Source organism: Azoarcus indigens (assembly GCF_004361735.1).
In the GTDB taxonomy this organism is placed as follows: Bacteria; Pseudomonadota; Gammaproteobacteria; order Burkholderiales; family Rhodocyclaceae; genus Azoarcus; species Azoarcus indigens.
The window spans coordinates 1-55,340 of the sequence record NZ_SNVV01000024.1 but is presented as its reverse complement, the minus strand read 5'-3'; the positions used below and the strand labels follow the sequence as shown (position 1 = coordinate 55,340).

At 69.1% G+C, this 55,340-nt stretch carries 52 protein-coding genes, 1 tRNA gene and 2 pseudogenes (1 of these 55 running past the window's edge); 21 read left to right on the top strand and 34 right to left on the bottom strand.

Going from position 1 to position 55,340, the window contains the following annotated elements; translation table 11 throughout:
- The 5 genes from C7389_RS20765 to C7389_RS20745 form a co-directional block, all read left to right on the top strand.
- A protein-coding gene (locus C7389_RS20765) for a LysR substrate-binding domain-containing protein (RefSeq protein ID WP_133594575.1) crosses the window boundary here: on the top strand, window positions 1–485 show its 3' portion. It extends 463 nt beyond the left edge of the window; only the last 485 of its 948 coding nucleotides appear in the window; its start codon lies off the left edge, out of view; it ends in the stop codon at window positions 483–485.
- 390 nt (window positions 486–875) lie between these two features.
- Window positions 876–1,763 carry an acetaldehyde dehydrogenase (acetylating) gene (locus tag C7389_RS20760; protein WP_133594574.1) on the top strand — a complete coding sequence of 296 codons (888 nt, stop codon included), beginning with the start codon at window positions 876–878 and terminating at the stop codon, window positions 1,761–1,763.
- 2 nt (window positions 1,764–1,765) lie between these two features.
- Window positions 1,766–1,951: a hypothetical protein gene (locus C7389_RS20755; RefSeq protein ID WP_133594573.1), complete on the top strand. Its 186-nt coding sequence runs from the start codon at window positions 1,766–1,768 to the stop codon at window positions 1,949–1,951.
- 48 nt (window positions 1,952–1,999) lie between these two features.
- Window positions 2,000–2,566 carry a 3-hydroxyanthranilate 3,4-dioxygenase gene (locus tag C7389_RS20750; RefSeq protein ID WP_133594572.1) on the top strand — a complete coding sequence of 189 codons (567 nt, stop codon included), beginning with the start codon at window positions 2,000–2,002 and terminating at the stop codon, window positions 2,564–2,566.
- An 18-nt stretch (window positions 2,567–2,584) separates the two neighbouring features.
- Window positions 2,585–3,607 carry an amidohydrolase family protein gene (locus tag C7389_RS20745; RefSeq protein WP_133594571.1) on the top strand — a complete coding sequence of 341 codons (1,023 nt, stop codon included), beginning with the start codon at window positions 2,585–2,587 and terminating at the stop codon, window positions 3,605–3,607.
- Window positions 3,608–3,686: 79 nt separating this feature from the next.
- On the opposite strand, the gene C7389_RS20740 is transcribed toward C7389_RS20745, so the two are convergent.
- The 4 genes from C7389_RS20740 to C7389_RS20725 all read right to left on the bottom strand — a co-directional run bounded on the left by C7389_RS20740 (window position 3,687) and on the right by C7389_RS20725 (window position 6,531).
- On the bottom strand, window positions 3,687–4,100 hold the full coding sequence (locus C7389_RS20740; protein WP_133594570.1) for a VOC family protein: 414 nt from the start codon (window positions 4,098–4,100) through the stop codon (window positions 3,687–3,689).
- 46 nt (window positions 4,101–4,146) lie between these two features.
- A complete protein-coding gene (locus tag C7389_RS20735) occupies window positions 4,147–4,596 on the bottom strand; it encodes a YybH family protein (protein WP_133594569.1) in 450 nt (149 codons plus the stop codon).
- A gap of 112 nt (window positions 4,597–4,708) precedes the next feature.
- A complete protein-coding gene (locus C7389_RS20730; protein ID WP_133594568.1) occupies window positions 4,709–5,053 on the bottom strand; it encodes a YciI family protein in 345 nt (114 codons plus the stop codon).
- A gap of 227 nt (window positions 5,054–5,280) precedes the next feature.
- Entirely contained in the window at window positions 5,281–6,531 is a 1,251-nt protein-coding gene (locus tag C7389_RS20725) for an RNA polymerase sigma factor (RefSeq protein ID WP_133594567.1), read from the bottom strand.
- Between the two features lie 212 nt (window positions 6,532–6,743).
- On the opposite strand from C7389_RS20725, the gene C7389_RS20720 reads away from it, so the two are divergent.
- Both C7389_RS20720 and C7389_RS20715 read left to right on the top strand, forming a co-directional pair.
- Window positions 6,744–7,343, top strand: a complete 600-nt coding sequence (locus tag C7389_RS20720; protein ID WP_133594566.1) for a DUF924 family protein — start codon at window positions 6,744–6,746, stop codon at window positions 7,341–7,343.
- A gap of 106 nt (window positions 7,344–7,449) precedes the next feature.
- Window positions 7,450–8,946 (top strand): AMP nucleosidase, encoded by a 1,497-nt coding sequence (locus tag C7389_RS20715; protein ID WP_133594565.1) that lies wholly within the window; start codon window positions 7,450–7,452, stop codon window positions 8,944–8,946.
- Window positions 8,947–8,978: 32 nt separating this feature from the next.
- Here the strand turns inward: C7389_RS20715 and C7389_RS20710 are convergent, their stop codons facing one another.
- The 8 genes from C7389_RS20710 to C7389_RS20675 all read right to left on the bottom strand — a co-directional run bounded on the left by C7389_RS20710 (window position 8,979) and on the right by C7389_RS20675 (window position 15,538).
- Entirely contained in the window at window positions 8,979–9,392 is a 414-nt protein-coding gene (locus C7389_RS20710) for a putative toxin-antitoxin system toxin component, PIN family (protein ID WP_133594564.1), read from the bottom strand.
- Complete coding sequence (locus C7389_RS20705) at window positions 9,392–9,664, bottom strand: type II toxin-antitoxin system prevent-host-death family antitoxin (protein ID WP_133594563.1); 273 nt, start codon at window positions 9,662–9,664, stop codon at window positions 9,392–9,394. Before C7389_RS20705 ends, C7389_RS20710 begins: the two co-directional genes overlap by 1 nt.
- Window positions 9,665–9,731: 67 nt before the next feature.
- Entirely contained in the window at window positions 9,732–10,688 is a 957-nt protein-coding gene (locus tag C7389_RS20700) for a branched-chain amino acid ABC transporter permease (protein ID WP_211168390.1), read from the bottom strand.
- Window positions 10,689–10,710: 22 nt separating this feature from the next.
- The gene (locus C7389_RS20695) at window positions 10,711–11,595 is read right to left on the bottom strand and encodes a branched-chain amino acid ABC transporter permease (RefSeq protein ID WP_133594562.1); all 885 of its coding nucleotides are present in this window, start codon (window positions 11,593–11,595) and stop codon (window positions 10,711–10,713) included.
- A gap of 62 nt (window positions 11,596–11,657) precedes the next feature.
- Entirely contained in the window at window positions 11,658–12,869 is a 1,212-nt protein-coding gene (locus C7389_RS20690) for an ABC transporter substrate-binding protein (protein WP_133594561.1), read from the bottom strand.
- Between the two features lie 37 nt (window positions 12,870–12,906).
- A complete protein-coding gene (locus C7389_RS20685) occupies window positions 12,907–13,629 on the bottom strand; it encodes an ABC transporter ATP-binding protein (protein WP_133594560.1) in 723 nt (240 codons plus the stop codon).
- Window positions 13,630–13,644: 15 nt separating this feature from the next.
- Window positions 13,645–14,412, bottom strand: a complete 768-nt coding sequence (locus tag C7389_RS20680; RefSeq protein ID WP_133594559.1) for an ABC transporter ATP-binding protein — start codon at window positions 14,410–14,412, stop codon at window positions 13,645–13,647.
- 202 nt (window positions 14,413–14,614) lie between these two features.
- A complete protein-coding gene (locus C7389_RS20675) occupies window positions 14,615–15,538 on the bottom strand; it encodes a LysR family transcriptional regulator (RefSeq protein WP_133594558.1) in 924 nt (307 codons plus the stop codon).
- Between the two features lie 232 nt (window positions 15,539–15,770).
- Here C7389_RS20675 and C7389_RS20670 point away from each other — a divergent pair, with 232 nt between their 5' ends.
- Window positions 15,771–16,226, top strand: coding sequence for a DoxX family protein (locus C7389_RS20670; protein WP_133594557.1), 456 nt, complete (start codon window positions 15,771–15,773; stop codon window positions 16,224–16,226).
- Window positions 16,227–16,306: 80 nt separating this feature from the next.
- The gene (locus C7389_RS20665; protein WP_133594556.1) at window positions 16,307–16,996 is read left to right on the top strand and encodes a pirin family protein; all 690 of its coding nucleotides are present in this window, start codon (window positions 16,307–16,309) and stop codon (window positions 16,994–16,996) included.
- A gap of 130 nt (window positions 16,997–17,126) precedes the next feature.
- On the opposite strand, the gene C7389_RS20660 is transcribed toward C7389_RS20665, so the two are convergent.
- Window positions 17,127–18,050: an AraC family transcriptional regulator gene (locus tag C7389_RS20660; protein WP_133594555.1), complete on the bottom strand. Its 924-nt coding sequence runs from the start codon at window positions 18,048–18,050 to the stop codon at window positions 17,127–17,129.
- 144 nt (window positions 18,051–18,194) lie between these two features.
- On the opposite strand from C7389_RS20660, the gene C7389_RS20655 reads away from it, so the two are divergent.
- Window positions 18,195–18,950 (top strand): SDR family NAD(P)-dependent oxidoreductase, encoded by a 756-nt coding sequence (locus tag C7389_RS20655; RefSeq protein ID WP_133594554.1) that lies wholly within the window; start codon window positions 18,195–18,197, stop codon window positions 18,948–18,950.
- Window positions 18,951–19,019: 69 nt separating this feature from the next.
- On the opposite strand, the gene C7389_RS20650 is transcribed toward C7389_RS20655, so the two are convergent.
- The gene (locus tag C7389_RS20650) at window positions 19,020–19,292 is read right to left on the bottom strand and encodes a hypothetical protein (RefSeq protein WP_133594553.1); all 273 of its coding nucleotides are present in this window, start codon (window positions 19,290–19,292) and stop codon (window positions 19,020–19,022) included.
- A 91-nt stretch (window positions 19,293–19,383) separates the two neighbouring features.
- On the opposite strand from C7389_RS20650, the gene C7389_RS20645 reads away from it, so the two are divergent.
- On the top strand, window positions 19,384–20,103 hold the full coding sequence (locus C7389_RS20645; protein WP_133594552.1) for a queuosine precursor transporter: 720 nt from the start codon (window positions 19,384–19,386) through the stop codon (window positions 20,101–20,103).
- Window positions 20,104–20,156: 53 nt separating this feature from the next.
- Here the strand turns inward: C7389_RS20645 and C7389_RS20640 are convergent, their stop codons facing one another.
- A complete protein-coding gene (locus C7389_RS20640) occupies window positions 20,157–21,098 on the bottom strand; it encodes a chitosanase (RefSeq protein WP_246034917.1) in 942 nt (313 codons plus the stop codon).
- Window positions 21,099–21,236: 138 nt separating this feature from the next.
- On the opposite strand from C7389_RS20640, the gene C7389_RS20635 reads away from it, so the two are divergent.
- Window positions 21,237–21,695, top strand: a complete 459-nt coding sequence (locus C7389_RS20635) for a GNAT family N-acetyltransferase (protein WP_133594550.1) — start codon at window positions 21,237–21,239, stop codon at window positions 21,693–21,695.
- A 264-nt stretch (window positions 21,696–21,959) separates the two neighbouring features.
- On the opposite strand, the gene C7389_RS20630 is transcribed toward C7389_RS20635, so the two are convergent.
- The 3 genes from C7389_RS20630 to C7389_RS20620 all read right to left on the bottom strand — a co-directional run bounded on the left by C7389_RS20630 (window position 21,960) and on the right by C7389_RS20620 (window position 27,643).
- The gene (locus C7389_RS20630; protein ID WP_133594549.1) at window positions 21,960–25,676 is read right to left on the bottom strand and encodes an autotransporter domain-containing protein; all 3,717 of its coding nucleotides are present in this window, start codon (window positions 25,674–25,676) and stop codon (window positions 21,960–21,962) included.
- Between the two features lie 323 nt (window positions 25,677–25,999).
- Complete coding sequence (locus tag C7389_RS20625) at window positions 26,000–26,992, bottom strand: pyridoxamine 5'-phosphate oxidase family protein (protein WP_133594548.1); 993 nt, start codon at window positions 26,990–26,992, stop codon at window positions 26,000–26,002.
- A 3-nt stretch (window positions 26,993–26,995) separates the two neighbouring features.
- Window positions 26,996–27,643, bottom strand: a complete 648-nt coding sequence (locus tag C7389_RS20620; RefSeq protein WP_133594547.1) for a glutathione S-transferase family protein — start codon at window positions 27,641–27,643, stop codon at window positions 26,996–26,998.
- 117 nt (window positions 27,644–27,760) lie between these two features.
- Here C7389_RS20620 and C7389_RS20615 point away from each other — a divergent pair, with 117 nt between their 5' ends.
- The 4 genes from C7389_RS20615 (at window position 27,761) to C7389_RS20600 (ending at window position 32,778) form a co-directional block, all read left to right on the top strand.
- A complete protein-coding gene (locus C7389_RS20615) occupies window positions 27,761–28,666 on the top strand; it encodes a LysR family transcriptional regulator (RefSeq protein WP_133594546.1) in 906 nt (301 codons plus the stop codon).
- A 108-nt stretch (window positions 28,667–28,774) separates the two neighbouring features.
- Window positions 28,775–29,287 carry a sigma-70 family RNA polymerase sigma factor gene (locus tag C7389_RS20610; RefSeq protein ID WP_133594545.1) on the top strand — a complete coding sequence of 171 codons (513 nt, stop codon included), beginning with the start codon at window positions 28,775–28,777 and terminating at the stop codon, window positions 29,285–29,287.
- A complete protein-coding gene (locus tag C7389_RS20605) occupies window positions 29,274–30,242 on the top strand; it encodes a FecR domain-containing protein (protein ID WP_133594544.1) in 969 nt (322 codons plus the stop codon). Before C7389_RS20610 ends, C7389_RS20605 begins: the two co-directional genes overlap by 14 nt.
- Before the next feature lie 160 nt (window positions 30,243–30,402).
- Window positions 30,403–32,778, top strand: a complete 2,376-nt coding sequence (locus tag C7389_RS20600) for a TonB-dependent siderophore receptor (RefSeq protein WP_162851797.1) — start codon at window positions 30,403–30,405, stop codon at window positions 32,776–32,778.
- Between the two features lie 21 nt (window positions 32,779–32,799).
- Here C7389_RS20600 and C7389_RS20595 read toward each other — a convergent pair whose 3' ends face one another.
- From C7389_RS20595 to C7389_RS20580, 4 genes are all read right to left on the bottom strand, one after another.
- Window positions 32,800–33,699, bottom strand: coding sequence for an alpha/beta fold hydrolase (locus C7389_RS20595; protein WP_246034916.1), 900 nt, complete (start codon window positions 33,697–33,699; stop codon window positions 32,800–32,802).
- Window positions 33,700–33,788: 89 nt separating this feature from the next.
- Entirely contained in the window at window positions 33,789–34,667 is an 879-nt protein-coding gene (locus C7389_RS20590) for a DMT family transporter (protein ID WP_246034915.1), read from the bottom strand.
- Window positions 34,668–34,766: 99 nt separating this feature from the next.
- The gene (gene tpx / locus C7389_RS20585; RefSeq protein ID WP_133594541.1) at window positions 34,767–35,267 is read right to left on the bottom strand and encodes a thiol peroxidase; all 501 of its coding nucleotides are present in this window, start codon (window positions 35,265–35,267) and stop codon (window positions 34,767–34,769) included.
- A 59-nt stretch (window positions 35,268–35,326) separates the two neighbouring features.
- Window positions 35,327–36,217, bottom strand: coding sequence for a cache domain-containing protein (locus tag C7389_RS20580; protein ID WP_133594540.1), 891 nt, complete (start codon window positions 36,215–36,217; stop codon window positions 35,327–35,329).
- A gap of 156 nt (window positions 36,218–36,373) precedes the next feature.
- Between C7389_RS20580 and C7389_RS20575 the strand changes: the two genes are divergently transcribed.
- Entirely contained in the window at window positions 36,374–37,333 is a 960-nt protein-coding gene (locus C7389_RS20575) for an SdiA-regulated domain-containing protein (protein ID WP_133594539.1), read from the top strand.
- 25 nt (window positions 37,334–37,358) lie between these two features.
- On the opposite strand, the gene C7389_RS20570 is transcribed toward C7389_RS20575, so the two are convergent.
- The 8 genes from C7389_RS20570 to C7389_RS24955 all read right to left on the bottom strand — a co-directional run bounded on the left by C7389_RS20570 (window position 37,359) and on the right by C7389_RS24955 (window position 47,863).
- Window positions 37,359–37,586 (bottom strand): formate dehydrogenase subunit delta, encoded by a 228-nt coding sequence (locus C7389_RS20570; RefSeq protein ID WP_133594538.1) that lies wholly within the window; start codon window positions 37,584–37,586, stop codon window positions 37,359–37,361.
- A gap of 2 nt (window positions 37,587–37,588) precedes the next feature.
- A complete protein-coding gene (gene fdhF, locus C7389_RS20565; protein WP_133594537.1) occupies window positions 37,589–40,555 on the bottom strand; it encodes a formate dehydrogenase subunit alpha in 2,967 nt (988 codons plus the stop codon).
- Between the two features lie 16 nt (window positions 40,556–40,571).
- On the bottom strand, window positions 40,572–42,227 hold the full coding sequence (locus C7389_RS20560) for a formate dehydrogenase beta subunit (RefSeq protein ID WP_133594536.1): 1,656 nt from the start codon (window positions 42,225–42,227) through the stop codon (window positions 40,572–40,574).
- Window positions 42,224–42,793: a formate dehydrogenase subunit gamma gene (locus C7389_RS20555; protein WP_246034914.1), complete on the bottom strand. Its 570-nt coding sequence runs from the start codon at window positions 42,791–42,793 to the stop codon at window positions 42,224–42,226. The genes C7389_RS20560 and C7389_RS20555 overlap by 4 nt, the downstream gene beginning before the upstream one ends.
- A gap of 67 nt (window positions 42,794–42,860) precedes the next feature.
- Window positions 42,861–44,510, bottom strand: a complete 1,650-nt coding sequence (locus C7389_RS20550) for an OFA family MFS transporter (RefSeq protein WP_133594535.1) — start codon at window positions 44,508–44,510, stop codon at window positions 42,861–42,863.
- A 703-nt stretch (window positions 44,511–45,213) separates the two neighbouring features.
- On the bottom strand, window positions 45,214–46,293 hold the full coding sequence (locus C7389_RS20545; protein WP_133594534.1) for an NAD(P)-dependent alcohol dehydrogenase: 1,080 nt from the start codon (window positions 46,291–46,293) through the stop codon (window positions 45,214–45,216).
- 179 nt (window positions 46,294–46,472) lie between these two features.
- The gene (locus tag C7389_RS20540) at window positions 46,473–47,363 is read right to left on the bottom strand and encodes a LysR family transcriptional regulator (protein WP_133594533.1); all 891 of its coding nucleotides are present in this window, start codon (window positions 47,361–47,363) and stop codon (window positions 46,473–46,475) included.
- Between the two features lie 403 nt (window positions 47,364–47,766).
- Window positions 47,767–47,863, bottom strand: a tRNA-Sec gene (locus C7389_RS24955).
- 116 nt (window positions 47,864–47,979) lie between these two features.
- Here C7389_RS24955 and C7389_RS20530 point away from each other — a divergent pair.
- Entirely contained in the window at window positions 47,980–48,615 is a 636-nt protein-coding gene (locus tag C7389_RS20530; RefSeq protein WP_133594531.1) for a class I SAM-dependent methyltransferase, read from the top strand.
- 243 nt (window positions 48,616–48,858) lie between these two features.
- Here the strand turns inward: C7389_RS20530 and selB are convergent, their stop codons facing one another.
- Complete coding sequence (selB, locus tag C7389_RS20525; RefSeq protein WP_133594530.1) at window positions 48,859–50,787, bottom strand: selenocysteine-specific translation elongation factor; 1,929 nt, start codon at window positions 50,785–50,787, stop codon at window positions 48,859–48,861.
- Between the two features lie 193 nt (window positions 50,788–50,980).
- Between selB and C7389_RS20520 the strand changes: the two genes are divergently transcribed.
- Both C7389_RS20520 and C7389_RS20515 read left to right on the top strand, forming a co-directional pair.
- Window positions 50,981–51,907 (top strand): malate dehydrogenase, encoded by a 927-nt coding sequence (locus C7389_RS20520; RefSeq protein ID WP_133594529.1) that lies wholly within the window; start codon window positions 50,981–50,983, stop codon window positions 51,905–51,907.
- Between the two features lie 562 nt (window positions 51,908–52,469).
- On the top strand, window positions 52,470–52,667 hold the full coding sequence (locus C7389_RS20515) for a hypothetical protein (protein ID WP_133594528.1): 198 nt from the start codon (window positions 52,470–52,472) through the stop codon (window positions 52,665–52,667).
- A gap of 163 nt (window positions 52,668–52,830) precedes the next feature.
- Here the strand turns inward: C7389_RS20515 and C7389_RS20510 are convergent, their stop codons facing one another.
- The 3 genes and pseudogenes from C7389_RS20510 to C7389_RS20500 form a co-directional block, all read right to left on the bottom strand.
- A complete protein-coding gene (locus tag C7389_RS20510) occupies window positions 52,831–53,541 on the bottom strand; it encodes a class I SAM-dependent methyltransferase (protein ID WP_133594527.1) in 711 nt (236 codons plus the stop codon).
- A gap of 69 nt (window positions 53,542–53,610) precedes the next feature.
- Window positions 53,611–53,835 (bottom strand): annotated as a pseudogene (locus tag C7389_RS20505) (T6SS immunity protein Tdi1 domain-containing protein); the annotation flags it as partial.
- Between the two features lie 106 nt (window positions 53,836–53,941).
- Window positions 53,942–54,532, bottom strand: coding sequence for a VOC family protein (locus C7389_RS20500; RefSeq protein ID WP_133594525.1), 591 nt, complete (start codon window positions 54,530–54,532; stop codon window positions 53,942–53,944).
- 587 nt (window positions 54,533–55,119) lie between these two features.
- On the opposite strand from C7389_RS20500, the pseudogene C7389_RS25895 reads away from it, so the two are divergent.
- Window positions 55,120–55,340 (top strand): annotated as a pseudogene (locus C7389_RS25895) (IS110 family transposase); the annotation flags it as partial.

Sequence of the window (55,340 nt, the reverse complement as noted above, 5' to 3'; positions counted from 1 at the left end):
TGGTCGGCCTGCTGCCCGCGAGCAGCAGCGACCCGGCCTTCCAGCATGTGCCGCTGTACCAAGAGCGGCTGTGTGCGGTGGTCGGCCGCCGCCATCCGCTGGCCACCGAGTCCACGGTGGAGCCGCGCCAGCTGGCGGAGCTGGACTGGATACTGCCAACGCCGGAATCCCAGGCCATGCGCTCGGCCGAGCAGTTCTTCAAGCGCCTGGGCATGGGCATGCCACGGCGGGTGGTGGAGTCGGTATCCATCACCACCAACATCGGCCTGCTGCTGGAGTCCGACATGGTGGCGCTGATGCCCTTCACCGCCGCCGAGCAGTTCGTGCACCAGGGCACCCTCAGCGTGCTGCCGCTGCGCATACAGACCAGCTTCGGCGCCGTCGGCTACACCCTGGCGCTGGGCCGCACGCCAACGCCGGCGGTAGAGCGGCTGCTGATGGCGCTGCGCGAGGTCAGCGAGGATTTCCCCGCCGGCGAGGAGTGAACCGGAGGCTGGCGGCCACCCTCCCATCCATTCCTTCCAGTTATACATAGCCCCGCTTCTTTCATTATTCAAAAGGCATTGAGGTCCATATAGTCCGGGCTGAATACGTGTCGCGTGCCCCCCGCGCGACCGGGAGACAGCCTTGCCCATACCCCACCGCCAGCCTCCCCGGCCGGCGTCAATCTGCCCTTCACCCGCCGTGGCCGCTACCCCACGCGGCGGCTGGCTCTCGCCCCTCTTCCGGAGCGAGCGGAGAGCAATCAACGGATATGCCCGCGCCAGCCGTCGCCCCCTGCCTGCTCCGGACCGCCACCCCCGGAATCGCGGCAGCCAAGACGAGGTGGCTGGCGGCGGCCGCTGAGCCGGCCGCCTCTGCGGAAACTCCATCCCATGTCCTCCATCATTTCCCGGATGCGCTGCGCGGTGCTGGGCGCAGGCCTGGCCGGCACCGATCTGCTGTACAAGCTGAACCGCTCCGTCCATCTCGATGCGCGCTGGATGATAGACATCCACCCCACCGCCGCCGGACTGGCCCAGGCGCGCGAGTTCGGCCTGCGCACGGTGGCCGGCACCCTGGCCGACGCCCTGCCGCAGCTGATCGAGGACAGGGTGCGGCTGGTGTTCGACGCCAGCGGCGGCGCCCGCCACCCGGAGCACGCCCAGCAGCTGGAGCAGGCCGGCATCCGCGTCATCGACCTCACCCCCGCCGCCAACGGCCCGCTGTGCATGCCGGCGGCCAACCTGGAACAGGTGCTGCGCACCGCGCCGCGCAGCATCTGCCTGGTGGGCGGCGGCGCGCAGGCAGTGGTGCCGCTGCTGCGGGCGATGACCAACATCCAGCAGCTGGCGTATGGCGAAGTCGCCGTCACCGCCCCCGCCAACACCTGCGGCCCCGCCTGCCTGGGCAACGTGGACGAGATGACCCACCACACCGCGCGGGCGATGGAGCGTGTCGGCGGCGCCCGCCAGGGCAAGGCCATCCTGCTGTTCAGCCCCGGCCAGCCGCAGCCGCTGCGCGCCAGCCTGCGTTGTCTCACTGAAGACCTGGTGGAGGAAACGGCGCTGTTCACCGCCGTCAACGCCACGGTTTCCCGCCTGCAGCGCGAACTGCCCGGTTATCGGCTCGCCCGCGCGCCGCGCTTCCAGGCACGGCAGGTGGACCTGGAAGTCGAAATCGAAGGCCTGGGCGACAGCCTGCCGCCCTATGCCGCCAACCTCGACCTGCTGAGCCTGGCCGCCCTGCGCTGCGGCGAGGCCCTGGCGGGCGCGCGGAGCTGAACATGGAGCCTCCCCCTGCCGCCGCTCCGCTCATCGCGCTGTGCCGTGCCCGCCGGCGTGATGCCGGCATGCCAGGCGCCGCCGCCAGCGCAATGGCTGCCGCTCCTCCACCCGACCGCTTCCCCTTCCGCCCGCTGCTGACCAAGATCAAGGCGATGGCCCGGATGCGGGTTGATGCTGCGCGCTGATTCCGTTAAACCGGCGTCATCCCGTTCATCGATCCGAGGAGTTCCGCGATGTTCAAGTACGGCAGTCCGCTCAATTTCCAGCGCTGGCTCAACGACAACCAGCATCTGCTGAAGCCGCCTGTGGGCAACCAGCAGATCTGGGCCGATGGCGACTTCATGGTCACCGTGGTCGGCGGCCCCAACCAGCGCACCGATTTCCACGACGACCCGGTGGAAGAGTTCTTCTACCAGTTCAAGGGCAACGCCTACCTGCTGATCTGGGACCGCGGCCGCTACGAGCGGGTGGAACTCAAGGAAGGCGACATGTGGCTGATGGCGCCGCATGTCATCCATTCGCCCCAGCGCCCGGAGGCCGGCAGCCTGTGCCTGGTCATCGAACGCAAGCGCCCGCAGGGCGAACACGACGCCCTGCAGTGGAGCTGCGCCGCCTGCGGCACCCTGATCAAGCGCTACGAGATGCAGCTGGAGAGCCTGGTGGCCGACCTGCCGCCGGTCTACGAGCGCTTCTACGCCACCAGCGAGGCCGAGCGTACCTGCCGCGAATGCGGCCAGGTGCACCCCGGCCGCGCCTACCAGGCCTGGCATGAGAGCCTGAAACTGCAGCCCCCCAACTGACATGGAAGCAAACTGCCGATGACGACGGAGATCTCCCAGAAGATCCCGCGGAAAGTGGACATACATGCCCACTTCTTCCCGCCCATCACCAGAGAAGAGGCCGCCAGCCTGAGCCCGGACGACGCCGCCTGGCTCAGGGTGGATGGCGACGGCCGCGCCGGCACGATCATGCGCGGCGACCGTGCCTTCCGCCCGGTCGTGCCCTCGCTGTGGAGCGCCGAGGCCCGTGTGGCCGAGCTGGACGAGCAGGGGCTGGACATCCAGCTCGTCTGCGCCACCCCGGTGATGTTCAGCTACGCCGCGCCGCCGGTGAAGGCCGCCGCCTGGGCACGGCGCATGAACGACTACGCCCTCGCCTTCTGCGCCGAGCACCCGGAGCGCCTGAAGCCCCTCGCCCAGGTGCCACTGCAAGACATAGATCTCGCCTGTGCCGAAGCCAGCCACGCCCGCGCCGCCGGCTGCGTCGGCGTGCAGATCGGCAACCACCTGGGCGACCGCGACCTGGACGATGCCGGCCTGGTCCGCTTCCTCGTCCATTGCGCCGACAACGACATCCCGGTGCTGGTCCATCCCTGGGACATGATGGGCGGCGAGCGCATGAAAAAATGGATGCTGCCCTGGCTGGTAGCGATGCCGGCGGAAACCCAGCTCGGCATCCTGTCGCTGATCCTGTCCGGCGCCTTCGAACTCATCCCGCGCTCGCTCAAGCTGTGCTTCGCCCACGGCGGCGGCGCCTTCGCTTTCCTGCTCGGCCGGGTGGACAACGCCTGGAAGCATCGCGACATCGTGCGCCAGGACTGTCCCCGTCCGCCATCGGAGTACGTGGACCGCTTCCATGTGGACAGCGCGGTATTCGACCCCGGCGCCCTGCGCCTGCTGGTGGAAGTGATGGGTGCCGAGCGGGTCATGCTGGGCTCGGACCACCCCTTCCCGCTGGGCGAGGCCCGCATCGGCACCCTGGTGCAGGAAGCCGCCTTCCTCGACACCGCCGAACGCGAGGCCATCCTCGCCGGCAACGCGCAGCGCTTCTTCGGCCTTTGACGGGCGCCGGCTCCCGCCGCGCCGGATGGTGGACAGCCTGAAACGCCGCAGGCGGCGAGGCCGGCGGCGCCCCTCGTCCTCAATCCGGCGCGTTGCCGGCGATCACCATCCAGCCCACGCCGTAGCGGTCGGCGACCATGCCGAAGCTGGAAGCGAAGAAGGTCTTGCCCAAGGGCATCTGCACCTGGCCTCCCTCCGCCAGGGCCTGGAACAGGCGCCCGGCTTCGGCATCGTCGGCGGCGTTGATGCACAGCGAGAAACCCTGGAAAGCCGGTTTGCTGCCGCACATGCCGTCGGAGGCCATGAGCTGGGTGTCACCGATGCGGAAGTTGCAGTGCATGACCTTGTCCGCGCCGCCGGGCGGGATGGAGCCCGGATCCGGGCTGTCGCGGAAGCGCATCAGCGCCTCCACCTTGGCGCCCAGCGCCGTGGTGTAGAAATCCAGCGCCTCTTCGCAGCGGCCGTCGAAGAAGAGATAGGGTTGAACATACATGCTCGGTCTCCGGTGGGAATGAGTTCAGCCGAATGGGGCAGTCCGTTCAAGGCGCAAGATTGAACATCGCCTTGTTGGTCTGCGGGTCGAAGGGCGCGGAGAAGTGCTCATGCACGATGCGCCAACCTGCCGCCTTCTTCTTCAGGCAGACGGTGACACGCATCCAGGAGGCCTGCTCGGCGCCCTTGTCATCCACCGCGCCGCAGCGCAGCAGGTAGAAGGCGAACGCGACGTCCGTTCCGGCCTCCACCTTCAGCTCGCCCATCTGGAACAGCACCGGGCCGGGGCACATCTCGATGCAGGCCTGCCAGTGCTTGCGGTAGGCCTCGGTGCCGGCGATGCGCAGGGCGAGGATGGCGTCGTAGGCGACGATCTCGTCGGCGTAGCAGCTGAAGATGCCATCAAGGTCGGACTTGCGCGCGGCGGCCAGCCAGCGCTCCAGCACCTCGCGCACCGCGGCTTGGTCGGCATTGCCGGAAAGGGTCTTGTCGTTCATGGGGTGTCTCCTCGTCGGGGAACAGGAATGGGCAGGAAATGGGACAGGGAATGGCAGAGCAGGCCCGGACAGGCCGCGGCAACCTTGCGGGCGGAGCGGCAGCCGGCCACGCTCACAGCTGCAAGCTACGAACCGGCCGTACTTCCACGCTGCCGACGCGGGCGGCGGGAATGTTGCCTGCCACCTGCAGCGCCTCGTTCATGTCGCGCGCCTCGATCAGGTAGAAGCCGGCCAACTGCTCCTTGGTTTCAGCGAAGGGGCCGTCGACCACGCTCATCCGGCCGCCGCGCATGCGCACGGTGGCGGCGCTGGCCACGGGTTGCAGCGCCTCGGCGGCCAGCATGCGGCCGCTCTCGGCCACGCTGTCGGCGTAGGCCTGGCACTCGGCGTCTTCCGGGCTGTCGGGCAGGCTGTGGAGCAATTTCTCGTCGCTGTAGACGAGGCAGAGGTACTTCATGGATTTCCTCCTTGGGGTCGCTGGATAACCTTAGTCGTGCGGGCAAGGCGGATTTCGACAACCGTTCGTCGGCAGTGGCGGTTTTCTTCATCGCCTTCCCGGTGTAGCCCATGCGGGCAGGCCATGCCGAGGCGGGAGGAGACGGGCGGCCCGCGCAGCCGGCGCGGTGCCACGCCGGGGCGGCGCAGCGGGAAGAAGCGGATCACCCCGGGCGGTGGACGGCGCCCTCAGCTCAAGTCCAGCGCCGCCAGCCGCGCGGCCAGAAAACGCCGCTCGGGCTCCTGGCGGCTGAGCGCCAGCGCGCGGGCGTAAGCGGCCCGTGCCTCGTCGCGGCGGCCCAGGCGGCGGCAGAGATCGGCGCGGGCGGAATGGGCGAGGCCGTAGTCCGCCAGTTCGCCCGCGGCCAGCAGGCCATCCACCAACGCCAGGCCGGTGGCGGGACCATCGCGCATGGCCACCGCCACCGCGCGGTTGAGCGCCACCACCGGCGAGGGCGCCATCTGCAGCAGCACGTCGTAGAGGCCAACGATCTGCGCCCAGTCGGTGGCCCCCGCGTCTGGCGCCTCCGCATGCACCGCGGCGATCGCCGCCTGCAGCGCATAGGGGCCGGCTGGCCCGGCGCGCAGCGCAGCCTCCACCAGCGGCAGCCCCTCGGCGATCAGCCCGGCATCCCACAGGCGGCGGTCCTGCTCCTCCAGCAGGACAGGCTGGCCGTCCGTGCCGATGCGCGCCGGCCGCCGCGACTCCACCAGCAGCATCAGCGCCAGCAGGCCGAGCACCTCCGGCGCGGGCAACAGTTCGCCGAGCAGCCGCCCCAGGCGGATAGCTTCGGCGGAGAGGTCCGCCCGCAGCAGGCTGTCGCCGGAAGAGGCGAAATAGCCCTCGTTGAACACCAGGTAGACCACCCGCAGCACGCTCTCCAGCCGCGCCGGCAGCTCATGGCGCTCCGGCACCGTGTAGGGGATGCGGGTTTCGCGGATGCGGTTCTTGGCGCGCACGATGCGCTGGGCCAGCGCCGGCACCGCGGTGAGGTAGGCGCTGGCGATGGCCTCGGTGGTGAGGCCGCAGACCTCGCGCAGGGTGAGCGCCACCTGGGCGTCCGCCGGCAGCACCGGATGGCAGCAGGTGAAAACCAGGCGCAGGCGGTCGTCCTCCAGCTCGGGGGCAACCGCTTCCGGCGCCTCCGCATCCTGCTCCATGCGCCAGGCCAACTCCTCCAGCGAGGCGTCGAAGCGGGCGCGCCGGCGCAGCTTGTCGATGGCCTTGAAGCGGCCGGCGGACACTAGCCAGGGGCGAGGCTTGTCCGGCACCCCCTGGCGCGGCCAGTCGTGCAGGGCGGCGACGAAAGCATCCTGCAGCGCCTCCTCCGCCAGGTCGAAGTCCCCCAGCAGGCGGATCAGCGTGGCCTTCACCCGCCGGGCCTCGGTCCGGAACACCCGGTCCACCATGGCGTGGGCAGCGGCCTGCTTTTCATCCATTGGCACACAATCTCCCGACAGTCCGGTCGCAGGTTAGGCGGCGGTTGAACACCGCGCAAGCCAGGCTGGCGAACCCGCGCGCCCGGGCGCGGTCCGACCGGCGTCGCCCCGAGCAGCTATAACTTCAGCCATGGGCAAGCGGCTACAACAAGAACGTCCTGCACGCCGGCGCACCGCCCGGCCTCCTTCTTTCAACCAGCCCCGGAGCAAGCATGGAAACACCCGACACCCTGCATAACTTCTGGTTCGGTTCCGAGCCGGACGACGCCACCACCATCGCCCGCCAGTCTTCGCTGTGGTGGGGCAAGCAGGCGGAAGCCGACGCCGCCATCCGCGAACGCTTCGGGCCGCTGCTGAACCGCGCCGCCGCCGGCGAGCTGGACCACTGGCGCGCCACGCCGCGCGGCCTGCTGGCGCTGATCCTCATCAGCGACCAGTTCCCGCGCAGCATCCACCGCGGTAGCCCGCGCGCCTTCGACTGCGATCCCCTCGCCCGCGCCTGGTGCCGGGAAGCCCTGGAGCGCGGCGCCGACCTCGCCAGCCGGCCGGTGGAGCGCGTCTTCCTCTACCTGCCGCTGGAGCATTCCGAGGACCTCGACGACCAGGTGGAAGCAGTGCGCCTGTTCCGCGACCTCGCCGACAGCGTGGATGTGCCTCTGCGCCCGGCCTTCGACGGCTTCCTCGACTATGCCGTCCGCCACCACGCGGTCATCGAGCGCTTCGGCCGCTTTCCCCACCGCAACGCCATCCTCGGCCGGACCTCCAGCGCGGAAGAGCTGGCCTTCCTGGAACAGCCGGGCTCCTCCTTCTGACAGGGCATGCCGCTGCAGCCCCTCGGGGCTGCAGCGGCTGGCACCGGCCCATCGCAGAAAGCCCCACCCTCGGCGACAATGGCGGCAATCCATGCAGGACGCCGCCATGCCCGCCGACAGCCCCTTCTACGCCCCGCAACACTTCAACGACCCCGCCGCCGCCCTCGCCCGCGTGCAGGAAATCTACGGCGCCAGCGTGCATCACCTGCGCGACTCGCTGCAGCGCTTCGTCGCCGGCGAAGACGTCGGCCGCCATGTGCGCGCCTGCTACCCCTTCGTGCGGGTGCGCACCAACACCGTGGCCCGCGCCGACTCCCGCCTCTCCTACGGCTTCGTCGCCGGCCCCGGCGTGTACGAGACCACGCTGACGCGGCCCGACCTCTACCAGGACTACTACCGCGAGCAGTTCGAGCTGCTGCTGCAGAACCACCAGGTCGACCTCGAAGTCGGCACCAGCACCCAGCCCATCCCGGTGCACTTCTCGGTCACCGAACACGACCACATCGAAGGCAGCCTGGACATCGTCCGCCGCCAGCTGCTGCGCGACCGCTTCGACCTGCCCGACCTCAACGCCATGGACGACGGCATCGCCAACGGCACGCTGGACCCGCGCCCCGGCGAAGCCCACCCGCTGGCGCTGTTCACCGCGCCGCGGGTGGATTACTCCCTGCACCGCCTGCGCCACTACACCGGCACCGTGCCGGAGCATTTCCAGAACTTCGTGCTGTTCACCAACTACCAGTTCTACATCGACGAATTCATCAAGCTCGGCCGCCAGTACATGGCCGACCCCAGCGGCCACGACTACACCGCCTTCGTCGAGCCGGGCAACGTCGTCACCCGCCGCAGCGACCTGCCGCCGCAACCGGGCGACGAACTCGGCGCCGCCCCGCCACGGCTGCCGCAGATGCCCGCCTACCACCTGATGCGCGGCGACCGCGCCGGCATCACCATGGTGAACATCGGCGTCGGCCCGGCCAACGCCAAGACCATCACCGACCACATCGCGGTACTGCGTCCGCACGCCTGGATCATGCTCGGCCACTGCGCCGGCCTGCGTAACACCCAGCAGCTGGGCGACTACGTGCTCGCCCACGGCTATGTGCGCGAAGACCATGTGCTGGACGAGGAACTGCCGCTGTGGGTACCGATTCCGCCGCTGGCGGAGGTGCAGCTGGCGCTGGAAGGCGCGGTGGCCGAAGTCACCCGCATGGAAGGCTACGAGTTGAAGCGGCTGATGCGCACCGGCACCGTCGCCACCACCGACAACCGCAACTGGGAGCTGCTGCCCTCGCACGGCATGGGCACCTCGCCGGAGCGCCGCTTCAGCCAGAGCCGCGCCATCGCGCTGGACATGGAATCCGCCACCATCGCCGCCAACGGTTTCCGCTTCCGCGTGCCCTACGGCACCCTGCTGTGTGTCAGCGACAAGCCGCTGCACGGCGAGATCAAGCTCCCCGGCATGGCCAACCACTTCTACCGCGAGCGGGTGGACCAGCACCTGCGCATCGGCATCCGCGCCATGGAGATGCTGCGCGACCAGGGCGTGGACCGCCTGCACAGCCGCAAGCTGCGGAGTTTTGCGGAAGTGGCGTTCCAGTAGACCTTGGCGCCATCCCGCCGGACGCAGCGCAGTCAGGCGCCGTGGCGCGCCCAGAACTCCGACGGCGTGACGATGGGGTAACGCTCGGCCAAGGCCAGCAGATCCTTGTCCCCGGTAATCAGGTAACGGGCCTGGGCCGCCAGCAGGGTTGCCAGCACAGGCTGGTCGGCCGGGTCGCGCAGCGCCTCGTCACAGACCTCGGCCGGCTCGACGATATCGGCAAGGAACACGAAGCTGTCGGCCAGATCGCGGATCTCGGCCTCGCTCAAGCTGATCCTGGGAAGCCGGGGCAGGACGCGCACCATTTCATCGAGGATGTAGCGCGACAACACCAGATCGATCCCGCCCTGCCGCCAGGCCGTGAGGATGCGGCCCGGCACGCTGGCCGGATAAGCCAGGCCCGACACCAACACGTTGGTGTCGAGCACCACGCGCAGGCCTGCCATCAGCGGCCCTGGCGTACGTCGGCAACCAGCGCGTCTATTTCCGCCAAACCCTCGTCAGCCGGCACACCGGCATAACCGTCGGCAATCCGCTCGCTCAGGGCATCGAAGCGCTCACGCATGCGGCGGATGCGGGCGAAGAGTTCCGCATCGACCAGCGCCGCCACCGCCTTGCCGTCCTTGCTGATGACGATGCTGTCATTGCGGTACTGCACCTGGTTCAGCATCTCACCCAGGTTCTGGCGAAAATTCACTGCGCTGACTTCGGTAATCATCTGTCGCCCCAACCATAATGATCAATATGGTCATTATTGCGCTGGACGGCAGCGAGGTCCACCGCCCTCAGTTGATCCCCGCCCGCTTGATCAGCGCCTGCAGCTCGCCGACGATGCCGCGGCGGAAGAGCAGCACGCAGAGCACGAAGATCACGCCCATGATCACCGTGACCCAGGAGCCCACCTTGTCCGCCAGCTCGCTCTGCAGGCTCACGATCACGCCGGCGCCCACCAGCGGGCCGAGGATGGTGCCCAGGCCGCCGAGCAGGGTCATCAGCACCACTTCGCCGGACATGTGCCAATGCACGTCGGTGAGGGAGGCGAGCTGGAACACCAGCGTCTTGGTGGCGCCGGCCATCCCGGCGAGCGCGGCGGACAGCACGAAGGCCAGCAGCTTGTACTTGGCGACGTCGTAGCCGAGCGAGACGGCGCGCGGCTCGTTCTCCCGGATGGCCTTGAGGATCTGGCCGAAGGGGGAATGGATGGTGCGGTGGATGATGAAGAAGCCGACGCAGAACACCGCGAACACCAGGTAGTACATGGCGATGTTGTTGCTGAGGTCGATGAGGCCGAACAGGTGGCCACGCGGCACGCCCTGCAGGCCGTCCTCGCCGCCGGTGGCTTTCCACTGCAGGGCGAAGAAGAACACCATCTGCGCCAGCGCCAGCGTGATCATGGCGAAGTAGATGCCGCTGCGGCGGATGGCGAGCACGCCGAACACCCAGCCCAGGATGGCCGCCGCCAGCGTGCCGCCGAGTATGCCCACCTCGGGCGTCACGCCGAGGTCGCGCACCAGCATGCCGCAGATGTAGCCGGCGGTGCCGAGGAAGGCGGCGTGGCCGAAGGAGAGCAGGCCGGCGAAGCCCAGCAGCAGGTTGAAGGCGCAGGCGAACAGGCCAAAGCACAGGATCTTCATCAGGAAGGTGGGATACACCGCGAAGGGCGCCACCAGGCCGATGACGAAGAGCGCGCCGAACAGCAGCGGGGTGGCGCGGACGAACATGCCGTTGTTGTTGATGGTCATGGGCGGGTTCCGGGAGTGCGTGTCAGGCCGTCTTGCCGAACAGCCCGGCGGGCCGGACCAGCAGCACGATGACCATGATGAAGAAGACGACCACCGCCGACGCGGGCGGATAGAACACCCGCGTCAGCCCCTCGATCAGGCCGAGGCCGAGGCCGGTGAGGATGGAGCCCATGATGGAGCCCATGCCGCCGATGACGACCACCGCGAACACCACGATGATGAGGTTGGAGCCCATCTGCGGATTCACCTGGTACACCGGCGCCGCCAGCACGCCGGCGAAGGCGGCCAGGGCCACGCCGTAGCCGTAGGTGAAGGTGATCAGCAGCGGCACGTTGATGCCCAGCGCCTGCACGATCTGCGGATTCTCGGTGCCGGCGCGCAGGTAGGCGCCCAGCTTGGTCTTCTCGATCATGAACCAGGTGCCGAAGCACACCGCCAGCGCCGCCACCACCACCCAGCCGCGGTAGATGGGCATGAACATGAAGCCGAGGTTCACCCCGCCCTGCAGCAGCTCCGGCACCTCGTAGCTCTGGCCGGAAATGCCGTACTGGTCGCGGAAGATGCCTTCGAAGATCAACGCCAGGCCGAAGGTGAGCAGCAGGCCGTAAAGGTGATCGAGCTTGTACAGCTTGCGCAGCATGGTGCGCTCCAGCAGCACGCCCAGCGCGCCCACCAGCAGGGGCGACAGCAGCAGCGCCGCCCAGTAGTTCACGCCGAACTTGGTCAGCGCGATCCAGGCGACGAAGGCCCCCATCATGTACTGCGCGCCGTGGGCGAAGTTGATGATGTTGAGCAGGCCGAAGATGATCGCCAGCCCCAGGCTGAGGATGGCGTAAAAGGAGCCGTTGATCAGCCCGATCAGCAGCTGGCTGCCGAACAGCGCACTCGGCACTCCGAATATTTCCATGGGATGGCTCCCGCACCGGCGCCGCCACGAGCGGCGGACGCCCGGCGCGATGGGGGTTCAGCTCACTTCTTGACCAGCGGGCAGCGCGATTCGGACAGCGGCTGGAAGGCCTCCGCCGCCGGAATGGTCTGGCGCACGTGGTAGTAATCCCACGGGTACTTGGACTCTTCCGGCTTCTTCACCTGCACCAGGTACATGTCGTGGACCATGCGGCCGTCGTCGCGGATCTGGCCGTTCTTGGCGAAGAAGTCGTTGATCGGCGTCTTCTTCATCTGCGCCATCACCTTCTGCGCCTCATCCGTGCCGGCCGCCTTCACCGCCTTCAGGTAGTGCAGCACCGAGGAATACTGGCCGGCCTGCACCATGGTCGGCATGCGCTTCTGCTTGTCGAAGAAGCGCTTGGACCAGGCGCGGGTCTCGTCATTGAGATCCCAGTAGAAACCGGTGGTCAGGTACATGCTCTGCGCATTCTTCAGGCCCAGGGAATGCACATCGGAAATGAACATCAGCAGGCCGGCAAGCTGCTGCTTGGGCGTGATGCCGAATTCGGCTGCCTGCTTGATGGCGTTGGTGGTGTCGGCGCCGGCGTTGGCGAGGCCGATGATCTGCGCGCCCGAGGCCTGCGCCTGCAGCAGGAAGGAGGAGAAGTCCGAGGCCGGGAAGGGGTGGCGCACCGAACCCAGCACCTTGCCGCCGCTGGCCGTCACCACCGCCGACGAGTCCTTCTCCAGCGAGTGGCCGAAGGCATAGTCGGCGGTGAGGAAGAACCAGGTCTTGCCGCCCTGCTTGGTCACCGCCCGCGCGGTGCCGTTGGCCATCGCGTAGGTGTCGTAGGTGTAGTGCACGGTGAGGTCGTTGCACTGCTCGTTGGTGATGGCGGTGGAGCCGGGGCCGCTCATCAGCGTGACCCTGTTCATCTCCTTCGCCACCTTCATCACCGCCAGCGCAGTGGAGGTGGTGACCAGCTCGGTGGCGACGTCCACGCCCTCGCGCTCGAACCACTCGCGCGCCTTGTTGGAGGAGATGTCGGCCTTGTTCTGGTGGTCGGCGGAGACCATCTCCACCTTGAAGGCCGGTTTTTCCTGGGCGACGAAGTCGTCGATCGCCATCTGGGTGGCGACCACCGTGCCCTGGCCGGCGAGGTCGGAATAGGTACCCGACATGTCGGTGAGCACCCCGACCTTCACGACGTTGCCGGAAATCTGCGCCTGGGCGCCGCCGGCCATCAGGGCCAGGGCCGCGGTGCAGGCGGCGGTAAGCAGTTTCTTGTGCATTTCGTCTCCTCCGTTCCTTCTTGTGATGGCGCGTGGATCAGACTCCAAGCGTCTGGTGCAGCCAGTCCATCCTGCCCGCCAGCTCGGCCTGCGGAATGGTGGCAATGATCTCGCCGTGCTCCAGCACGTAATGGCGGTCGGCGAGCGGCGCGGCGAAGCGGAAGTTCTGCTCCACCAGCACGATGGTGAAACCGCGCGCCTTCAGTTCGGTGATGACCTCGCCCAGCTTGCGCACGATGACCGGCGCCAAGCCCTCGGTGATCTCATCCAGCAGCAGCAGCTTGGCGCCGGTACGCAGCACCCGCGCCATCGCCAGCATCTGCTGTTCGCCGCCCGAGAGCTTGGTGCCCGGGCTGTTACGGCGTTCCTTGAGGTTAGGGAACATGCCGTAGATCTCGTCCACGCTCATGCCGCCACTGGCCACCGGCGGCGGCAGCATCAGGTTCTCCTCGGCCGACAGCGAGGCGAAGATGGCGCGCTCCTCCGGCACGTAGCCGATGCCGTGGTGCGCCATGCGGTGGGTGGCCTCGCTGATCACTTCCCGGCCATTGACCATGATGGAGCCACTGCGCCGGCCGACCAGGCCGAGGATGGACTTCAGCGTGGTCGAGCGGCCTGAGCCGTTGCGCCCCAGCAGGGTCACGCACTCGCCGCGCGCAACCTCCAGGTCGATGCCGTGCAGGATGTGGGATTCGCCGTAGAAGGCGTGCAGGTCGCGCACCCGCAGCATTTCGGCGTGGGAGTTGAAGGCGCTGGTCATGGGTGGCGGCCGAAGTCAGTGGTGGGCATCGTTGATGTCGGCCGAGCCGACGTAGGCTTCCAGCACGCGCGGGTCGCGCGACACTTCCTCGTAGCTGCCCTCGGCCAGCACGCTGCCGCGCGTCAGCACGGTGATGCGGTCGCACAGGTTGGCCACCACCGAGAGGTTGTGCTCCACCATCAGGATGGTGCGGCCCTCGGAGACCTTGCGGATCAGCGCCACCACCCGCTCGATGTCTTCATGGCCCATGCCCTGGGTGGGCTCGTCCAGCAGCATCATCGTCGGCTCCAGTGCCAGCGTGGTGGCAATCTCCAGCGCACGCTTGCGGCCGTAGGGCATCTCGCCGGTGATGGTGTCGGCGAAGCGGCCGAGATCCACCGACTCCAGCAGTTCCATCGCCTTGCCGTTGAGCGCGTCCAGCGACTTCTCCGAGCGCCAGAAGTGGAAGCCGGTGCCCAGCTTGCGCTGCAGGCCGATGCGCACGTTCTCCAGCACGGTGAGGCCGGGGAAGGTGGCGGAAATCTGGAAGGAGCGGATCAGCCCGCGGCGGGCGGTGGCCGCCGGCGCCTCGGTGGTGATGTCCTGCCCCTCGAAATGGATGGTGCCGGTCGTAGGCGGCAGGAACTTGGTCAGCAGGTTGAAAACGGTGGTCTTGCCCGCGCCGTTGGGGCCGATCAAGGCGTGGATGTGGCCCCGCCTGACCTTCAGGTCCACGCCCGACACAGCGGCGAAGCCCTTGAACTCCTTGCTCAGCCCGGCGGTTTCCAGAATGAAATCGCTCATGCTCGTCCCGTTTTTTGTTGTGCGGCGGTACGGGCTCCCCCTCCAGTCACCCGCTTCGCATCGTCGGCCCGAGGCTAGAGGAAAACCTTTGCCACACCATTGCGGAAATGTATCGAATGGTGCGAATGGCATGTTTTTCGCGCATGGATATTGCAATCGCCAGACAGCTCTACGGCTTCAGCTGCGGCAATGAAATCGGCATTCAGGAAGCTGCCATTGGCTGCAGCCCGTGCTCGTTGTCGAACACATAGCGCTTCAGCCGCTCCACGAACCACTGCAGCGCCTTGCCGTCGTTGGCGGGGTGCCAGGCGGTGCAGATGCGTTGGCGCAGGGGTGGGCTGTCGAGGGCGAGGATCTTGAGGCTGCCGTCGGCGAGTTCGTGGCGGATGCGGTAGGCGGGCAGGTAGCCGACGCCCAGGCCCTGGCGCTGGGCTTCGATCTTGCGGTCCATGGACGGCACCACCAGGCGGGAGCGGCCATCCAGCAGGCCGACCGAGCGTGAGGGCAGGTAGCGGGAGCTGTCCGCCACCACCACGGTGGGATAGGCCTGCACCGCCTGTACCGGCACCGGCGGCGGCAGCGCGTTCAGCGGGTGGGCAGCAGCGGCGGCGAAGACGAAATCCACTTCGCCGAGCACATGGCAGGCGAAGCCGCTGGAGGGCGGCTCGCCGACCGCGCCTATCACCAGATCGCAACGCTTGGCGCTGAGCGCATCCCAGCTGCCGCCCAGCACTTCGTCCAGCAGGCGGATTTCGGTGCGGTGGCCGGCGCGCTGGAATTCGGCCAGCAAGTCATAGACGGGCTCCACCGCCAGCACGCTGTCCACCGCGATGCGCAGTTCCGCCTCCCAGCCGTCCGCCGCCGCCTTGGCCATGCGGGTGAGCTCTTCCACCGCGGTGAGGATGTGCCGCCCCTGCTCCAGCACCAGCCGCCCCACCGGCGTCAGCTCGGCCTTGCGCCGGCTGCGGTCGAACAGCGCCACGCCCAGTTCCTCTTCCAGCTTGGTGACGGTGTAGGAGATGGCGGAGGGCACTCGGAACAGCGCATCCGCGGCGGCGGCGAAGCTGCCCTTGCGGTCTATGGCGTCGAGCACGCGCAGGGCGTCCAGGGTGAGCGGCGAGTACATGGGCGGGAGCAGCGGGCAAAGAGGGGCGGGTTACGGGGTTGCAGGCAGGGCCTGAAGCAAGGGGCTGCAACGGCTCGAATAAATTGATCAATTCAATTGAACATTGTGCTCAATTCTCTTCGTTATTTCTCCTGAAGTCCAATCACTAAGATGGCTACATGCATCAAACGTACTGACGCAAACGAACAAGAAACCCACTGAACCCAGCAAACGAAATCCAGGAGAAATCCCCATGAACAAGTCCCTCGTCCAACGCCTCCTTTCCTCCCGTGCCGGCGCTGCCGCCCTGGCGCTGCGGGTGCCGGTCGGCATCATCTTCATCGCCCACGGCGCGCAGAAGCTGTTCGGCCTGTTCGGCGGCTATGGCCTGGAAGGCACCGGCCAGTGGATGGAATCCATCGGCCTCGCCCCCGGCTACCTGATGGCGCTGATGGCCGGCAGCGCGGAGTTCTTCGGCGGGCTGGCGCTGCTGATGGGCCTGCTGGTGCGGCCGGCGGCGCTGTCGCTGAGCTTCGCGATGGTGGTGGCGATCTTCAGCGTGCATATCCACAACGGCCTGTTCATGAGCAACAACGGCTACGAATTCGGCCTCGCGCTGCTGGCCGCCGCGGCTTCGCTGCTGTTCAGCGGTGCCGGCAGCCTGTCGCTGGACCAGGCCATCGCCCGCCGCCTCGGCGACGAGCGCTGAACCGCCCCACCACAACATCCCAACCCCAACCTCCGCAACCGCGGGAAGCCCGGCTTCCCGCCCCAACCGGGAGCACGACCATGATCACCACTCGCCTCGCCCAAGACCGTGGCCACGCCAACTTCGGCTGGCTGGACAGCCACCACACCTTCTCCTTCGGCAGCTACTACGATCCCCGCCACATGGGCGTCTCGGCCCTGCGGGTGATCAACGATGACCGCGTGGTCGCCGGCGCCGGCTTCGACACCCACCGCCACCGCGACATGGAGATCATCAGCTACGTGCTGGAAGGCACCATAGAGCACAAGGACAGCACCGGCACCCACTCGCAGCTGAAGGCGGGCGAGGTGCAGGTGATGAGCGCCGGCCGCGGCATCGCCCACAGCGAGTACAACCCCTCGGCCAAGGACGGGCTGCACTTCCTGCAGATCTGGATCGAGCCGGCGGTGGACGGCATCGCGCCGGGTTACGTGCAGCAGGATTTCTCCGGCCTGCGCGGCAAGAACCTGATCGTGTCACCGGATGGCCGCGACGGCTCCCTGCCCATCCACCAGGACGCCAGCGTCTATCAGCTGAAGCTGGCGGCGGGCGAGGAAGCCAGCCATGAGGCCACCGCCGGCCGCAGCTACTACGTTCATGTGGCGCAGGGCAGCCTGCGGGTGAACGAGGTGCTGCTGAACACCGGCGACGGCGCCGAGATCGCCGGTGAAGCGCTGATCCGCCTGCAGGCAGAAGGCGAAACGGAAGCGCTGCTGTTCGAACTGCCGTGAGCGCTTGCGGCATGCAGGAAACTGACCGGCCCGGGGTTCGCCCCGGGCCTTTTTTCCTTGATTTGCCCGACCGTGGGAGAGGGGCGGGAAACACCAGAGCGGCAGGCCCCTCCTCCGCGCTGTGCCGGCATCATGAGGCGCCGGCCACCGTCTCCGCCGTCGGCCCAGGCTGCGGCGCCACCCGCTTGATGGTCGCCGTATCCTGGCCCGGCGGCAGGCCGAACAACCGCCGGTACTCCCGGGTGAATTGCTGCACGCTCTCGTAGCCCACCGCAAACGCGGCGCTGCTGGCGGAGCACCCCTCGGCTGTCATCAGCCGCCGGGCTTCGACCAGGCGCAGCTGCTTCTGGAACTGCAGCGGCGACAGCGAGGTCGCGGCGCGGAAATGCAGGTAGAAGGCGGACGCGCTCATGCCCGCCGTCGACGCCAGCCGGGCCACCGGCAAGGGCTGCGCAAACTCCGCCCGCAGCAGCGCCACCGCGGCGGCTACGCGCTGGGCATGGCTGTCCGGCCAGCCGATCTGGCGGATGGCGCCGCCATGCTTGCCGGCCAGCAGCCAGTAATGCATCTCGCGCAGCAGCTGCCTGCCGAGGAAAGGCAGGGCGGCGGGGCGCTCCAGCAGGCGCATCAGGCGCAGGGCGGTATCCGCCACTTCGCCGTCGGTCGGCTCCACCTGCACCGCGGCCCCCTGGGCGACAGGGCCGAGTTTCATTTCCAGGCCCAGCTCCGCGATCAGCGCCAGATCCAGTTCCAGCACCAGGGAGAAATACGGCTCGGCCTCGCTGGCCTGGGTGATCTGGCTGATCGTGGGCACGTCCGCGGTGATCAGCAGCGAATCGCCGGCGGTGAAGGAGAAGGCCTCCGTGCCCAGCAGCACCCGCTTGCTGCCTTGCAGGACCAGGCAGACCAAGGGCCGGGAAATCGCGTACTCCAGCCCGCTGGGCTTGCAGGCGCGGATCACCGCCAGCCCGGGGATGGAGCTTTGTGCCACGCCGGCCGGTCCGGCATGAACGCGGGCGTAGCGGCTGGCCGCCTGTAGCAATGAGTCATCCATGACTGCAAGGTAGCCGATCAAGCCCACGCGGGCATAGCGGATCTGGAGAAGCAGGCCAGAAATGCGGAGATTCAGGCAAAGCCCTGCCCGGCTCCGGCTCGCAGAATGAAGGCCTGTTCCCACCCCAACCCAGGAGTTGCTGCCATGACGACCCTTTCCCTCATCACAGGTGCCAGCCGCGGCCTCGGCCGCAACACCGCGCTCGCCATCGCCCGCGCCGGCGGCGACGTCATCCTCACCTACCAGAGCCGCGAGGCCGAAGCCCGGGCGGCGGTGGCCGAGATCGAGCGACTGGGCCGCAAGGCGGTGGCGCTGCAGCTGGATGCCGGCAAGGTCTCCACCTTTCCCGGCTTCGTCGAACAACTGAAAACCGCCTTGCAAGAAACATGGCAGCGCGAGCGCTTCGACCATCTGGTGAATAACGCCGGCCACGGCGAGATGGCGCCGCTTGCCGAGATGAGCGAGGCGGCCTTCGACGGCCTGGTCAATGTGCATTTCAAGGGCGTGTTCTTCCTCACCCAGAAGCTGTTGCCGCTGCTCAGCGATGGCGGCCGCATCGTGAACCTCTCCAGCGGCCTGACCCGCGTCTCCGCCGAGGGTTGGTCGGCCTACGCGGCGGTCAAAGGGGCGGTGGAGGTGCTCGGCGTGTACATGGCCAAGGAACTGGGTGGCCGCGGGATCGCCGTCAATACCGTCGCGCCGGGCGCCATCGAGACGGACTTCCTCGGCGGCGCGGTGCGCGACACCCCGGCGTTCAATGCGCACTTCGCTTCGATGACGGCGCTGGGCCGGGTGGGCGTGGCGGACGACATCGGCCCGATGATCGCCAGCCTGCTGTCCGAGGCCAACCGCTGGGTCAATGCGCAGCGCATCGAAGTCTCCGGCGGACAGGGGATCTGAAGGGACGGAAGGAGCCGCCCGCTCGGCCGGGCGGCTCTTCCTTGAGCACCACTGCGCCGCGCACGCCCGTCATAACCCCGCCGTCATCCCCAGGCACACGCGGCGGCCGTCCAGCGTCTTGCCGTAGTCCGCGGTATTCAATTCCTCGTCGAACAGCTTGTGGATGCCGCCAAGGAAGCCGGAACGCCGCGGAAAAGCGGCTTTCATCCACGGAGACCCTTGCAGGCCGTACGAAAAGAAAACCGGTATCACGTGAAGCCGCGCTTGCAGCCGGGCGCAAGCCAGTGGCGGCGCGGGAATGGCGGCGGAGAACAAAACCGCCGGGAACACGGAAATCCGCATTGAGTCTTGGCCGCGCGGCTGCGACACTGGCGCAAAACAACAACGCTGCGCCGCAGCAAACGCCCGCAGCCCCCAACCCGGAGCCCTGCCGATGGACCGCCCCGCCTCAGCACCGCCGCGCCAGTACCGCTACTACGAATTCGTCATGGCGGCCTTCGTCGCCGTCTATCTCTGCTCCAACCTCATCGGCCCGGCCAAGGCGGCGCAGCTGGATCTGCCACTGCTAGGCGCGGTCACCTTCGGCGCCGGCGTGCTGTTCTTCCCGATTTCCTACGTGTTCGGCGACGTGCTCACCGAGGTCTACGGCTACGCCCGCGCCCGCCGGGTGATCTGGGCCGGCTTCGGCGCCATGCTGTTCGCCTCTGTGATGGCCTGGGTGGTGGTGAAGCTGCCGCCGGCGCCCGGCTGGCTCAACCAGCCGGCCTACGAGATCGCCTACGGCTCCACCTGGCGCATCGTGCTGGCCTCGCTGGTGGCCTTCTTCTGCGGCGAATTCATCAACTCCTTCGTGCTGGCGAAGATGAAGGTGTGGACCGAGGGCCGCCACCTGTGGGCGCGCACCATAGGCTCCACCATCTTCGGCGAGGGCGTGGATTCCACGCTGTTCTACCCGCTGGCCTTCTGGAACTCCGGCCTGATCCCGAACGAGCTGCTGCCCGCCATCATGCTCAGCCAGTTCCTCACCAAGGTAGGGGTGGAGGTGGTGCTGACGCCGGTGACCTACAAGGTGGTCGGCCTGCTCAAGCGCGCCGAGCGCGAGGATTACTACGACCGCGACACCAACTTCACGCCGTTTTCGATCAAGGCTTGAGGGCGTGAGGGCAAAGGGGGCGAGCGCCTGAGTTGGCCTGAGCCGACGGACACCTACGGCAGCGCCGCCAGTTCCGCGATCAGCGCCAGATCCGCCACCCCGGTCGCCGGCGCGCCGCGGCTCTGCTGGTAGGCCTGCACGCAACGCACCGAAGTCTGGCCGTAGATGCCATCGGCGCGGATGTCGATGCCGCGCTCCGACAGCCCCAGCTGCAGCAGGCGCACATCCAGCCCGCGCAGCAGCGGAGACTGCATCGCCAGCGTGCGGGTGCCGGGTTGCGGGCCGTCGTAGCAACCGACGGGCGTGGCGGTGAGGGAGGCCAGCGAGATCTCTCCATCCCGCACCACCAGCGGCAGCTCCAGGCCCCAGTAACCCTGGTCTATCAGGCGGCGGAAGGCGGCCATGCGGTAGACGGTGGCGCGCAGGTCGGCGCGCGGATGGCCGGCCAGCCAGTCGCGACGGATGTCTACATAGGCGGCGATCCAGTCGCGCTCGCCCACCGCCGCCGCCGGACCGCGCGCCGCCTGGGTGCGGTCGCGCATCGCCTTCCACGAGCCATGCACGAAGCTGTCGTAGACCACCGCCACGCCCAGCGGGGTGACGATGCCTTCCCGCGCGGCGGTGCGCTCGGCCGGCTGCCAGTAGGTTTCGTCGAAGAAGGCATCCTGGGTGTCGCGCATCACCGGGTCGTCGGCAGCGGCGCGCAGCAGGTTGTGCAGGCGGGCATCGGTATCCACCGCGCGCTCGCCGGCCGACACCGCGGGCAGCCAGGGCGACAGCCGCGCGCCGAAGCGGGCGCCGGCGTTGGCGCAGTAGCGCTCCAGCATGCGGTAGAGGTTGCCCGAGCCCAGCGTGGTCTGGGAGCGGCCGTAGGTGAGGCGGCCGGTGTCGCCGGCGATCAGCGTCACCTGGCCGTAGTCGCCGCGCACCCGGCCGGTTTCGAACAGATTGACGATGGCTTCGGCGGTGCGCTTCTGGGTCTGGCTGAGCGGCATGGCGGGCTCCGGCGGGAAGGCCGGCCGGCCCGGCAGGCCGACGGCGGCGCAATCGACCCATTCAACATAGACAGCCCCGATTCCGCCTGCCGGGTCCATCTCCCATAATGAGCGCACACCCTGCCCGCCCCGCCCGCCATGAACTTCACCGTGCGCGACTGCCGCGACGACGATCTGCCGGCGCTGCGCGAACTCTTCCTCGCCGCCCGCCGCGCCACTTTCACCTGGGAACCGCCGCTGCGCTTCCGGCTGGAGGATTGCGACGATCTCACCACCGGCGAGCGCATCTGGGTGGCCGCCGCGACGGCAGGCGACGCCCCGCTGGGCTTCGCTGCGGTGTGGGAGGCGGACGCCTTCCTGCACCACCTGTTTGTTCATCCGGATCATCAGGGCCAGGGCGTGGGCAGCGCCCTGCTGGCCGCCGCCACCGCGCCGCTGCTGGCGCCGGCCACGCTGAAATGCCTGGAGGCCAACCGCCGCGCCCGCCGCTTCTACCTGCACCACGGCTGGGAGGTGACAGGCAACGGCAATGGCCCGGACGGCGCCTGGCTGCTGATGCGGGAAGGGCATCACACGCCGTGGGCGGGCGGGGCCTGAGGCGCGGCGCCGCATCGCCCCGCGGGCCGCACCGCGTTCACGCCGGGGAAAGCTCAGGCGGGGCCGGGAACAAGCCCGCCAGCGGGAGAGCTCACCCGTGGCGGGAATCGCGCCCGCCGCATGCCGGTGCCCGCAATGCGCGGGGGTGGCTGAACCGCCGGCCGCCGCGGCATGTCGGCGCCCGCGCCTCGTCCGCGGCCGGTGGCGCACCGGACCTGGGCCCGGCGCCACCGTTTCACAGCCGCAGCAGCAGCGGCTAGGCGTTCACCACTGGTACTTCAGCCCGGCGATCAGCGTGTGCTGGGTCTGGCGCTCATCCACGCCGAGGTTGTAGTCCAGCGCCAGGGCCAGGCGCTCGCTGGCCTTGCCCTTGAGGCCGAAGCCCAGCACCGCGCTGTCGTGCTCCTGCTTCAGGCCGCCGACGCGGAAATCGACGCCGGGCGCGCCCTGGAAGGCCACCTCCATCTCGCTGCCCCGGTCCGCCCACTGGTGGGCCCAGAAAGCGCGCAGCTCGCCGCTGAGCCCGCTGTCGTTGAGCGGCACCTGCAGCCGCCCGCCCAGCATGGAGACCAGCGAGCGGGTGGTCTGACCGTCGGCGTCCAGGCCGAGCGCGCCGGCGCCCTTCTCACGGAAGCCGTCCTGCTTCAGCACCACGTTCTGCAGCGACAGCGCCGGCTCCAGCACATAGCTGCCGCGATCGATGCGATAGGCCGCCTCCACGAACAGGCCGGCTTCGCGGCCATCGTAGTCGGCGGTGGCGCGGGTGACATCGCTGCCGATGAGGATGTCGCGGCTGGTGTGGTAGTCGTTCCAGCCATAGGCGGCGATGGCGCGGAAGCGCCAGTCATCCACCTCGTAGCTGCCGTAGGCGGCGAGCTGGTGGCCGCGCACCCGGGCGTCGTCGCTGCCCGCGGTGGCGTAGTCCAGCCGGGTTTCGCTGTACTGGTAGGCCAGGCCGACGGCGAGGCGCTCGCTCAACCGGCTGTCGGCACCCAGCAGCAGGCCGCTGCTGTCGCTCTTGTAGCCGGCGGCGTTGCCGTCGGAGCGGGTATTGCCGTGGCCGCCGACAACCTGCGCCCACATGTAGCCCCGCTCGCGCTGCGGCCGCAGGCGCAGACCCAGCCCGCCGCCGACGTCGCTCATCGTGTCCGCCTGGGCGTTGGCCGCCAGCAGCACCGGCTCGCTGGCGTTGAAGCCCAGCAGCGGCGCGCCGCCGGCCGCGCCGCCGATGTTGTGGCTACCCAGGGTCTGGATGGTGCTGGAGAGCACGCCGAGGTTGGCCAGCCCGAGGTGGGCGCGGCCGCTCATGCTGTCGAAGGCGACTTGCGCCTGGGCGGTGGAAAGGGTGTCGATGCGGGACAGCACCTGGTCGAACTCGCTGCCGATGGGGACGCTGAGCGCGGCGGCGGTCAGCGCGTTGGCCACGCCGGCCTGGTTGGGCGTGGTGCTGACCGAGGCATAGCCGGCGCCGTTGGGCGTCAGCGTCAGTTCCACCAGTTGGTCGTCGTAGCGCACCACCGGCGTCACGAAGGCGAAGTCGCTGCTCACCGTGCTGAAGGTGCCCGTCACCAGGCCAGTGGCGCTCAGGATGGTGTAGCGGGTGTTGGCGGTGTATTCCGCCGAGCCGGCGAGGATGCTGAGACCGCCGGCGAGGAAGGCGTTGCCGTCGACCACCACCGCGTCGGAGAGGCCGCTGGTGGTGGTGTGCACGCGGTAGAGCGAGCCGCTGGCCAGCGTCAGGTCACCATCCACATGCAGCGCGCTGCCGGGCGCATCCAGCGCCAGCACGCCGCCGGCCGCCACCGTGGTGCTGCCCACCGTGCCGCTGCCGGACAGCGTGCCGCCGGAGGCCACCTGCAGCATGCCGCCCAGGCTGCCGCTGACGGTAAGCGTGCCGCCGCTCACCGTGGTGAGGCCGGCGAACGCGCTGGAATTGCCGCTCAGCGTGGTGTTGCCGGCGAGCTGGTTGATCGCACCGCTGCCGGACAAGGCCGCGGCCAGGGTGTAGCTGCCGAGGTAGTTGAGGTTGAGCGTGCCATTGCCGGCGCCGAAGGCAATGGAGGCGGTGTCCAGCACGCCGGCCGCCTGGGCCGCGGCACCCGCCGCGGCGCCGAGGTTGAGCACGCCGGTGGAGCCCGCCTGGGTGGCGATGCCCAGCTCGGTGGCGCTGACGGTGCCGCCGTCGCTCACCGTCAGCTCGCCGGAGCCGCCGAGGCCGACGTGCAGCTTGTGGGTCGAGGTCCAGTGGGAGCCGCTGCCGGTGACCACCGCCGAACCGCTGCTGCCGCTCTCGTTGGCGATATAGACACGGTTGCCGCTGACCGTGGCGCCGCCGCTGACCAGCAGGGAGCCGGTGCCGAAGCGGCCGACGTTGAAATCCTGCCCGGCCGTCACGCTGGAGCCGTTGCCGCTGACGGTGAGGCTGCCGTGCGAGCTGACCAGGTCGCCGAGGATGGCCTGCGCGCCGGCCGTCAGCGTGCTGCCGCCAGTGACGGTGACCTCGCCGGAGGCGCCACCGCTCTGGCCGACGAGAAGGTCGCCGCTGTTGGTCCAGCTCGAACCGCCGCTGAGGTGGACCTCGCCCACCGCCCCGTTGGCCACGCCGACGTAGCCGTCGGTGCTGCTCACCATGCCGTTGGCCGATACCGTCAGCGTGCCCTCGCCCTCGTTGCCCACATACAGCACGCCGGAGTTGATCCAGTTGCCGTCGGTGATCGTCACTACGCCCGTGCTGCCGGCAAGATGGCCCACCAGGCCGCCGGTGCTGGTCACGGTGGCGCCGTTGGTCACCGTCAGCGCGCCGCTGCCGGCGTAGCCCACCGAGATGCGGTCGCTGGCCGTCCAGGTGGCATCGTCCACCGTCACGCTGCCGGAGCCGGCTGCCGCGCCGCCGAGCAGGACGGCGCCGGTGTTCAGGCTGCCGCCGTCCTCCACGGTGAGGGTGGCGGTGCCGCCGGTGGAGGTGTTGTCGAAGGGATCGCCGCCCATGATCAGGCGGGCGGTGGTCCAGCTGCCGCCGCTGACAAGGGCGGTGCTGGTGGAGGAGGCATAGCGGGCGATGAAGGTTTCGCCGGAGCTGACGCTGGCGCCGCTCTCCACCGTGAGGCTGCCGTTGCCGTAGAGGCCGAGATAGAAGGTATCGTTGATCGTCAGCTGGCTGCCGCTGGCCACCGAGATAGCGCTGGCGAGGCCGGCGGCACTGGCCATCGTCGCGCTCTGGGTGGTGACGCTGGCGCCGCCGCTCAGGCTGAGCGTGCCGGTGCCGCCGACGCCCACCGCCAGCGCGCCGCTATTGTTCCAGCTGCTGCTGCTGCCGCTCAGGCTCACTTCGCCGCTGCTGCCCACGCCGTCGCCCAGATGGGCGCTGTCGCTCTCCAGGTGGCCCGCGGTGATCTCTATGGTGCCGCTGCCGCCGTAGCCGACGTAAAGCATGCCGGTGCCGGCATCGAAGCTGCCGCCGGTCTGCAGCGTCAGCGTGCCGCTGCCGCCCGCCGTAGCGCCGATATAGACCGGGCCGCTGGTAACGGAAGCGCTCGCGCCCTGCTCCACCGTCAGTGTGGCGGTGCCCTCGTTGCCCAGGGTCAGCGCGCCGGTGGAAACGATGAAGGCGGCGCCGCTGCCGCTCACGCTGAGCACGCCGTTGGCCCCGGCGCTATTGCCCATCAGCGCCGAGCCGGTAGTGAGACTGCCGCCGGCGGTGATGTTGAGCCGCCCCTCGCTGCCGCCGCCCAGCACCAGGAAGTTGACGGTGGTGGTGGAACCGAGACTGGCGACCGGCGCCGAGATCAGGTCGAAGGTGGCGGTGTCGCCGCTCCCCGGAGGGCCGTAGCCGTCCCAGTCCCAGCTGCCCAGGGTGTTCCAGTCCGCTCCCTGGCTGCCATTCCAGCGGAAGTTCCCGGCCAGCGCCGGGTGGCTGAGGCCGAGACCGACGGCCAGGGCGAGCAGGGTGAGACGGGGGCAGGACGATTTCCGTAAGGCCATGGAGGGATGCTCTCTTGATTGTGGCGTCCCCCGGCAGGCGGCAGCACCGGCAAACAATCAGTCCGGATCGCTGGGGTCGGGGACGACGAATAAATGTAAGTGCATGTTATCACCGCAGTATGTCGTCGGATGACAGGCGCGCAAAGGAAAATCCGGCGCCGGCAGGCCGGGTAGGGCCGATCGGCGCGGCTTCCGATGGCACCCGCCAACCTCGGCCCCGGCGGGAAAAGACGGCCGGGCACCGCTCTCTTCGCCGCCGCCTTTCCGAACGGCATATCCCGCCCGGAACAGCGGGGGAAAGCTCGATGCCGCCCTCGTTCCCCCTACTCCGCCGGCAGGAAAGGCGAAGGCTGGAAGGCCGCCGGCCAGCTCAGCGGCACGGCCTGCGGGCGATGGCAGACGGCGGTGACGACGATGCGCAGCAGGCGCTCGGCGCCGGGCAGGGCCGCGAGTTGCGCCGGCGCGTCCCCGGCCTCCAGGATCTCCGCCCGCCCGGCCACATGCAGCAGCCCGGCCGGCGCCCCCGCAGCGAGAAACACCAGCCCCACCCGCGGCTCCAGCAGCAGATTGCCGAAGGTGTTGAAGAAGCGGTTGCCGGCATAGTCCGGCAGCAGCAGCGCGGTGCTGCCGTCCGCCGCCACGGACAGGCGGACGAAGCCGGGCGGGCCGCCGCGGTGGGAGGCATCCGCGCCATAGGCCAGCACCGCATCCTCGCCCGGATGGCGGGAGGCAATGAACAGGCTGTCTGCGGCGGCGATCAGTTGTTGTGCGACGGTATCCGGGGCGTTCAGCCAGCGCACGGGCGCCGCGCCCGCGGCTCCTTCCCCCAGGTAAACCACTTCGCGCCCCTGGATGTACTTCGGGCAATTGCCGAAGCTCTCCAGCACCGCCAGCTCGAAGCCGCCAGCATCCACCGCCGTCACCACGCCATTCACCCGGTTGCGCCGCCGCGTCGCCGGCTGGATACCCAGCAGGCCGATGCGCGCACCGGGCCGGATCGCCGCCTGCAGCGGGTCTCCCGCCGGCGGCAGCGCCGCTACCCGCAGCCGCTGCGGCGTCGGCGAATGGAGGAAGCCCGGCGGCCCGGCCAGCAGCGTCGCCCACGGCTGGCCGGTGGCGTCCGCCGCGCCGAGCACGATGAAGGGCAGCTGGGCGAAGAACTCCCGGTGCTGCTCCGGCATGTGGTCGCGGATCACCCGCTGGCCGATGGGCGCCAGCTCCTCCTCCACGCCGATGCGCGCCTGCAGCAGGCGCTCGCCGGCATGGAAGCCGCGTCCGGGGTGTTCCGGCGGCGGCCGGTGTGGGGTGGTATCCATCGCTCAGTCTCCGCTGCGGTCCGGCGAGCGCGGCATGCCGACGAAGCCGGGCAGCGCCTCCACCTGCTGCAGCCAAGCGCGCACCGCCGGGTAGGGCCGCAGCGACACGCCGCCCTCCGGCGCATGGGCGGTGTAACTATACATGGCGATGTCCGCCAGCGTAGGCGTGTCGGCGGCGAGGTAGGCACGGGCGGACAGGGTCTGCTCCATCACCGGCAGCAGGCGGTCGGCCAGCGCCATCGCGGCGGCGTAGTCGATGTCGGCGCCGAACACATGTTTCAGCCGCGCCCGCGCCGGGCCGAAGGCGAGCAGGCTGGCGGCGGCAGAGAACCAGCGCTGCACCTCGGCGGCGCCCAGCGGATCGGCCGGCAGCCAGCGTATCGCCTCGTCCGCGCCATAGCGGCCGGCCAGGTACACCAGGATGGCGTTGGAATCCGCCACCACCGTGTCGCCATCCTTCAGCACCGGGATCTGGCCGAAGGGGTTCAGCGCGAGGAAATCCGGCTGGCGGTGGGCGCCGGCGGCCAGGTCCAGTTCTTCGTAGCGGAAGGGCAGCCGCAGCAGCGACAGGAACAGCGCCACCCGGTGGCAGTGGCCGGACAGGGGCAGGCCGTACAGCACCAGCGGTTCGGTGGGCAGCGGACGGGGCATGGCGGGTCTCCTTGGTCGTTGCGGCAGTGGGAGCCCCGATTGTGATTAGTCCGTGATCAGCAATAAATGACGCCAGCGGATTAGACTCCTGCCAATTCCGCAGCAATCGGAGTGCGCATGGACAAGCTCAGGGCGATGCAGATGGCGGTCGCCATCGCCGACGGCGGCAGCCTCACCGCCGCCGCCGACAGCCTGGACCTCTCCCTGCCGGTGGTCGTCCGCGGCCTGGCCGCGCTGGAAGCCGGACTCGGCGCCCGCCTCTTCCACCGCAGCACCCGCCGCCTCGCCCTCACCGAGGAAGGCCGCCGCTACGTCGCCCAGTGCCGGCAGATCCTCGCCGACATCCACGAGGCCGAAGCCGCGGTGGCCGGCGACGCGGTCGATCCCGCCGGCCAGCTGGTCGTCACCGCGCCGGTGCTGTTCGGCCAGAAGCACGTCGCCCCGGTCGTCACCCGCTTCGTCCAGCGCTACCCGCGCATGCGGGTGGACCTGCGGCTGTACGACCGGGTGGTGAATCTGCTGGAGGAGAACATCGACGTCGCCATCCGCATCGGCCCGCTGCAGGACCAGTCCCTGGTCGCCCATGCGCTGGGCCAGCTGCGCCGCATCACCGTCGCCGCCCCCGCCTACCTCGCCGCACATGGCACACCCGCGCATCCCCGCGAGCTCGCCGGGCACGAGTGCATCGCCTTCACCAGCAACGCCGCCGCGCTCTGGCACTTCGCCGAACAGGGCCGCGAATTCAGCCTGCAAGTGGATGGCCGCCTGCGCTTCAACCACGTCGCCCCGGCGGTGGACGCCTGCCGCGCCGGCCTGGGCTGCGGCAGCTTCATCTCCTACCAGGTCGCCGAAGACCTGCAGGCCGGCCGGCTCACCGCCATCCTCGAAGACTACGAACTGCCGCCGCGGCCGGTGCACCTCGTCTATCCGAGCGCCAGGCTGCTGCCGGCGCGAAGCCGGGTGTTCATCGATTGGGTGAAGCGGGAGCTGGGCGGCTTGCCGGGAACGACGGGCGTGCGCTGAACATTGACGCCTCACGCCCGCGAATGAAAAAATGAGAACTATTCTCAAATAACGGCAGCCGCCACCGGCCGCCTCATCCGCTGCCTACTCGCCGGCCCGGAGGCACCCGTGTCCCCCACTTCCCCGACCCAGCCATCCGCTCCACCGCTCGCCGAGCTCTACCGCGATCACAACGGCTGGTTGCTGGGATGGCTGCGGCGGCAGGTCGGCTGCGGCCATGCGGCGGCGGACATTGCCCATGACACCTTCGTCTGCGTGCTGGAGAAGCCGCGGGCGATGGACGGAGTGAAGGAGCCGCGGGCCTGGCTGGTGACGATTGCACGCCGGCTGGTATTCGCCAACTGGCGACGGCAGGATCTGGAGCGGGCCTGGGTGGCGGAGCTGGCGGCGCTGCCGGAGGCGGTGGCGCCATCGGAGGAAGAGCGCGCCATCGTGGTCGAAACCCTGTTCGCCATCGACCGCCTGCTGGATGGCCTCTCCGACAAGGCGCGCCGCGCCTTCCTGCTGAGCCAGCTCGACGGCCTCACCTATGCCGAGATCGCCGCCGAACTGGGCGTTTCGGTGAGCCGGGTGCGGCAGTACATGACCCAGGCGCTGACGCGCTGCTATGCCGCGCTCTGACACCGTGCCGCCGCAGGCCGATCCGGCCGCCGCGCAGGCCATCGCCTGGGCGGTGCGGCTGCGTTCCGGCGAGGCCGGCGAGGCGGAGCGCGCCGCCTTCCGCGCCTGGCGGCAGGCCGACCCGCGCCACGAGGCCGCCGCCGCGCGGCTGGAGCAATCCCTCGGCCTGTTCGACAGTCTGCCCGGCGAAGCCGCTGCCCGCAGCGGCCTGCGCCGCGCGCTGCTGGCGCCCGCCAACCGCCGCCGCATGCTGCGCGACACCCTGGGCCTGCTGCTGCTGGGCGCCGGCAGCGGCGCGCTGGTGCACCGGCAGATGCCGGTGAACGACCTGTTCGCCGATCTGCACACCGGCACCGGCGAACGCCGCCGCTACACCCTGGCCGACGGCAGCCAGCTGTGGTTGAACGCCCGCAGCGCCGCCGACCTCGCCTTCGACGCCAGCCAGCGCCGGCTGCAGCTGCGCAGCGGCGAGCTGATCGTGGAGGTCGCCCGCGACCCCGCCCGCCCCTTCGTGGTGGAGACCGCCGAGGGCAGCGTGCGCGCGCTCGGCACTCGCTTTCTGGTGCGCCAGGAGGCCGGCAGCACGCTGGTGGCAGTGCTGCATTCCCGGGTGGCACTGGAACCGCAGGCGGCGGCCGGCAGCGTGCTGGCCGAGGGCGCCAGCGCCCGCTTCGACCGCCGCGCCGTCTACCCGGAAAGCCAGGCGCCGCGCGGCATCGCCGCCTGGGAGGATGGCTTCATCGAGGTGCACGACCGCCCGCTGGCGGACGTGATCGCCGCCCTGCGCCCCTACCGCAGCGGCGTACTGCGCGTCGCCCCGGAAGCCGCCGGCCTGCGGGTGACCGGCACTTTCCCGCTGGACGACAGCGAGCGCACCCTGGCCGCGCTGGCAGAGGCGCTGCCGATCGCGGTACGGCGGCGCACCGATTACTGGGTCTGGATAGAGGCGCGCTGAACGCGCCGCCAGCCGGAAAGCTGCGCGGCGCCAGGGCCACGGGCAGGCCGCGGCAAACCCGCCCTGAAAAACTTCACGCCACCCCTGTCACTTTTCCGCGCTCGGCTCACATGCAGGTGAAAGCCCGGCCATGCCGGTCAACCAACCTGCGGAGTTTCCGATGTTTCCTGCCCTGCCCATCGCCCGCCTGCGCCCCGTCGCCCTGGCGCTGCTGCTCGCCACCACGCTGCCCACCGCCCCGGCCCACGCCCAGGCCGGCGCCGCCGTCCAGCGTTACGACATTCCCGCCGGCCCGCTGGATGCCACTCTCACCCGCATCGCCCGCCAGGCTGGCCGCATCATCGCCGTCGATCCCACCCTGGTTGCCGGCCGGCAGGCGCCGGCGGTGCAGGGCGATCTGAGCCTGGCGCAGGCGTTCGCCCACGCCCTGGCCGGGAGCGGGCTGGAGCTCAGCGAAACACCGCAAGGCACCTTGGGGGTGAAGCGTCTGCCGGCGGGGGAAACCACCCTTCCCGCCGTATCCGTTACCGCCAGCGGGCTGGAAAACCCCTGGGGCCCCACGCCCGGCTATGTCGCCCGCCGCGCCACCACGGGCAGCAAAACCAATGCCGCGCTGGCCGAGATTCCCCAGTCCATCTCGGTGATCGGCACCCAGGAGATGGACGACAAAGGCATTACCACCCTGACAGAGGCGCTGCAGCAGACCCCCGGGGTCAATGTCAGCCCCTTCGGCTTCGATTCCCGCGCGCCCGACTGGGTCGTGCTGCGTGGTTTCGACGGCTGGTACACCAGCAGCTACCGCGACGGCCTGATTCAGAACGTGGGCATTACCTTCCTCGGCGTGCAGACCGAGGTCTACGGGCTGGACCGCATCGAGGTCCTGCGCGGCCCCTCATCCGTCCTGTTCGGCAAGGGCGACGCCGGCGGCGTAGTCAACCGCGTAAGCAAACAGCCCGACCCGGATGCCCCCAACGAAGTGGTGCTGCAGCTTGGCCGCTACGACCGCAAGCAACTGGCCGCCGACGTCGGCGGCGATATCGACGCGGACGGCAGATTGCGCTACCGCCTGGTGGCCCTCGGGCTGGATACCGACACCCAGGACGCGTACCCCGACGGCAAGCGCATGGGGCAGGAGCGGCAATACCTCGCCCCTTCCCTGCGCTGGCAGCTCAGCCCTGACACCCGGCTCACCCTGCAGGCCGAGCATTTGCGCGACGACGCCTCGGACGATGTGCAATACGTTACCGGCGCCGATGGCCGCCCGACCGACGTGAAGGAGGGCGACCCCAAGTACAGCCGCATGGTCACACTCTCCAACGCGGTGGGTTACCGCCTGGAGCACCAGCTCAACGACCGGTGGACGCTGCGCCAGAACCTGCGCTACGCGCACCGGGCGATGAACAAGCGCCACATCCTCTCCAGCCTGGACGGCGACGGCGTCACCCTGCTGCGCCAAGCCCGGCACGACATCGAGTCGGTACGCGAACTGGCCGTCGACACCTCGGTGGAAGGCCACCTCAACACCGGCGCCATCGGCCACACCCTGCTCGCCGGCTTCGACTGGGACCGCAGCGATGCGCGCTGGCGGCGCAAGCGCGACTGGACGACCAGCCTGGACATGAACAATCCGGTGTACGGCATCAACATTCCCGATCCCGTCACCCTCGCCGCCGACACCCGCGTCACCAGCACCCAGCTCGGCCTCTACCTGCAGGACCAGCTGCGCCTGGACGAGCACTGGCTGCTTACCCTGAGCGCCCGCTATGACCGGGTGCGCAGCGAGACCGACGACCGCCTGGCCAGCAGCGTCACCCACCAGGACGACAAGGCCAGCACCTATCGGGCCGGCCTGAGCTACCTCGTTGGCAATGGCTGGGTACCCTACGTCGGCTATACCGAATCCTTCGTTCCCAACTTGGGCGTGGATAGCGGCGGTCAGCCCTTCTCCCCCAGCGAAGCACGCCAGATCGAAGCCGGGGTGAAATACCTGCCCGAAGGCCTGCCCCTGTCCTTTACCGCCGCACTCTTCAATCTGGAGAAAAGCCAGGTTGTCAGCTACGACCCGGCCACTTTCGAGCCCCGCCAGATCGGCAAGGTGCGCTCCCGCGGCCTGGAGGTGGAGGCCAAGGCTGAACTCAGCCGAAATCTGCGCATGACCACCGCCCTGACCTTGCTGGACATGGAGGTGCTCAAGAGCGCCGACTCCAGCGAAGTCGGCAACTTCCAGATCCTCACCCCGGAGCAGACCGCCAGCCTGTGGCTGGACTACACGCTGCCGGTCGAGGCGCTGCGCGGCATCTCCATCGGCGGCGGCATGCGTTACATCGGCAAGCGCTGGAACGACATCGCCAACACCTCGTCCGAACCCGCTTACACGCTGTTCGATGCCGCCGTGCGCTATGACACCGGGCCGTGGCGCTTCGCCCTCAACGTCACCAACCTGTTCGATCGCAGCTACTACGCCGGCAAGGCTTACGGCAGCTTCTACCGCGGCGCCGAACGCAATGTGCTGCTGACGGCACGCTACCGCTTCTAGGCCGATCCCGGGCCGCGCGCCTTACTGCCCCGCCGCCATCCCATACAGCTGCGGCCACGCCTGCGCCCAGCAGCAATGGTGGTCGTAGTCCGGCTCTACCCTCACCTGCACCGGCGACCCCGGCGGGAAGGCGGCGGCGAAGTTGCGGACGAGCTCGGCGGGGAGGGCGCTGTCCTTGCCGCCAGCAAAGTGCCATTGCGGCAGCCGGCGCAGGGCGGCGATCTCGTCCGCCGGGTTGAGGGAGGCGGTGAGCGGGCTGAGGCGCAGGCGGGTGGTCCAGGCGCGGTGGTCGAGGTTGCCGGCGATGGTGATGAGGCGGTCCACATCCGTGCGCCGCGCGGCGAGCAGGGCGGCGACAGCGCCGCCACCGGAGTGGCCGACCAGGATGAGGCGGCGGCTGGCGGTGGCCTGCTTCAGCTGGTCCAGCGCGCGGCTGCTGGCCTCCACCACCTCGGGGGCGAAGCGGGCGGTGGTCCAGTACCGGCTGCCGCAGGCAGGGTTCTGCTGGCGCAGGTACTGGCAGGGGCGGCCGAGGTAGGCGGCCTTGCCCGCGGGCTGGGCGAGGGCCAGGCGCAGCGCCAGCGGGTCGCGCGGCGTGGGGTCGTCGGAGGGCTGGCTGCGGGTGATCCAGGCCAGGCCGTCGCCTTCGAGGTAGACGGTAAGCGTGTCGGCGGGATCGGCGGCTGCGTTCGCCGGCAAGTAGGCGAGCAGGGTGAAGGCGCCAGCGGGGATGGCCTGCGCCTGCCAGCCCTGGGCGCGGGCAAGCGCATCGGCGGCGTCGCGGCGGGCCTCCGGGGTGGGCACGGTGGAGCAGGCGGTGAGGCCGGTCGCCAGGCAGACCAGCAGGGCGGCAGTGGAAATGCCTGCCGCGGACTGGGCCGCAGAAACGCTGCGGACGACGGCCGCGGCGCGAACCGGCAAACGCCATCCCGAGGGCCCCATCGACCCCCCCCGCCGAACGCGCGGAAGACCGGGCGAGCGCCGCACCGAAGAAAGCAACGCAGCCATCCTCATGCCCGCGCCCGCTTCGGCAGCAGCGCCGCCGACAGCGCGGCGATGATCAACACCACCGCGGCCAGGTCCTGCGCATGGGGCTGTTCGCCGGTGATGGGCATGGCGGAGCCGAGGCCGATCACCGGGATCATCATCACCGACAGCGCGCTGGCCACCGGCGGCAGGCTGCGGGCGATGGAGAACCACAGCAGCTGCGCGGCGGCGCAGGCGATGACGACGCCGTAGATCATGGCCACCCACATCTGCGGGCTGAAGTCGAAGCTGGGCAGTGGCTCCTGGGCCAGCGCCAGCAGCCACAGCAGCGGCGCGGCGCAGATCAGCATGCCCACGGTGAGCGCCTCGGTGGAGATGGCGATGGGCAGGCGCTTCAGCAGCAGGGTGCCGATGGCCCAGGAGGCGGCGGCGGCCAGCATCCACAACATGCCGGTGGGCCGGCCGGAGAGATGGCCCAGCTCGTGCCACAGCAGCAGCAGCACCGCCAGCGCGGCACAGGCGGTGGCGATCCACAGCCGCGGGCTCATGCGCTCGCGGAAGAAGAGCACGCCGAACAGCACCGTCCAGATCGGCATGGTGAAGCCGAGGATGGCGGCCCGGCCGGAGGCCAGCGCCTGCACGCCGAAAATGGAGAAGCTGTACCAGCCGACGATGTTGGGCAGCGCCAGCAGGGCGACGCGGCCGTACTGTTCGCGCGGAACCTTCAGGCTGACGCCGCGGCTGCGGAACCAGGCGAGCAGCAGCAGCAGGCCGCCGGTGACGGTGAGCGCACGGAAATAGAGCGGCGACATCTCCCGCAGCGAGAGCTTCATGATCGGCCAGTTCATGCCCCAGAACAGGGTGAGCAGGACCAGGGCGGCGAGGGTGCGGGCGGGCAGCAAGCGGAACTCCTGCAAAGCGCAGAAATGAAACGCGGCGGGCCCGTAGACCCGCCGCGGCGGGCGCAGCGCGGCGGCTGCGCGGAGCTTCAGGGCAGCGGCTTACTTCAGCACGGCGAGCGCGGCGGCGTAGTCCGGCTCGTTCTTGATCTCCGACACCAACTGGGCGTGGATCACCTTGTCGTTCTCGTCCAGCACCACCACCGCGCGGGCGGTGAGGCCGGTGAGCGGGCCGGAGGCGATGGCCACGCCGTAGTCCTTGGCGAAGCCGGGGCTGCGGAAGGTGGACAGCGGATGCACGTTCTCCAGCCCTTCGGCCACGCAGAAGCGCTTGGCGGCGAAGGGCAGATCGCCGGAGACGATCAGCACCACGGTGTTGGCCAGGCCGCCGGCCTCCGCGTTGAACTTGCGGGTGGAGGTGGCGCAGGTGGGGGTATCCAGGCTGGGAACGATGTTCAACACCTTGCGCTTGCCGGCGTAGGCGCTGAGGCCGACGTCGCCCAGGTCACCGGCGGTGAGGCTGAAGGCCGGAGCGGTGGCGCCCACCTGCGGGAAGTTGCCGGCGATCTCGATGGGGTTGCCGCCCAGGGTTACGGTACTCATGGGGTGATGACTCCTCTTCTGTCTCAGGGGAAAAACCGGGTCTCGCCGCCAGCCGCCGCTCAGCGCGTGTAGTAGCCCACGCCGACCAGACGGCCGTCCACGGCCCGGAAATAGGTATGTTTGCTCTCGATCTTGCCAGTGGTCGGGTTGCGCCATGCATAGTCCATCTCGCCGGCGCCTTTCCTGCTGGCCACGTTGATCATGTCGGTGATGATCGCCTTCCCCTTGGGATCGCGCAACTCGCGGCTGTCCCGCCCCACCAGCGCAGGCGAGGCGCCGTGGGCCAGGGTGCGGCCATCGGCCATGTCCACCACGAACACGTAGAGGTCGTCGCGCAGGAAGGGGCCGCCGGCGCGCTGGAACTCGCCCGCCGCCGCCGCCGGGTCGCGCTTCACCGCCTCAACCGCCCGCTCCAGCAGCGCCCGCGCCTCTGCCGGCGTGGCCCGCGGGGCGTAGAAGCCGACGGCGACGATGATGCCGCGCGCCTGGCGGAACAGCGTCACCTTGGGCTCCTCGCGGCCGTCGGCCGGGTTCAGCCAGCGGTACTCCACCCGGCCCTCGCCGCGGGCGGCGGCGGTATCCAGGATCTCGCGGAAGAAGGGCTTGCCATCGGCATCCTTGTGCTCGGCCACGTTCTGGCCCACCAGCGCCACCGAGGAGCCGCCGCTGGCGAGGAAACGGCCGTCCGGCGCCAGTGCATAGACGTAGAGGTCGCGGTCCACGAAACCGCCCTCGCGGTTGAAGTCGGCCAGCGCCGCCTCGCCCTTCTCCTCCACATGGCGTACCGCGCGGCCGAGCAGCGCGGTGGCGCGCTTCTCGTCCCAGCGCTCGGACAGGCGCGGCGCATCCTCCGCCGGGCTGGCCGCCACGGCCACCGCCGGCAGCAGGCCGGCGCCCATCGCCAGGCCCAGCATCAGTAAACGGGAAGCGGCACGTACGAAAGGCAGCATGATCTTGTCTCCTATGGCGTTTTGATTTGTCCCGCCAAGATAGGAGCTTGCCGGCCGGCTGTCGAGCGCCGCCGGCGGGTGTTAATCAAAGGTTCACCATCCGCGGGTTACCTTGGCCAGCGCTTTTCCGATGCGACTTTCCACACGACGCCGGCCATGCTCGCCTCCCCGCCCCTCTCCCAGCTCTCCCAGCTCTGGCGCGATGCGCCGCTGCGCATGAGCGCCGCCGCCCTGGTGCTCGCCCTCGGCCTGCAGCAGGCGGTGGTGCACAGCGACCTGGACGACCGGATATACGCCGCCTGGATGCGCGCCAGCGTGCCGGCGGAAGAGGCCGGCCACGGCATCGGCCTGTTCGGCTACCAGGCCGAGACCCAGGGCAAGCCGCTGGCCGGCATCGGCTCCAACGCCTCCGGCCTGGCCTGGAACGGCGACACCGGCACCCTCTTCCTCGCCATCAACAACCCGGAGCAGATCGTCGAACTCAGCCCGCGCGGCGAGGTGCTGCGGCGCATAGAACTGAGCGGCTTCAGCGACGTGGAAAGCCTGGACTGGGTGGGCGGCAGCCGCTTCGTGCTGGCCGAGGAACGCCGCCAGGCGCTGGTGCTGGTGGACCTGAACGAAACGCAGACGCGCATCGCCCGCGACCAGGCGCGCAGCTTCTCGCTGGGCATAGAGGCCGGCAACAACAAGGGGTTCGAAGGCATCGCCTGGGACCCGCGCGACAACGGCCTCTACATCGCCCGTGAACGCGATCCGATGCGGCTGTACAAGCTGCTCGGCCTGCTCGACGGCGGCCCCAACGCCCAGATCAGCCTGGTCGCCGATCTGCCGGAAGAAGCCGGCGCCCTGGCCCACAACAGCGACCTTTCTGGCCTGCATTTCGACCCTGTCAGCAACAGCTTGCTGGTGCTCAGCGACGAATCCCGGCTGCTCAGTGAAGTCCGCCCCAACGGCCGCGCGGTGAGCTTCCTCGAACTCAGCCGCGGCTGGCACGGCCTGGAGAAGGACGTGCCGCAGGCCGAAGGCGTGGCGATGGACGAGGAGGGCACGCTCTACCTGGTGAGCGAGCCCAACCTGTTCTACGTGTTCAAGCGCGGCGCCGGGGAGAGGCGCTAGCACCTTCCCCTCGGCGCCGCCGCCTTCAGTGGCCCGCCTGCCGCTCCGCCAGCAGCTTCACCGCGTCCCGCACCGGCAGCGCCAGGCCCTCGCCGCCTTGTTCGACGTGCGCCACGATGGCGCGGCGCATGCGGGGCTCCCAGAAGCGTTGCAGGTGGTTGGCGATTTCGCTGCGGGCCTGGGCGGGGTCGGGCCAGGCTTCGAAGAACTGGCCGATCTGGTTGGCCATCTTGATCAGCGGCTGGATCTCCATCGTCAGACCTCCACCTTGCCGTCGGCCGAGGCGGCACGCAGGTGGTCTTCCTGCCGCCGGGTGAAGCGCTGGAAGCGCGCCTGCCATTCGGAGGGCTTGCTCACCGGCACCACCTGCACCGCCGTCACCTTGTATTCCGGGCAGTTGGTGGCCCAGTCGGAATTGTCGGTGGTGATGACGTTGGCGCCGGACTCGGGGAAGTGGAAGGTGGTGTAGACCACGCCCGGCTGCACCCGCCCGGTGAGGGTGGCGCGCAGCACGGTTTCGCCGGCACGGCTGCTGATGCCCACCCAGTCGCCGTCGTGGATGCCGCGTTCCTCGGCGTCCTGCGGGTGGATCTCCAGCCTGTCCTCGGCGTGCCACAGGTTGTTGGGCGTGCGCCGCGTCTGCGCGCCGACGTTGTACTGGGAGAGGATGCGGCCGGTGGTGAGGATGAGCGGGTAGCGCGCATTCACCTTCTCTTCGGTGGCGACGTAGCGCGTCGGCATGAAGCGGCCCTTGCCGCGCACGAAGCCGGCGACGTGCATGGTGGGCGTACCCTCCGGCTGGGCGGCGTTGCACGGCCACTGGATGCTGCCCAGTTCCTCCAGGCGTTCATAGCTGACGCCGGCGAAGGTGGGGGTGAGGCGGGCGATCTCGTCCATGATCTCGGACGGATGGGCGTAGTCCATCGGGTAGCCGAGCGCCCTGGCCAGATCGACGGTGACCTCCCAGTCCGCCTTGCCGGCCAGCGGCGGCATCACCTTGCGCACGCGGGAGATGCGGCGCTCGGCGTTGGTGAAGGTGCCGTCCTTCTCCAGGAAGCTGGCGCCGGGCAGCAGCACATGGGCGAACTTGGCGGTTTCGTTGAGGAAGATGTCCTGCACCACCACGCATTCCATCTCGCGCAGCGCGGCTTCGACGTGCTGGGTGTTGGGGTCGGACTGGACGATGTCCTCGCCCTGGCAGTAGAGGCCCTTGAAGCTGCCGTCCAGCGCGGCTTCCAGCATGTTGGTGATGCGCAGGCCGGGCTCGGGGTCGATGTCCACGCCCCAGGCTTCGCCGAAGAGGGCGCGGGTGAGCGGGTCGGACACATGGCGGTAACCCGGCAGCTCGTGCGGGAAGGAGCCCATGTCGCAGGAGCCCTGCACATTGTTCTGGCCGCGCAGCGGGTTCACGCCCACGCCTTCGCGGCCGATGTTGCCGGTGGCCATGGCGAGGTTGGCGATGCCCATGACCATGGTGGAGCCCTGGCTGTGCTCGGTGACGCCCAAGCCGTAGTAGATGGCGCCGTTGGGGCGGCGGTTTGCCAAGTCGGCCGCGGTGCCGTCGCTGCGGCCGGTGGCGTACAGGCGGGCGGCGCCGCGCAGCTCGGCGACGGGCACGCCGGTGGTGGCTTCCAGCGCTTCCGGCGAGTTGGCCGGATCGGCGACGAAGGCGCGCCACATGGCGAAGGACTCCGCATCGCAGCGCTCGGCGACGAAGGCCTCGTCCACCAGCCCCTCGGTGACGATGACGTGGGCCAGCGCGTTGATGACCGCCACGTTGGTGCCCGGCCGCAGCTTGAGGTGGTGGGCGGCGGCGATGTGCGGCGAGCGCACCAGGTCGATGGCGCGCGGGTCGATGACGATGAGCTTGGCGCCCTGGCGCAGCCGGCGCTTCAGCCGCGAGCCGAACACCGGGTGGCCGTCGGTGGGGTTGGCGCCGATCACCATCACCACGTCGGCGTACTGCACCGAGTCGAAGGTCTGGGTGCCGGCGGAGGTGCCGTAGGTCTGGCCCAGGCCGTAGCCGGTGGGCGAGTGGCAGACGCGGGCGCAGGTATCGACGTTGTTGTTGCCGAAGCCGGCGCGGATGAGCTTCTGCACCAGGTAGGTTTCTTCGTTGGTGCAGCGCGAGGAGGTGAGGCCGCCGACCGCGCCCCTGCCATGCTCGGCCTGGATGCGGCGGAACTCGGAGGCGGCGTGGCTGATGGCCTCCTCCCAGCTCACCTCGCGCCAGGGCTCGTCGATGCTGGCGCGTATCATCGGCGACTTGATGCGGTCCGGATGGGTGGCATAACCCCAGGCGAAGCGGCCCTTGACGCAGGAATGGCCGCGGTTCGCCTGGCCGTCCTTGTACGGCACCATGCGCACCACTTCGTTGCCCTTCACCTCCGCCTCGAAGGCGCAGCCCACGCCGCAATAGGCGCAGGTGGTGACCACGCTCTTTTCCGCCTGGCCCTGCTCGATCACCGTCTTCTCGGTCAGCGTCGCGGTCGGGCAGGCCTGCACGCAGGCACCGCAGGACACGCACTCGGAGCCGAGGAAGCTCTCGCCGGCACCGGCGGTGACGCGGGATTCGAAGCCGCGGCCGGAGATGGTCAGCGCGAAAGTGCCCTGGGTTTCCTCACAGGCGCGCACGCAGCGGTTGCAGACGATGCATTTGGCCGGGTCGTAGGTGAAGTAGGGGTTGGAGGTATCCGGCGCGGCGGCGTGTTCGGCATCGAAGTGGTTGTCGTTGCCCGTCATGCCGTAGCGCACTTCGCGCAGGCCGACCACGCCGGCCATGTCCTGCAGTTCGCAGTCGCCGTTGGCGGCACAGGTGAGGCAGTCCAGCGGATGGTCGGAGATGTAGAGCTCCATCACCCCGCGGCGCAGCTCGGCCAGCCTGGGGCTCTGGGTGCGCACCACCATGCCGGCCTCGGCCGGCGTGGTGCAGGAGGCGGGATAGCCGCGGCGGCCGTCGATCTCGACCAGGCACAGGCGGCAGGAGCCGAAGGGCTCCAGGCTGTCGGTGGCGCACAGCTTGGGCACGCTGCAGCCGGCCAGGCCGGCGGCGCGCATCAGCGAGGTGCCGGCGGGCACGGTGACCTCGTTGCCGTCGATGCTGAGGGTGACCAGGGTGTCCGACTCGCGCGCCGGCGTGCCCAGGTCCGGGCTGCGGTGGAAGGTGATGGGCGCCACGGTGGCGGCGGGCTGCAGACGAGCCTGGGGGTCGGGGTGGTTCATCGTTCTGTCTCCTCCTTCAGGCCGCGGCCGGCGCGGACTTGTCCTGCGCGCCGAAGTCGCGCGGGAAATGCTTGAGCGCCGACAGCACCGGGTAGGGCGTCATGCCGCCCAGGGCGCACAGCGAGCCGTTGAGCATGGTGTCGCACAGCGATTCCAGCAGCGCCAGTTCCTTGCCCGCCGGGCGGTGGTGGGCGCGGGCGTCGAGGATGCGGTCCAGCACCTCGGCGCCGCGGGTGGAGCCGATGCGGCAGGGGGTGCATTTGCCGCAGGATTCCTCGGCGCAGAACTCCATCGCGTAGCGGGCGAGCTTGGCCATGTCGGCGCGGTCGTCGAACACCACCAGGCCGCCGTGGCCGATCATCGCGCCCATGGCGGCGTACTGCTCGTAATCCAGCGGCACGTCGAACTGGGATTCCGGCACATAGGCACCCAGCGGGCCACCGACCTGCACCGCGCGTATCGGCCGGCCGCTGGCGGTGCCGCCGCCGTAGTCGTACAGCAGCTCGCGCAGGGTGATGCCGAAGGCCTTCTCCACCAGCCCGCCGTGGCGGATGTTGCCGGCGAGCTGGAAGGGCAGCGTGCCGTGGGAGCGGCCCATGCCGTAGTCGCGGTAGAAGGCGGCGCCCCTGGCCAGGATGACCGGCACCGAGGCCAGGCTCATGACGTTGTTGATCACCGTCGGCTGGCCGAACAGGCCGGCGATGGCCGGCAGCGGCGGCTTGGCGCGCACCACGCCGCGCTTGCCTTCCAGGCTCTCCAGCATGGAGGTTTCTTCGCCGCAGATGTAGGCGCCGGCGCCCATGCGCGCTTCCAGCTCGAAGGCGCGGCCGCTGCCGAGCACGTCCGGCCCGAGGTAGCCGGCGGCGCGGGCGCGGTCTATGGCCTGCTCCAGCGTGCGAAAGGCGCGCGGGTATTCGGAGCGGACGTAGATGTAGCCCTGGGTGGCGCCAACCGCCAGCCCGGCGATGGCCATGCCTTCGATCAGGCAGTAGGGGTCGCCTTCCATCAGCATGCGGTCGGAGAAGGTGCCGGAGTCGCCCTCGTCGGCATTGCAGCAGACGTACTTCTGCGCCGCCGGGGTGCCCAGCACCGTCTTCCACTTGATGCCGGTAGGGAAGGCCGCGCCGCCACGGCCGCGCAGGCCGGAGTCGGTGACTTCCTGCACCACCTCGGCCGGCGTCATCGCCGCCGCCCGCGCCAAGCCGTCGAAGCCGCCGTTGGCGCGGTAGTCGTCCAGGCACAGCGGATCGACGATGCCGACGCGGGCGAAGGTGAGCCGCTCCTGGCCGGCGAGGAAGGGAATGTGCTCGGTGAGGCCGTGGCCGAGGCGGTGCGGCGCGCCGTCGAGGAAGCCGGCGTCGAACAGCGCCGGCACGTCCTCCGCCTGCACCGGGCCGTAGGCGATGCGACCGTGGGAAGTGAGGACTTCCACCATCGGCTCCAGCCAATACAGGCCGCGCGAACCGTTGCGCACGATGTCCACCGCGATGCCGCGGCGGGCGGCCTCGGCGACGATGGCGGCGGCGGTTTCCTCCGCGCCCAGCGACAGGGCGCCGGAGTCGATGGGGACGTAGAGCCGGCGAACGGCCGCCGTGCCGCTGTCCTGCGGCAACACCACCTCGTCCGCGTAGGTCGGCCGTGCGCCGGCGGGTGTGGGTACGGAAACGCTCATGCCGCCACCTCCTGTCCGGCCCGTTCGGCATCCCGCTGGCGCAGCGCCGCCAGCAGCGCATCGAAGCGCGCTGGCGTGATGCGGCCGCGGACGTCGTCATCCACCCGCACTGCCGGCGAACAGGCGCAGTTGCCCAGGCAATACACCGGCAGCAGGGTGACGGCGCCGTCCGCCGTGGTCTCGTGCCAATCCACGCCCAGGGTGGCGCGGGCGTAGGCCTCCAGACCCTCGCCGCCCATCGCCTGGCAGGATTCCGCGCGGCATACCTGCACCACGTGCCGGCCCGGCGGCTGAGTGCGGAAGTGATGGTAGAAGGTGAGCACGCCATAGACCTCGGCGCGGCTGAGGTTGAGCGCGCTGGCGATCATCGGCAGCGCCTCCGGCGGCACCCAGCCGAATTCTTCCTGGATGGCGTGCAGGATGGGCAGCATCGCGCCCGGCAGGGCCTTGCGCGCATCGACGAGGGCCTGCAGGCGATCGCCCGCCGGCGTCGTACAGGACGCAGCGGACGCTTGGGGAGTCGGGGTTGGGGTGGGGGTTGGGGTGGGGGTCGGAGGAGTGCTCACGTCTTCTTGTCTCCTGGCCGGGGCCGCCACGGCTGCGGCGCCGGCGCTCGGGCAGTTGCGGGAACGGCTAGCCGAACAGCGCCGCCGTTTTCTGCAGGGTGATCCAGATGCCCCAGCCCAGGGGAATCCAGACCGCCGCCCAGGCCAGCAGGACCTTGCCGGAATGGGTGGCTTCCTTGGCCAGCACTTCGACGTCGTCCACGAAGTGCTGGTGGGTATCGTCGGCCTGGCGTTTTTCGTCCGCCAGCTCCTCGTCGCTCATGTAGTGCTGCTCGGCCACCGGCTTCACCAGCCCGTTGCAGATGAAGCCCAGCACCAGCAGGCCGGCGAGGATGTACATGGTCACCGTGTAGGCATCTGCCCGCGCCACACCCTGTTCGAGCTGGTACTCGCGGATGTAGTTCACGATGACCGGACCGAGGATGCCGGCGGTAGCCCAGGCGGTGAGCAGGCGGCCGTGGATGGCGCCCACCATCCTGGTGCCGAACATGTCCGCCAGATAGGCCGGCACGGTGGCGAAGCCGCCGCCGTACATGGACAGGATCACGCAGAAGAAGATGACGAACAGCGCCAGGCTGCCGGCCGCGGCGGTGGTGGGAATGGCGGCGTAGAGCCCGCAGCCGAGCAGGAAGAAGATGGAGTAGGTGAGCTTGCGCCCCAGCTTGTCCGACAGCGAGGCCCAGAAGAAGCGGCCGGCAATGTTGAACAGCGACAGCAGCCCGGTGAAGCCGGCCGCCACCGCGGCGATCTGGGTCTTCTGCGCCGCGTCCAGCTCGTTGAAGCTGGCATCCACGCCGATCAGCTTGCCGGCGAACACCTCCTGCAGCAGCGGCGAGGCCATGCCGATGATGCCGATGCCGGCGGTCACGTTCAGGCACAGCACGCCCCACACCAGCCAGAACTGCGGCGTGCGCCAGGCCTTGTCCAGGTGCACATGGCGCTGGGTGACCATGCTCTTCTGCGCTGCCGGCGGCGGCGTCCACCCAGCCGGCTTCCAGTCCGGCGGCGGCACCCGGTAGCCCAGCGCGCCGGCCATCATGAAGACGAAGTAGATCGCCGCCAGGCACAGGAAGGTTTCCCACACGCCGACCGAGGTCGGCGTGGCGAAGGCGTTCATCAGCTTGTCCGCCAGCGGCGCGCCTATCATCGCGCCGCCACCGAAACCCATGATGGCCATGCCGGTGGCCATGCCGCGGCGATCGGGGAACCACTTGATCAGCGTCGATACCGGCGAGATGTAGCCCAGCCCCAGGCCGATGCCGCCGATCACGCCGGAGCCCAGCCACAGCATCCAGATCTGGTGTAGATACACGCCCAGCGCCGAGATCACCAGGCCGCCGCACCAGCACAGCGCCGCCACCACACCGGCCTTGCGCGGCCCGGCACGCTCCAGCCAGCCGCCCCAGATGGCCGCCGAACAGCCGAGGAAGACGAAGAACAGGGTGTACATCCAGCCCAACATGGAAATCTTCCAGTCGCAGCCGGTGGCGAACACCTGGGCGAAGAAGCCCATATCCGCCGGGCAGGCCAGGGGCGCGGTGATGCCTACCGCTTTCGACAGCGGCAACCAGAACACCGAGAAACCGTAAGCCATGCCTATGCATAAATGGATTGCGAGTGCTGCGGGGGGAACCAGCCAGCGATTGAAGCCGGGCCGGGCGATGGTGCGTTCCTTGGCGAGCAGGCCGAAACCTGTCGCGGCAAGCGTTGCCGACATTGAGCGTCTCCTTTGGTGTTATCCGTCGCCACACTGGCGAACCGATACGGCGTCAGGCCGGGCTCATATTGTCTCGCACGCCTCTGTTCCCCGGCGCCGTCCGCGCAAGCTACGCCCGCCCCCGGGGGATGGAAAACGAGAAATACCGAACAGCTGTTCGCCTATGGCGAACACCGTGGTGCTGCGCCGCGGCATTTTTCCGCTGGCGCGCGCCGGAGTGGGCGAGCCTCGGAAGGGGAGTTTCCCGCCCGGGCGGCACGCCCGTCTGCGTGGAATGCGTGGAATGGCGAGGCATGCCCAGGCGGCAGCTGCCACGCCTTCGCGCCGGCGTGCCAGCGCGGAGCGGAGCGCCAGGACCGGGCCGCATCCGCCTGGGGTGCAACATGGCGCGGCGCGGGAAGGGGATGCTGCCTATATCCGGCACCGGCTCCTGACGCCGACGAATCCATAGCGGGAGAGCCGCCGTGCCGGCGCCGGATAGCGGCCGCCGACCGACTGCCGGAGAACGAGCGGTCCGCGCCGCCGACCGCTCGTTCTCTCTCCCCATCGCGGGGGAGGGCCGGGAAGAGGGGGCGCCCCGCAAGGGGCGGCTTCAGTTCAACTCAAGCGCCGCCCACCTTGTTCCGCCGCGGGCAGTCCTTGCAGGGCTTGCGCTTCTTGCAGCACTTCTTCTTGCCGGCCATCTCCGCCCTCCTCGCAGCCTTCAGCTCGGCTTGATCGCGACCTTCAGCACGCCGTCGCGCTGGTGGCCGAAGAGGTCGTAGGCGGCGACGATGTCGTCCAGCTTGAAGGTGTGGGTGACCATGGGGCCGAGGTCCACGCGCTGCGAGGCGACGATGTTCATCAGCCGGCGCATGCGCTCCTTGCCGCCGGGGCACAGCGAGGACACGATGTTCTTCTCTGCCAGCCCGGCGCCGTAGGCGCCCAGCGGAATGCGCAGATCCTCGGAATACACGCCCAGGCTGGACAGCGTGCCGCCGGGCTTGAGCACCCGCAGCGCGGCCTCGAAGGTGGATTGCAGGCCCAGCGCCTCGATGGCGACATCCACGCCGCGGCCGCCGGTGAGGCGCAGGATCTCCTCAACCACGTCCACCTCGCGGAAATTCACCGTCACGTCCGCGCCCATGCGGCGCGCCATCTCCAGCCGGCCGGCAACGCCGTCCACGCCGATGACCAGGCTGGCACCGCGCAGCCGCGCGCCGGCGGTGGCGCACAGGCCGATCGGCCCCTGGGCGAACACCGCCACCACGTCGCCGATGCGGATGTTGCCGGCCTCGGCGCCGGCAAAGCCGGTGGACATGATGTCCGGGCACATCAGCACCTGCTCGTCGCTGAGGCCATCCGGCACCGGCGCCAGGTTGGCCTCGGCGTCCGGCACCAGCACGTACTCCGCCTGGGTGCCATCCACGGTGTTGCCGAAGCGCCAGCCGCCCATGGGTTTGTAGCCGTGGCCCAGCGGCCCACCATCCTGCGACGGGTGGCCATCCTGGCAGGCATGCGAGCGGAAGCCGGGGCAGATGGCACCGGCGATGGCGCGCTGACCCTCGCGGTAGCCGCGTACGTTGGCGCCCAGCTTCTCGATCACGCCCACCGGCTCGTGGCCGATGGTGAGGCCGGGCGCCACCGGGTATTCGCCCTTGAGGATGTGGATGTCGGTACCGCAGATCGTCGTGGTGGTGATGCGCAGCAGCGCATCGTCCGGGCCGACATCGGGAATCGGCTTGTCGGCAAGTTCGATCCGCCCGGGGGCGACGAACACCGCCGCCTTCATCATTGCAGCCATCGCTATTCTCCTCGTCTTCGGGGCGGAACCGCGCCAGCGGCCGTCCCTGGTTGCGGGTGCCTGCCGCCTGCGGGCGGCACTGCCAGTCTAGCAAGGGCGCAATACGCCGGCATGCGGCGCAGGGCGGCGGCCGATTGCCGCAGCGTATGACGTTGGTGACAGGCGGCCGGCGCCAGCCTTCAGCCGCGGCCGGAGAAGTTGATCGCCTCGGTAAACAGGGCCTGCACCATGGGCGAGCGCGGCTCGCGCGCCATCGCCACCAGCGCGATCTGCCACGCCAGGCGCGGCTCCACCAGGTCCAGCGCCTTCACCCCGTGCGGCATGCCGATCAGCTCCAGCACCGCCCGCGGCACGATGCTGCACCAGGTGCCGGAGCACACATGGGCGAGGATGCTGACGATGGAGTTGCTCTCCAGCGTGATGTTGGGCCGGCAGCCCAGGCGCTGGAACACGCCGTCTATGGTGCGGCGGTTCTGCATGTCCGGCGTCAGCAGGCAGAGGTTGAGCTGGGCCGCCTCCTGCCAGCTGATGGCATCGCGCTCGGCCAACTGGCCGTCGGCCGGCGCCAGCACCACATGGTCCTCGTCGGACAGCGGCACCATCGCCAGATCCGGCTGGGCGGCGGACTCGGCGTAGATGATGCCCGCCTCCAGCTCGAAGGCATGCAGCCGCGCCAGGATCTCGCCGGTGGACAACGACAGCACCTCGCTGCGGACCTGCGGATGGCGCAGCGCGAAGCCGGAAGTGAGGGAGGCGACCACGGTGAGCGCGGTCGGGATCACGCCCAGCCGCAGCCGACCGGAAAGCCCGCCACGCAGGCGCGCCAGCTCCTGGTGCAGATCGGCGGTGCTGGCCGCGGCGCGCTGGGCGTAATCCAGCACCCGCTGGCCTTCCGGCGTCAGCCCGGCGAACTGCTGGCCGCGCTCCACCACCGCGACGCCCAGCTCGCTCTCCAGGTCGCGTATCGCCGCCGACAGCGTGGACGGCGACACATGGCAGCTCGCCGCCGCACGGCCGAAGTGCTTCTCCCGCGCCAGGGCGATCAGGTAGAGGTATTTGCGCGAGATCATGCAGCCGCTCTCCGGAACGCCGGCGCGTTCCGCCACCGGAGCGCGCGGCATTGCGCCTCAGCATCGGCCTCCCGCAAGCGCGCCACAACCCTTGAATTCAGCGCCGGACGAAGCGCTGGCCGGCGCAACGCCTCAGCCGGGCATGAAAAAGCCGGAGAGAGAGACAGGCCGCCACCTCGCCCCCGGCCGCCGGAAACCGCTTCGGCACCGCGCAGCAGGACCAGCGCGCAAGCGGAAAACCAGGTGCAGCGGGAAGGCGCGGATGGTGTGGCGACCGCCGCCAGCCCCACGTTCCCCGCCGCCACAGCCAGGCCACCCGGCCCGGCAGTACGGCGCCATTCCGCCCGCAGCTCTGCCTGCAACTCGGCCCTCCCGGCGCCCGTGCGCAAACATGGAAAGGAAGTGGCGGAAGAGAATGGGAGTCGAACCCACCTGGGACCGGCTGACGGCCCCACCCGGTTTTGAAGACCGGTCGCCCCACCGGGGAACGCCTCTCTTCCGCAGAAAAGCCATCGGCGGCCTGCGCCGCCGAAGTCACATATTGTAGCGCCTGCGCGCCTGTAGGCCAGCGCGGCGGCTGCTAGCCTGAAGATGTTGTCCTCTCTCCGGCCCCGCCATGGATCATCAATCCATCACCAGCGCCTACCAGCGCTACGCCCCCTTTTACGACCTGCTGTTCGGCGGCGTTTTCGAACCCGGCCGCCGCCGTCTCATCCAGGCACTGGACTGCCGCGACGGCAATTCGGTGCTGGAGGTGGGCGTGGGCACCGGCCTGTCGCTGCCCCACTACCCGCGCCACACCCGCGTCACCGGGGTGGATCTTTCCCCTCACATGCTGGAACGCGCCCAGGCCCGGGTGCGGCGGCACGGCCTGGACAACGTCTCGCTGCTGGCGATGGATGCGCAATCCCTGTCCTTCCCGGATGCCAGCTTCGACAAGGTGGCGGCGCTCTACGTGGCCTCGGTGGTGCCCGACCCGGCGGCGATGATGCGCGAGCTGCGGCGGGTATGCCGGCCGGGCGGCCAGGTGCTGGTGGTGAATCACTTCTCCCGTGGCTATGGCCTCGGCCACACGCTGGAGCGTGGCCTGGCGCCCTTCGCCCGCGCGCTGGGCTTCCGGCCGCTGTTTCCGCTCGCCCCCTTCGTCGCCAACGCCGGCATGGAGCTGGCGGATACGCATCCGGTGAATCTCTTCGGGTACTGGACGCTGGTGCGCTTCATCAAGCCGGGGCCTATGGGTACGCTGGCGTAAGGGCGCGGCGGGCGGAGACTGAAAAGCTGGGGCTTGCTTCCAGCGCCGTGGCGCCTGTGGGCGATGCCCCTTGCGGGGCACCCCCCTCTTCCCGCCGCTCTCTCCGGCCCTCGCTCCGCGCCCTGCCCCTGTGGCCCGCATGCCCCAGGGCGCTCCGGCGGGCGCAGCAGTGCTCCGCTTTTCCACCTATGCCCTGCGAGCGGAGAGGCGGCCCCCCCGCTGATCTGGTTGGCGCGTTCCGGCTCAGACCGGCGGTTCGCCGCGCAACAGGTGAACCCGGCGGGCACCCTCGCCGACGCGGCGGGTGTAGCCCACGCGGTCGAAGAACTCCAGCAGTTGGATGGCGCGCTTGCGGCCGATGGCGATGCGGTCGCGGAACTCGGCGGCGCGGATGCGACCGTCGGCCGCTGCCAGTTCGGCGACGATGGCCACCAGTTGCGCCACCGTGTCGCGGGTGTAGAAGAGGTCGCGCACCGGCTGGAAGACCTCGCCGCGCATGGCGAGCCGGCGCAGCAACTGGCGCACCTCGCTCTCGGGGATGGCGTTGGCCGTCGCCATGTCGCGCACCCAGGGCGGGTCGAAGCCGCCGGCGGCCAGCAGCGCCAGCAGGGCGTCGGCGCGCTTGCGGTCAGCCTCGCTCAGCTCCACCTTGTGCTGCGGCAGGTGCCAGGCCGAACCGGCGCGCGCCAGCCGGCCCTCGGCCAGCAGCGCTTCCAGCAGGGCGAGGAAGGCGACCGAGGGCAGCTGCGGCGCGCACATGCGGCGCAGGCGCTCGCGCTCCACCCCCGGCTCATCGGTGAAGGCTTCGTGATAGGCGCCCAGCTTGACCAGCACCTGCGCCCCCAGCTTCGCCCAGTTGCTGGCGGAGAACAGGCGGCGGGCCGGGCGCACCTGCACCAGCTCTGCCGCCGGCAGCAGCTCGCGCCAGGCTTCGTCCGGCAAGTTGTGGCCGGCGGCCAGTTCGTCGATGTCCAGGCCATGCGGCGCCGCTTCCAGCAGCGCGGCCAATCGTGCGGCGGCGTCCGGCTGCTCCAGCGCGGCCAGCAGCGCCAGCCGTTCAGGGCGGCGGCGGTGGCGGGCGGGCGGGAAGGGATCGAGCACGCTGCCGCCGCCCAGGGTCTCGCGGCCGGCGGCATCGCGGATGACGATGCGGTCGCCGTGGCAGGCGAAGATGGGCCGGTCCAGCACCGCCTGCACCAGGCCGTCGCTGCCGGGGGCGAGGCCGCCGGCCTCCAGCGCGCCGTCCAGCAGGGCCAGCCGCGCCATCGCATGGCCGCCGGCATGGTGCAGGGTGACGCTGGTCCATTGGCCGAGCTTGCGCGGAGCCTCGGGCAACAGCGCCAGCCGCAGGTCCAGCCGGTCCGTGGGCCGCGCCAGCGCCGGCGTCAGCAGCCAGTCGCCGCGTTCGATTTCGCGGTATTCGATGCCGACGAGGTTCACCGCGCAGCGGCTGCCCGGGCCGCCGGCCTCGGCCTTGCGATTGTTCACATGCAGGCCGCGCACCCGCACTTCGCGGCTGACACCGTCCGGCCGGGCGAGCAGGGCCTGGTCGCCCACCTGGACCTTCCCGGCGTGCACCGTGCCGGTGATGACGGTGCCGGCACCGGCGATGGCGAAACGGCGGTCGGCCACCAGCCGCAGGCCGCCGCGCACCACCGGCCCCGACTCGGCGGCGGCTACTTCGTCCAGATGGGCGCGCAGCTCGGCCACGCCTTCGCCGCTCACCGCCGCCACCGGGAACACCGGGCTGCCGGCGAGCCGGGTGCCGGCCAGCAGCGCCTCCACCTCGGCGCTCACCTCCGCCACCCGCGCCGGCTCCACCCGGTCGCATTTGGTGAGCGCCACCGCGCCGCGGCCTATGCCCAGCAGATGGACGATGGCCAGGTGCTCGCGCGTCTGCGGCATCACGCCATCGTCGGCGGCCACCACCAGCAGCGCGTAGTCGATGCCGGCGGCGCCCATCAGCATGGTGGGCACGAAGCGCTCGTGGCCGGGCACGTCGATGAAGCCCAGCACCCGCTCGCTGCCGGGCAGCGGGGTGTAGGCATAGCCCAGCTCGATGGTGATGCCGCGCTGCTTCTCTTCCGGGAGATGGGTGGTGTCCACGCCGGTAAGGGCGCGCACCAGGGTGGTCTTGCCGTGGTCGATGTGGCCGGCGGTGCCGATGAGCATGGTGGGAGGCTTCCGGGGTTGCGTGGGGCGGAGTGTAGCGCCCGGACCGGTGCCGGACACCCGGCCGCCGCCTCGACCAGCAGCGATGGCGTGCAGCGCCGCCCCATGTTGCGCTGCGGCATGGCCCTGCCGGCGAGGGGTAGAATTTCCCTTCCCCCCGCCGCCTTGCGGCCATCTTGCACAGGAGCGCGACATGAAGGTTTCCGTCATCGGCATGGGTGCGGTCGGCACCGAGATCGTGGGTTTCCTGGTCAACATGAGCGAAGTGACCGAGATCGTCGCCGTCGACAAGGTGCGCGAACGGGCCGAGGCGGAGATCTGGGATTTCTCCCACACCACGCCCTTCACCTACGCCAAGAACCCCAGGCTGGTGGCCGGCGGCATGGAAGACACCCAGGGCAGCGACATCGTCGTCATCACCGCCGGGGCGCAGTTGCAGAAGGGGCAGACACGCGACGACCTGGCGCGGGTGAACAGCGCCATCCTGCGGGAGCTCATCGCCGGCGTGGAGCGCCACTCGCCGGGCGCCATCGTCATCAACGTGACCAATCCGGTGGATGTGATGACGCAGGTGATGCTGCGCGCCTCCAGCTACCCGCGCGAGCGCCTGATCTCCGCCGGCACGCTGATCGACACGGCCCGCTTCCTGCGCATCCTCAGCGAGCATGTGCGGATCGACCCCAAGAACCTCTACGGCTACATGCTGGGCGACCACGGCGCCACCGGCTTCATCCCCTGGAGCCTGTGCCGGGTGTGTGGCGCCGAGGTGGATACCTTCTGCCGCCAGAACGGCCTGCCGCTGGTGGACCGCGAAGCCATGCGCCAGCAGACCCTGGACGCCGGCTACCGCATCTTCGAACGCAAGGGCAACACCAACCACGGCATCGCCGCCAGCGTGTTCCGCATCATCCGCGCCATCGAGGGCAACGAGCAGTCCATCCTGCCGCTGGGCGTGCTGCTGCAGGGCGAATACGGCGTAAGCGACCTGGTGATGAGCGTGCCCTGCGTCATCGGCCGCAGGGGCGTGGAGCGCATCCTGCGACACGAATTCGCGCCGGAGGAACAAGCCGCATTCCATGAATCGGAGCGGCATCTGCGCGCCTTGCGGGCGCTGGTGTGAACGCACCGCTCACGTCGAAGCAGGGGCTGCCGCCCCGTCGCATTGCCGCCATTCGCACATCGCACGGTCGACATCCCACTTGCGCCGGCGCCGCGGCAAGGGGATTCCGCGAGGGTGTCCGGCGTCACCGCCACTAATCCGTTCGCTACCGGAAGCGATCGCCTTCCGGCCGCCTGACAACGAGATTTCCAAAGCCGCCGGCAGCATCCCGCTTGAATGGGCGCACCCGGCCGAAAGGCTGTCCGGCGGTGCTTTCGGCTATTTCCGCGGCGCCCTGCCAAGGCGCCGAATCCTTTCCAGACCCCTCTTTTCTATGGCCGCCAGTTAATAAGACCAGGCAGGCAATGAATGGAAAATAAACGCGGCGGCCAATTCCTCTCTCCGATTCAGGAATAGAACTTGCCATTCTTCCGGCAGACCCGGCTCTTGCTTGTCGAACAAGACGGTTCTGCCAGCAGCCACGCCAACAAATCAAAAAACAAGCGCGGCACGCGGCAAAGGCATGCAAGGACTGCGGTCACCGCGGCAAAAGAAGTTCCTTCATCCAACGAGAGAGACCGACATGAACGAGTTCTATGTAGAAAGGCGCAGCAACGAAAAAGACGAGCACCTCGTCCACAAGGGCAACTGCCCGTCCCTCCCTTCAGAGGAAAAGCTGCAATACATCGGCGTGCGCGGCGGCAATGAAGCCCCGCTCCAGGAAGCCGCCTACTTCTGGTATTCCAGTTCGGCGCCCTGTCCGGTGTGCATGGGCAGCTGAAAAAGCCCGGCGTACCTTTCAGGCCCGGAAGCGCAGGGAATGGATTTATCGGGTACCGGCGTGCCCGATAAATCCATTCCGGCAATCCACTCCTGCAGATCATTACCTGCTTGAATCGAGATTCAATCGGTCTCGATCCACAAGGCCGTCCACACGCAGAAACTCATGCCGCCCCGGTCAATTCCCGCCGGGAAAACCAGGCATGAATCAATCCCGCCTGATAGAACGCCACCGGTTCATCAAAACCGCCGGCCCTGATGAGGGACGCCACCTGCGCCGGCGGAAGGATCGCAACGTCCTTCGCATAAGCCGCGCGCATCTGCTCCAGCCCGGCGGCGGGAATTCCCGCCGCCAGCATCATCTTCAGCCATACATCCAGCAAAGCCTCGTATGCGCCGGAACGCGTATCCGCCGCCAGGTCCGAGCTGGCCAGGACACCCCCCGAGCGCAAGCGCGCTGCAATTGCGCCAAAGAAGGCGATGCGTGCCTCCTGTTCCACGATGAACTGCGAGACAAGAAAACACGTCGCCCCGTCGAATGCCCCTTGGGCCGGCAGCGACTCCAGATAGCCCTCATGGAAAGAACAGCGGGAAACAAATCCGCCCTTCTCCGCCTTGCCGCGGCAGACATCCAGCATGGCCGCAGACGGCTCCACCGCCACAAACGACCATCCGGGAAAACGCTGCGCGAGATAAGCAATCTCCTCGCCGGTACCCGCGCCTACGCAAAGCATCCGCGCATCGCGGGGGAGTTCTGCGAACACCGCCTCCAGCAGGAAATGCAGGCCCTCCCGAATAGGCGCAGTCTTCGCCCAGCGCTCGTCATAGCTTGCAGCCTGCTGGTCGAAAATGGCTTTGATTTCGTCACTATCCATGCTGCTTCCTGTGTTTTTACCGAATAGGGCCCGAGGCGAAACTCACCCGAAGGGACAAAAGGCCAGGCGTCATTCGACCACCTTGGGCCTGACTTGCGCCCCTTGGGGAAGCTCCCCGATCTGACCGGCGATATCGCCGGAAATACGCCCAGGTTCGACCTGCGATGCAATGGCAAGCTCGTCTCCATCGTATTTGCCACCCAGGACATCAGAAATCCCTAGGCCGTACTTTCTTCCTTGGGTCAGTGGGCCGCACTTGTCATTCGCTGGCGAGACAAGCGCGGACATGTACCAGTCGCGAAGAAAACCTGGTCGATAGGGAACTGCTCAAGCGCATCCCGGTTGGCGGCGACGACGTCGCAGTAGCAATCTTCAGTGGGAACCCGTGCATGCCGCACGCTTACCGGGAGGCTGGCGCCCACAGCTTGACCTTGGCCTTTTTCTCGTAAGCCATGCCTTTCGGGTAGCTGATGAGTTCGAGCTGCATGCCCCAGGGGGTCAACACATAGGTAATGGACTGCCCGGCGGCCGGCCCCTCATTCACCGCGAACGGCCCCATGAACGTTTTCACTCCCAGTTCCTTGGCACGCGCGAGGGCGGCCGGGAGGTCCTTCACGTAAAACGCAATGTGATGGCCGCCGATGTCGCTGTTCTTCGGAATGGCGTCGCGCTGGTCCGGCGAGGCGTACTGGAACAACTCGATGTTGGAGCCCTGCCCGCAACGCATCATCACGATGTGCTGGATCTCGGCGCGCGGGTTCACGTTCACCAGGTCTTGCATGAGCGTGCCCTGCTCATCCTTGATCGGACCAAAGCGAAAAGCCTCCTCGCAACCGATCACATCGTGGAAGAAGGTAACGGCTGCGTCCGCGTCGGGCACGGTGAAACCGATGTGATCAATGCCGCGCACGCCTGGAATGGGCGCAGCAGCCGCGGCGGTGGATAAGGTCGCGAACAGCGCAGCAAAGGTGAAGGAACGTGTCAGGCTCATCGTGCTCTCCGTGGGTATTGTTTGGGCTCGCCGCAAACGAGGCGGGCGGCTCATGCTAGCCGGCGGAGGAAAACGTCGCTATCCGCTGCACGTGGGTGGTGTCGGTGCGGTAGCGTGACTCAACCCCGACAGATCGATCCCGTACTCGATAAGTTGACACAACTGCTCCCCGGAATCGCCTGGCGTTCGAAGTCCACCGGGGTCATCTTCAGGCCGTCGTCGGGCGTATTGAAGCGGGGTATCGCGGGGCTCCGGGAATCTATAGAGGGCATCGCCGTCGTGCCGCGGCAGGATTCTTAGTGCCTCAATGTTTGAATTCAGCGGCCTGAACGGCTTTTTTACGCAGCCCGGTGGACTGATGGGATGGGCTCCACCTTCTTTTCCGCGCCCAAGAGGCGCCACCGGTGCTCATGGGGATGGGGATCGGTCTTCACCTTCATGGATGCGACTACCGTTGCCGCTGACCTGGCCAAGCACGTCTTTCAACTCGCCGTCGCCGATTCTTCGTGGCGCGTGATCGAGAATCACCGCCTCACCCGCAGCCCGTTTGAGCGCGGGTTCGCCAACCGCACTGTCTCGCTCGTCACATGGAGGCCTACGGTTCTGCGCATCACTGGGCGCGCTGGCTCAATTCGCTTGGGATCGAGGTTCGCCTGCTGCCCGCGGCCTACGTTCGCGCCTACGTCCGACGCAACAAGACCGATGCCGCCGATGCCCGCGCGGTGCTGCGGGCCGCGGCGCTGACCCGAGACGCCAGCCGCCCGCTGGACGGCCTGCGCACCTGGGCCACCGAGGTGCAGCGCCGTAC

Excerpts from the sequence above, each read along its gene's own strand:
- C7389_RS20710 (WP_133594564.1), bottom strand. The coding sequence starts at position 9,392 with ATGGCAGGCCTGCGCGTGGTGCTCGACACCAACGTGTTGGTGTCGGGC.
- C7389_RS20750 (WP_133594572.1), top strand. The coding sequence starts at position 2,000 with ATGTTCAAGTACGGCAGTCCGCTCAATTTCCAGCGCTGGCTCAACGAC.
- C7389_RS20680 (WP_133594559.1), bottom strand. The coding sequence starts at position 14,412 with ATGAGCGATTTCATTCTGGAAACCGCCGGGCTGAGCAAGGAGTTCAAG.
- C7389_RS20570 (WP_133594538.1), bottom strand. The coding sequence starts at position 37,586 with ATGGAGATCCAGCCGCTGATCAAGATGGCCAACCAGATCGGCCAGTTC.
- C7389_RS20520 (WP_133594529.1), top strand. The coding sequence starts at position 50,981 with ATGAAGGTTTCCGTCATCGGCATGGGTGCGGTCGGCACCGAGATCGTG.
- C7389_RS20705 (WP_133594563.1), bottom strand. The coding sequence starts at position 9,664 with ATGATTACCGAAGTCAGCGCAGTGAATTTTCGCCAGAACCTGGGTGAG.
- tpx (WP_133594541.1), bottom strand. The coding sequence starts at position 35,267 with ATGAGTACCGTAACCCTGGGCGGCAACCCCATCGAGATCGCCGGCAAC.
- C7389_RS20755 (WP_133594573.1), top strand. The coding sequence starts at position 1,766 with ATGGAGCCTCCCCCTGCCGCCGCTCCGCTCATCGCGCTGTGCCGTGCC.
- fdhF (WP_133594537.1), bottom strand. The coding sequence starts at position 40,555 with ATGAACCACCCCGACCCCCAGGCTCGTCTGCAGCCCGCCGCCACCGTG.
- C7389_RS20575 (WP_133594539.1), top strand. The coding sequence starts at position 36,374 with ATGCTCGCCTCCCCGCCCCTCTCCCAGCTCTCCCAGCTCTGGCGCGAT.
- C7389_RS20695 (WP_133594562.1), bottom strand. The coding sequence starts at position 11,595 with ATGGAAATATTCGGAGTGCCGAGTGCGCTGTTCGGCAGCCAGCTGCTG.
- C7389_RS20730 (WP_133594568.1), bottom strand. The coding sequence starts at position 5,053 with ATGAAGTACCTCTGCCTCGTCTACAGCGACGAGAAATTGCTCCACAGC.
- C7389_RS20605 (WP_133594544.1), top strand. The coding sequence starts at position 29,274 with ATGCCGCGCTCTGACACCGTGCCGCCGCAGGCCGATCCGGCCGCCGCG.
- C7389_RS20670 (WP_133594557.1), top strand. The coding sequence starts at position 15,771 with ATGAACAAGTCCCTCGTCCAACGCCTCCTTTCCTCCCGTGCCGGCGCT.
- C7389_RS20675 (WP_133594558.1), bottom strand. The coding sequence starts at position 15,538 with ATGTACTCGCCGCTCACCCTGGACGCCCTGCGCGTGCTCGACGCCATA.
- C7389_RS20625 (WP_133594548.1), bottom strand. The coding sequence starts at position 26,992 with ATGGATACCACCCCACACCGGCCGCCGCCGGAACACCCCGGACGCGGC.
- C7389_RS20685 (WP_133594560.1), bottom strand. The coding sequence starts at position 13,629 with ATGACCAGCGCCTTCAACTCCCACGCCGAAATGCTGCGGGTGCGCGAC.
- C7389_RS20615 (WP_133594546.1), top strand. The coding sequence starts at position 27,761 with ATGGACAAGCTCAGGGCGATGCAGATGGCGGTCGCCATCGCCGACGGC.
- C7389_RS20560 (WP_133594536.1), bottom strand. The coding sequence starts at position 42,227 with ATGAGCGTTTCCGTACCCACACCCGCCGGCGCACGGCCGACCTACGCG.
- C7389_RS20660 (WP_133594555.1), bottom strand. The coding sequence starts at position 18,050 with ATGGATGACTCATTGCTACAGGCGGCCAGCCGCTACGCCCGCGTTCAT.
- C7389_RS20760 (WP_133594574.1), top strand. The coding sequence starts at position 876 with ATGTCCTCCATCATTTCCCGGATGCGCTGCGCGGTGCTGGGCGCAGGC.
- C7389_RS20500 (WP_133594525.1), bottom strand. The coding sequence starts at position 54,532 with ATGAGCCTGACACGTTCCTTCACCTTTGCTGCGCTGTTCGCGACCTTA.
- C7389_RS20635 (WP_133594550.1), top strand. The coding sequence starts at position 21,237 with ATGAACTTCACCGTGCGCGACTGCCGCGACGACGATCTGCCGGCGCTG.
- C7389_RS20620 (WP_133594547.1), bottom strand. The coding sequence starts at position 27,643 with ATGCCCCGTCCGCTGCCCACCGAACCGCTGGTGCTGTACGGCCTGCCC.
- C7389_RS20580 (WP_133594540.1), bottom strand. The coding sequence starts at position 36,217 with ATGCTGCCTTTCGTACGTGCCGCTTCCCGTTTACTGATGCTGGGCCTG.
- C7389_RS20650 (WP_133594553.1), bottom strand. The coding sequence starts at position 19,292 with ATGCGGATTTCCGTGTTCCCGGCGGTTTTGTTCTCCGCCGCCATTCCC.
- C7389_RS20530 (WP_133594531.1), top strand. The coding sequence starts at position 47,980 with ATGGATCATCAATCCATCACCAGCGCCTACCAGCGCTACGCCCCCTTT.
- C7389_RS20640 (WP_246034917.1), bottom strand. The coding sequence starts at position 21,098 with ATGCCGCTCAGCCAGACCCAGAAGCGCACCGCCGAAGCCATCGTCAAT.
- C7389_RS20665 (WP_133594556.1), top strand. The coding sequence starts at position 16,307 with ATGATCACCACTCGCCTCGCCCAAGACCGTGGCCACGCCAACTTCGGC.
- C7389_RS20630 (WP_133594549.1), bottom strand. The coding sequence starts at position 25,676 with ATGGCCTTACGGAAATCGTCCTGCCCCCGTCTCACCCTGCTCGCCCTG.
- C7389_RS20540 (WP_133594533.1), bottom strand. The coding sequence starts at position 47,363 with ATGATCTCGCGCAAATACCTCTACCTGATCGCCCTGGCGCGGGAGAAG.
- C7389_RS20515 (WP_133594528.1), top strand. The coding sequence starts at position 52,470 with ATGAACGAGTTCTATGTAGAAAGGCGCAGCAACGAAAAAGACGAGCAC.
- C7389_RS20655 (WP_133594554.1), top strand. The coding sequence starts at position 18,195 with ATGACGACCCTTTCCCTCATCACAGGTGCCAGCCGCGGCCTCGGCCGC.
- C7389_RS20735 (WP_133594569.1), bottom strand. The coding sequence starts at position 4,596 with ATGAACGACAAGACCCTTTCCGGCAATGCCGACCAAGCCGCGGTGCGC.
- C7389_RS20720 (WP_133594566.1), top strand. The coding sequence starts at position 6,744 with ATGGAAACACCCGACACCCTGCATAACTTCTGGTTCGGTTCCGAGCCG.
- C7389_RS20725 (WP_133594567.1), bottom strand. The coding sequence starts at position 6,531 with ATGGATGAAAAGCAGGCCGCTGCCCACGCCATGGTGGACCGGGTGTTC.
- C7389_RS20550 (WP_133594535.1), bottom strand. The coding sequence starts at position 44,510 with ATGTCGGCAACGCTTGCCGCGACAGGTTTCGGCCTGCTCGCCAAGGAA.
- selB (WP_133594530.1), bottom strand. The coding sequence starts at position 50,787 with ATGCTCATCGGCACCGCCGGCCACATCGACCACGGCAAGACCACCCTG.
- C7389_RS20645 (WP_133594552.1), top strand. The coding sequence starts at position 19,384 with ATGGACCGCCCCGCCTCAGCACCGCCGCGCCAGTACCGCTACTACGAA.
- C7389_RS20700 (WP_211168390.1), bottom strand. The coding sequence starts at position 10,688 with ATGACCATCAACAACAACGGCATGTTCGTCCGCGCCACCCCGCTGCTG.
- C7389_RS20740 (WP_133594570.1), bottom strand. The coding sequence starts at position 4,100 with ATGTATGTTCAACCCTATCTCTTCTTCGACGGCCGCTGCGAAGAGGCG.
- C7389_RS20545 (WP_133594534.1), bottom strand. The coding sequence starts at position 46,293 with ATGGCTGCAATGATGAAGGCGGCGGTGTTCGTCGCCCCCGGGCGGATC.
- C7389_RS20745 (WP_133594571.1), top strand. The coding sequence starts at position 2,585 with ATGACGACGGAGATCTCCCAGAAGATCCCGCGGAAAGTGGACATACAT.
- C7389_RS20715 (WP_133594565.1), top strand. The coding sequence starts at position 7,450 with ATGCCCGCCGACAGCCCCTTCTACGCCCCGCAACACTTCAACGACCCC.
- C7389_RS20600 (WP_162851797.1), top strand. The coding sequence starts at position 30,403 with ATGTTTCCTGCCCTGCCCATCGCCCGCCTGCGCCCCGTCGCCCTGGCG.
- C7389_RS20690 (WP_133594561.1), bottom strand. The coding sequence starts at position 12,869 with ATGCACAAGAAACTGCTTACCGCCGCCTGCACCGCGGCCCTGGCCCTG.
- C7389_RS20510 (WP_133594527.1), bottom strand. The coding sequence starts at position 53,541 with ATGGATAGTGACGAAATCAAAGCCATTTTCGACCAGCAGGCTGCAAGC.